The organism is Candidatus Thermoplasmatota archaeon, assembly GCA_034660695.1.
In the GTDB taxonomy this organism is placed as follows: domain Archaea; phylum Thermoplasmatota; class E2; order UBA202; family DSCA01; genus JAYEJS01.
In genome coordinates, this window is the sequence record JAYEJS010000038.1 from 1 (window position 1) to 42,365 (window position 42,365).

32 protein-coding genes and 1 tRNA gene are annotated in these 42,365 nt (G+C 41.1%); 20 read left to right on the forward strand and 13 right to left on the reverse strand.

All coding sequences use genetic code 11. The annotated features are described in order from the left end of the window. Window positions 1-280: 280 nt before the first annotated feature. The 8 genes from U9O96_01935 (at window position 281) to U9O96_01970 (ending at window position 9,678) form a co-directional block, all read left to right on the forward strand. Window positions 281-384 (forward strand) — tRNA-Lys (locus U9O96_01935). Between the two features lie 48 nt (window positions 385-432). Beyond that, window positions 433-699 (forward strand): DNA-directed RNA polymerase subunit H, encoded by a 267-nt coding sequence (locus U9O96_01940; protein ID MEA2053867.1) that lies wholly within the window; start codon window positions 433-435, stop codon window positions 697-699. Between the two features lies 1 nt (window position 700). Then, window positions 701-4,069: a DNA-directed RNA polymerase subunit B gene (locus U9O96_01945; protein ID MEA2053868.1), complete on the forward strand. Its 3,369-nt coding sequence runs from the start codon at window positions 701-703 to the stop codon at window positions 4,067-4,069. A 10-nt stretch (window positions 4,070-4,079) separates the two neighbouring features. Then, complete coding sequence (locus U9O96_01950; GenBank protein MEA2053869.1) at window positions 4,080-6,713, forward strand: DNA-directed RNA polymerase subunit A'; 2,634 nt, start codon at window positions 4,080-4,082, stop codon at window positions 6,711-6,713. 1 nt (window position 6,714) lies between these two features. After that, window positions 6,715-8,517 carry a DNA-directed RNA polymerase subunit A'' gene (gene rpoA2 / locus U9O96_01955; protein ID MEA2053870.1) on the forward strand — a complete coding sequence of 601 codons (1,803 nt, stop codon included), beginning with the start codon at window positions 6,715-6,717 and terminating at the stop codon, window positions 8,515-8,517. A 1-nt stretch (window position 8,518) separates the two neighbouring features. After that, window positions 8,519-8,797, forward strand: a complete 279-nt coding sequence (locus tag U9O96_01960) for a 50S ribosomal protein L30e (protein ID MEA2053871.1) — start codon at window positions 8,519-8,521, stop codon at window positions 8,795-8,797. After that, window positions 8,798-9,220 carry a NusA-like transcription termination signal-binding factor gene (locus U9O96_01965; protein ID MEA2053872.1) on the forward strand — a complete coding sequence of 141 codons (423 nt, stop codon included), beginning with the start codon at window positions 8,798-8,800 and terminating at the stop codon, window positions 9,218-9,220. It abuts the gene before it with no gap. Window positions 9,221-9,222: 2 nt separating this feature from the next. Next, on the forward strand, window positions 9,223-9,678 hold the full coding sequence (locus U9O96_01970) for a Mut7-C RNAse domain-containing protein (GenBank protein ID MEA2053873.1): 456 nt from the start codon (window positions 9,223-9,225) through the stop codon (window positions 9,676-9,678). 26 nt (window positions 9,679-9,704) lie between these two features. Here U9O96_01970 and ileS read toward each other — a convergent pair whose 3' ends face one another. Then, the gene (gene ileS, locus U9O96_01975) at window positions 9,705-12,791 is read right to left on the reverse strand and encodes an isoleucine--tRNA ligase (GenBank protein ID MEA2053874.1); all 3,087 of its coding nucleotides are present in this window, start codon (window positions 12,789-12,791) and stop codon (window positions 9,705-9,707) included. A 143-nt stretch (window positions 12,792-12,934) separates the two neighbouring features. Between ileS and U9O96_01980 the strand changes: the two genes are divergently transcribed. Further along, entirely contained in the window at window positions 12,935-13,558 is a 624-nt protein-coding gene (locus U9O96_01980) for a hypothetical protein (protein MEA2053875.1), read from the forward strand. Here U9O96_01980 and U9O96_01985 read toward each other — a convergent pair. After that, a complete protein-coding gene (locus U9O96_01985; GenBank protein ID MEA2053876.1) occupies window positions 13,551-14,567 on the reverse strand; it encodes an mRNA surveillance protein pelota in 1,017 nt (338 codons plus the stop codon). The genes U9O96_01980 and U9O96_01985 overlap by 8 nt on opposite strands. Then, window positions 14,564-16,456, reverse strand: coding sequence for a ribosome rescue protein RqcH (gene rqcH / locus U9O96_01990; GenBank protein MEA2053877.1), 1,893 nt, complete (start codon window positions 16,454-16,456; stop codon window positions 14,564-14,566). Before rqcH ends, U9O96_01985 begins: the two co-directional genes overlap by 4 nt. A 54-nt stretch (window positions 16,457-16,510) precedes the next feature. On the opposite strand from rqcH, the gene U9O96_01995 reads away from it, so the two are divergent. Then, complete coding sequence (locus tag U9O96_01995) at window positions 16,511-16,849, forward strand: nucleotide pyrophosphohydrolase (protein MEA2053878.1); 339 nt, start codon at window positions 16,511-16,513, stop codon at window positions 16,847-16,849. Between the two features lie 144 nt (window positions 16,850-16,993). Here the strand turns inward: U9O96_01995 and U9O96_02000 are convergent, their stop codons facing one another. From U9O96_02000 to U9O96_02010, 3 genes are all read right to left on the reverse strand, one after another. Beyond that, on the reverse strand, window positions 16,994-19,690 hold the full coding sequence (locus U9O96_02000; GenBank protein ID MEA2053879.1) for a PQQ-binding-like beta-propeller repeat protein: 2,697 nt from the start codon (window positions 19,688-19,690) through the stop codon (window positions 16,994-16,996). 64 nt (window positions 19,691-19,754) lie between these two features. Beyond that, window positions 19,755-21,326: a hypothetical protein gene (locus U9O96_02005; GenBank protein MEA2053880.1), complete on the reverse strand. Its 1,572-nt coding sequence runs from the start codon at window positions 21,324-21,326 to the stop codon at window positions 19,755-19,757. 67 nt (window positions 21,327-21,393) lie between these two features. Then, window positions 21,394-22,161, reverse strand: a complete 768-nt coding sequence (locus U9O96_02010) for a hypothetical protein (GenBank protein ID MEA2053881.1) — start codon at window positions 22,159-22,161, stop codon at window positions 21,394-21,396. Window positions 22,162-22,285: 124 nt separating this feature from the next. Here U9O96_02010 and U9O96_02015 point away from each other — a divergent pair, with 124 nt between their 5' ends. Beyond that, window positions 22,286-22,462, forward strand: a complete 177-nt coding sequence (locus U9O96_02015; protein MEA2053882.1) for a ribbon-helix-helix domain-containing protein — start codon at window positions 22,286-22,288, stop codon at window positions 22,460-22,462. A 57-nt stretch (window positions 22,463-22,519) separates the two neighbouring features. Here the strand turns inward: U9O96_02015 and U9O96_02020 are convergent, their stop codons facing one another. Then, complete coding sequence (locus tag U9O96_02020; protein ID MEA2053883.1) at window positions 22,520-23,476, reverse strand: hypothetical protein; 957 nt, start codon at window positions 23,474-23,476, stop codon at window positions 22,520-22,522. Between the two features lie 30 nt (window positions 23,477-23,506). Between U9O96_02020 and U9O96_02025 the strand changes: the two genes are divergently transcribed. From U9O96_02025 to U9O96_02040, 4 genes are all read left to right on the forward strand, one after another. Then, complete coding sequence (locus tag U9O96_02025; protein ID MEA2053884.1) at window positions 23,507-24,388, forward strand: dihydroorotate dehydrogenase; 882 nt, start codon at window positions 23,507-23,509, stop codon at window positions 24,386-24,388. 299 nt (window positions 24,389-24,687) lie between these two features. Next, on the forward strand, window positions 24,688-24,849 hold the full coding sequence (locus U9O96_02030) for a preprotein translocase subunit Sec61beta (protein ID MEA2053885.1): 162 nt from the start codon (window positions 24,688-24,690) through the stop codon (window positions 24,847-24,849). A gap of 50 nt (window positions 24,850-24,899) precedes the next feature. Beyond that, complete coding sequence (locus tag U9O96_02035; protein ID MEA2053886.1) at window positions 24,900-25,724, forward strand: bifunctional 5,10-methylenetetrahydrofolate dehydrogenase/5,10-methenyltetrahydrofolate cyclohydrolase; 825 nt, start codon at window positions 24,900-24,902, stop codon at window positions 25,722-25,724. A gap of 23 nt (window positions 25,725-25,747) precedes the next feature. After that, window positions 25,748-26,443, forward strand: coding sequence for a hypothetical protein (locus tag U9O96_02040; protein ID MEA2053887.1), 696 nt, complete (start codon window positions 25,748-25,750; stop codon window positions 26,441-26,443). On the opposite strand, the gene U9O96_02045 is transcribed toward U9O96_02040, so the two are convergent. The 5 genes from U9O96_02045 to gpmI all read right to left on the reverse strand — a co-directional run bounded on the left by U9O96_02045 (window position 26,440) and on the right by gpmI (window position 36,759). Continuing rightward, the gene (locus U9O96_02045) at window positions 26,440-28,029 is read right to left on the reverse strand and encodes a ferrous iron transporter B (protein ID MEA2053888.1); all 1,590 of its coding nucleotides are present in this window, start codon (window positions 28,027-28,029) and stop codon (window positions 26,440-26,442) included. The two genes, U9O96_02040 and U9O96_02045, sit on opposite strands and share 4 nt — an antisense overlap. 14 nt (window positions 28,030-28,043) lie before the next feature. Then, on the reverse strand, window positions 28,044-28,151 hold the full coding sequence (locus U9O96_02050; protein MEA2053889.1) for a GTPase: 108 nt from the start codon (window positions 28,149-28,151) through the stop codon (window positions 28,044-28,046). A gap of 95 nt (window positions 28,152-28,246) precedes the next feature. Next, entirely contained in the window at window positions 28,247-35,044 is a 6,798-nt protein-coding gene (locus U9O96_02055) for a carboxypeptidase regulatory-like domain-containing protein (GenBank protein MEA2053890.1), read from the reverse strand. A 39-nt stretch (window positions 35,045-35,083) separates the two neighbouring features. Further along, window positions 35,084-35,242 (reverse strand): hypothetical protein, encoded by a 159-nt coding sequence (locus U9O96_02060; protein MEA2053891.1) that lies wholly within the window; start codon window positions 35,240-35,242, stop codon window positions 35,084-35,086. Between the two features lie 23 nt (window positions 35,243-35,265). Continuing rightward, window positions 35,266-36,759, reverse strand: coding sequence for a 2,3-bisphosphoglycerate-independent phosphoglycerate mutase (gene gpmI / locus U9O96_02065; GenBank protein ID MEA2053892.1), 1,494 nt, complete (start codon window positions 36,757-36,759; stop codon window positions 35,266-35,268). 250 nt (window positions 36,760-37,009) lie between these two features. Here gpmI and U9O96_02070 point away from each other — a divergent pair, with 250 nt between their 5' ends. From U9O96_02070 to U9O96_02080, 3 genes are all read left to right on the forward strand, one after another. Further along, on the forward strand, window positions 37,010-37,234 hold the full coding sequence (locus U9O96_02070; GenBank protein ID MEA2053893.1) for a hypothetical protein: 225 nt from the start codon (window positions 37,010-37,012) through the stop codon (window positions 37,232-37,234). Between the two features lie 125 nt (window positions 37,235-37,359). Then, the gene (locus tag U9O96_02075) at window positions 37,360-37,908 is read left to right on the forward strand and encodes a LemA family protein (GenBank protein ID MEA2053894.1); all 549 of its coding nucleotides are present in this window, start codon (window positions 37,360-37,362) and stop codon (window positions 37,906-37,908) included. A gap of 12 nt (window positions 37,909-37,920) precedes the next feature. After that, a complete protein-coding gene (locus U9O96_02080; GenBank protein ID MEA2053895.1) occupies window positions 37,921-38,805 on the forward strand; it encodes a M48 family metallopeptidase in 885 nt (294 codons plus the stop codon). Window positions 38,806-38,837: 32 nt separating this feature from the next. Here the strand turns inward: U9O96_02080 and ppdK are convergent, their stop codons facing one another. Further along, the gene (gene ppdK, locus U9O96_02085) at window positions 38,838-41,579 is read right to left on the reverse strand and encodes a pyruvate, phosphate dikinase (protein ID MEA2053896.1); all 2,742 of its coding nucleotides are present in this window, start codon (window positions 41,577-41,579) and stop codon (window positions 38,838-38,840) included. 280 nt (window positions 41,580-41,859) lie between these two features. Here ppdK and U9O96_02090 point away from each other — a divergent pair, with 280 nt between their 5' ends. Continuing rightward, window positions 41,860-42,069, forward strand: a complete 210-nt coding sequence (locus U9O96_02090; protein ID MEA2053897.1) for a hypothetical protein — start codon at window positions 41,860-41,862, stop codon at window positions 42,067-42,069. Window positions 42,070-42,123: 54 nt separating this feature from the next. Next, the gene (locus U9O96_02095; protein MEA2053898.1) at window positions 42,124-42,306 is read left to right on the forward strand and encodes a hypothetical protein; all 183 of its coding nucleotides are present in this window, start codon (window positions 42,124-42,126) and stop codon (window positions 42,304-42,306) included. The last annotated feature ends 59 nt before the right edge of the window (window positions 42,307-42,365 follow it).

A 42,365-nucleotide genomic window follows, 5' to 3' on the forward strand; every position in this document is an offset into this window, starting at 1 on the left:
ATGGCTTTGCGAATTTTTTGTCCAAATTCATAAAGTGTCATCTCATCCCACTCCAAGAGATAAGACATTGCTCTTTATAAAAAATGTCGAAATTTTTCAGGAAAAATTCCTATTCGTAGAGACTATTGAATCTACAGACAATGACTTTTATTCTCCGATAGATTAACATTTAACCGTTGAGCACTGCTTTATCTATCCTCTTTGCTTGCCATGCCAGCGTCTTGCAAAAATATATATATAGAACCTTTATTAGGGGTAAAGTCATGGGGGCTAATGATAGGGGCCTGTAGCTCAGCTAGGTAGAGCATCTGGCTTTTAACCAGGTGGCCAGGGGTTCGAAATTTGGCTGGTGAAGGCCACCAATAGGAAATCCCCTCAGGCCCGTATCTACCGAAAAATTAAAATAGCGAAACCCATAATGGAGAGTAAGAAATGAATTTCAATATATTGAAGCACGAGTTGGTTCCATACTATAGTATACTTTCTCGTGACGAAGTGAAGAAACTCCTTAGTGCATACAATATCAGGAAGGGAGATTTGCCCAAAATGTTTGTCACAGACCCCGTGTCAAGAGGAATAGGGGCTCGTGAAGGGGATATAGTGAAAATAATAAGAAAAAGTCTCACGGCAGGGGAAAGCGTGGCTTACCGTCTGGTCGTAGGAACAGAAATAGGAGATTTAACTTCGGAGGATAGATAGGATGAGGGAGGTATTGGATGCCTTTTATAGAGAGCGTACCATCGCAAATCACCATATTGCATCATATAACGATTTTTTGGATCGCCGATTGCAGGAAATAATGGACAGCACGCGTATCGGCGAAGGGGAAAACCTCGAGAGAGGGTATATCCACACAGAGATAGAGGACTACAGGATAAAAGTGGGGAAGATAAGGGTCGGAAGACCGATCGTCAGGGAAGCGACCGGGGACGAGCATCTTTTGATGCCTATGGAAGCACGTTTGAGGGATTTAACATATGAAGCACCTGTTTATGTAGAGTTCATCCCGGAGATAAATGGGATACCCTATGAGTCGAAAGAAGTAAGAATTGGATATTTGCCCATAATGGTGAGATCGAAAAAGTGCAATATATCGCGAGATGCCCTGGAGGAAGATGCCGGAAGAGCCCTATCCGATGAAGAGTACAATAAAAAATTGATAGAACTTCACGAGGATCCTCTAGACCAGGGAGCACATTTTATAAGCAACGGAACAGAAAGAGTTCTGATAACTCTCGAAGACCTTGCCCCAAACAGGGTTTTAATAGAGAAAAACTCCCGATATGGATACGACATAGAGACGGCGAAGGTATTCTCCCAGAAAGAAGGCTATCGGTCAATCATCGTGATGGAAAAGAAAAAAGACGGCATGCTCGTGACAACGTTGCCCACTGTTGCCGGGCAGGTTCCATTGATAATTTTGCTCCGTGCTCTCGGCATGGAATCTCAGGAGATTCTCGACAACATCGTCTCCTATCCAGAAACAGAAGTTTTTGTGCTTGCAAATATAGAAGCGTGCCAGGAGGAATACAACATTACCAATGAAGAAGAAGCCCTGGAGTACTTCGGAAAGAAGGTCGCAGGCGGGCAGGCAAAGGAGTATAGAAGAGAGAGGGCGATGGCACTTATCGATAGAAACCTTCTGCCCCATCTTGGAAATGAACCGAGCGACAGGATAAAAAAGGCAATATTTCTTGCGAGAATGGGACAGGCTGTTCTGGAATTGGCTCTCGGTTACAGGGAAGAAGACGACAAAGATCATTATGCAAACAAACGCCTTAAATTGGCTGGGGACTTAATGGAAGACTTGTTCAGGGTGGCTTTTATAGCGTTATGCAAGGATCTTAAATATCAGCTGGAAAGGCTTCATGCAAGAGGGAAAAAGCTCGAGAATTTGAAAATAAAACCATGTATAAGGACAGATGTTTTTACACAGCGTATTCATCACGCCCTCGCCACAGGTAACTGGGTTGGGGGAAGAACGGGCGTTTCACAATTACTGGACAGAACGTCCAATCTCGCAACCATAAGTCATCTGCGCCGCGTCACATCACCGCTGACGAGGTCACAGCCACACTTCGAGGCAAGAGATCTACATTCTACTCATTGGGGGAGACTCTGTCCCAACGAGACACCTGAAGGGCCGAACTGCGGTCTTGTAAAAAATCTTGCCCTGGCTGTCGAAATATCTGAAGGGTACCCAGAGGAAAAAGTAAAGGAAGAACTTCAGAAAATGGGAATTAAGGGAGTTAAGAAAGAATTTAAGGGTTCAAGAGTGTATCTCAACGGAGAACTGGTGGGCATATACCCAGATGGATCAGAACTTGTAAACAAAATCAGGAAAAAGAGGAGAAAGGGAGAGATTGATATTGAAATAAATGCATGCTATTATGATGATAGTAAAGACGTTTTTGTCAACTGTGATCCTGGAAGAGTGAGAAGACCTCTTTTTGTAGCGAAAAACGGAAAACTCCTGTTTAACAATGAACACAAGAAAAAGCTGGAGGAAGGCGAGCTCTCGTGGCACGATTTAATAAATATGGGACTGGTGGAGTATGTAGATACCGAAGAAGAAGAAAATGCATATATTGCTCTAACACCTGATGAATTAACGGAGAAACATACCCACATGGAGCTGGATCTCCTATGTATTCTCGGAGCGGGCGCATCTCTTGTTCCATACGCAGAGCATAATTCCTCACCCCGTATCACAATGGGCGCAGGCATGGGAAAGCAGTCGCTGGGCTTCGGTACATCCAATTACAGGAAAAGGCCAGATACACGGGGCCATTTAATGCATTACCCCGAAATACCGATGGTCCAGACTCGTTCATCAAAATATATCAATTTTTCAAGAAGGCCCGCTGGCCAGAATTTCATAGTTGCTGTTATCTCTTATAAAGGATATAACATGGAAGATGCCCTTATCATGAACAAGGCATCCATAGAGAGGGGGCTTGCGAGAAGCACATTTTTCAGGACGTATTCTGCCGAAGAGCAAAGATATCCAGGGGGGCAGGAGGACCATTTCGAGATACCCGATCCAGAATGCAGGGGGGTTAGAAGCGAAGATGCTTATGCCAATCTATCCGAAGACGGTATTATATCCCCTGAACGCAATGTCTCCAGTGACGATGTTTTGGTAGGGAAGACATCTCCTCCGAGATTTTTGGAAGAACCCACCGATATACTCATCCCCCAAAAAAGGAGGGAAACGTCTGTGACTGTAAGACACGGTGAATCGGGAATAGTGGATACAGTTGTTCTTTCTGAATCGGTAAATGGTTCACGGTTGGTAAAAATAAAAGTCAGAGATAAGCGTATTCCGGAACTGGGAGATAAATTTGCATCAAAACACGGGCAGAAGGGTGTGCTCGGCCTGATACTGCCGCAGGAGGATATGCCTTTCACTGCCGATGGCATAACGCCAGATCTGATAATAAATCCTCATGCTATCCCGAGCAGGATGACTGTCGGCCATGTTATTGAGATGATAGGCGGTAAGGTCGGGGCTCTTGAGGGGAGAACCGTGGACGGAACTCCCTTTTCGGGTGAGTCAGAGAAAGTTCTGAGAGAGTTGCTGGTCAAAAACGGCTTTAAGCATAATAGCAAAGAAGTGATGTATGACGGCGAGACCGGGAAAATGATAAACGCTGACATTTTTGTGGGTTGCATTTACTATCAGAAGCTGCATCATATGGTTTCGGGAAAAATGCATGCCCGCTCGCGCGGCCCGGTACAGATATTGACGAGACAGCCGACCGAGGGGAGGGCCAGAGACGGCGGATTGAGGTTTGGAGAAATGGAGAGAGACTGCCTTGTGGGACACGGTGCATCCATGACAATAAAGGATCGTTTGCTGGAAGAATCCGACTTAACTGTACAATATGTATGCGAAAATTGTGGGCACATTGCTGTAAAAACCAGAAAGGGTTTTCTGAAATGCCCGGTATGTGGTGATGATGCATCTATTCATCCTGTGGAGATGAGTTATGCATTCAAGTTACTGCTTGAAGAACTCAAATCACTGGTTATGGAACCAAAGTTGAGGCTAGGTGGGCTTGTATGAGGGATGAAAAATGAGGACAAATACGCCAAAAAAGATAAATTCCATTCAATTCGGTTTGCTTTCTCCAGAAAGAATAAGGAAGATGTCGGCTACACGTATAATTACGCCGGATACATATGATGAGGACGGCTTCCCGATAGAAATGGGTCTGATGGATCCCCGCCTGGGGGTAATAGAGCCCGGACTGAGGTGCAAGACATGTGGGCAGCGTGTTGGTAAGGAAGGATGCCCGGGCCATTTCGGTCATATTGAACTTGCAATGCCTGTTATCCATGTAGGATATGTCAAAACAATTTTGGGTATACTCCGTTCCACGTGCAGGGGATGCGGACATCTGCTGGTAGACGAAAAACAAAAAAAGGGGTTAAAAAGAAGGTATAAAACCATCGTGGAAAGCGGGCAATCAACCGGTGCTTTTTCAAAGGAAGTGATCGTACTGGCAAGGAAATCCAACAAATGCCCATACTGCGGAAGGCCCAATCTTAGCGTTGAACTGGACAAACCGACGACCTTCAGGGAAGAAGGGCATAAGATGACTCCCGCCGAAGTAAGGGAATGGCTGGAGAAAGTCAGCGATGCCGAAGAAGAGGACTTATATTTGTTTGGAATAAATCCAAAGGCTGCTCGCCCGGAATGGATGGTTCTTACGGTTCTGCCCGTTCCGCCCGTCGCTACGCGTCCCTCGATCACCCTTCAGACAGGAGAACGGAGCGAGGATGACCTGACCCATAAACTCGTTGATATCATAAGAATTAATCAGCGTTTGCAGGAGAACAGAGATGCAGGAGCACCCCAGCTTATTGTGGAAGACCTGTGGGAATTGATCCAGTATCACATCACCACTTATTTCGATAACCAAACAGCAGGGATTCCGCCGGCACGCCACCGAAGCGGCAGGGCTCTAAAAACGCTTGCTCAACGATTGAAAGGAAAGGAAGGACGCTTCAGGTCAAATTTGTCCGGCAAGAGGGTTAATTTTTCCGCAAGAACGGTGGTTTCCCCAGACCCAAATCTTAGCATAAATGAGGTGGGTGTTCCAATAAAGATGGCAAGAGAACTCACGGTTAAGGTGAGGGTAAATTCGTACAACATTGATGAAGTCAGAGAACTGGTAAAGAGAGGACCGTCTCCAGTTCCTCCAAAGGGCAAGATCTACATGCCGGGAGTAAATTACATAATAAGGCCGGACGGGAGGCGAATAAAAGTTACAGAGGAGAATGCTTCCACTGTCGCCGAAAGGATAGAAATAGGGTCAATTGTGGAAAAGCAGCTGGATGATGGTGATATCGTTCTTTTTAACAGGCAGCCCTCATTACACAGGATGTCAATGATGGCTCACAAGGTCAGAGTTCTTCCATATAAAACTTTCCGTATAAATCTTGCCGTATGCCCGCCGTATAACGCAGATTTTGATGGAGATGAGATGAACCTACACGTTTTACAGTCAGAGGAGGCGAGAGGGGAGGCTGAAGTCCTCATGAAGGTTCAGGAAAATATACTTTCCCCGAGATTTGGAGGGGTTATAATCGGGGCAATACACGACCACATAACTGGCTGTTTTCTCCTGACATACATGGACAGAACATTTAGCAAAGATGAAGCTATCCGCATTCTTTCCGCTGCCGGCTATACCAAAAAGATAAAAAACAAGATGAGCGGGAAGGAGATATTCAGCAAGATATTGCCGGATGAATTAAATCTTGAATATAAGGCTCAAGCGTGTATAAATTGCGGTGAATGTCTGAAGGAAAAATGCCCGTACGACAGTTACGTTGTTATAAAAAATGGTGTCCTAGAGAAAGGCGTGATAGATGAGAAGAGCATAGGGGCATTTAAAGGAGTGATATTGGAACATATAGCACGAGAATATGGTATGGATGCAGTCCGGGAGTTTATAGACAAAGTTACAAAACTGGGTATTGCATCAATAACCACAATAGGCTTTACAACAGGCATAGATGATGAAGATATGCCGGAGGAAGCCAATATGCAAATAGATGAGCAGTTGGCAAAGGCAAGAAATAAAATCGATCAATTGATAAAGGCATACAATAACGGTGAGCTGGAAGAAATTCCTGGAAGGAGTTTGGAAGAAACACTGGAAATGGAGATAATGCGTGTTACGGGCAGGGCAAGAGACCAGATGGGGGAGATCGCAGGTCACCATCTCGGTATGGGGAATTCTGCCGTAATAATGGCAAAATCCGGTGCCAGAGGTTCAATGCTTAATCTTTCACAGATGGCAGGATGTGTTGGACAGCAGGCGGTTAGAGGGGAGAGAATACATCGCGGGTATAAAGAAAGAACACTGCCTCACTTCAAAAGGGGCGATCTGGGGGCCAAAGCAAAAGGTTTCGTATCGAGCAATTACAAAAAAGGTCTTACCCCAACGGAATATTTCTTCCATTCCATGGGCGGAAGAGAAGGGCTTGTTGATACTGCAGTAAGAACGTCACGTTCCGGATATATGCAACGTCGTCTAATAAACGCACTGGAAAATCTTAAATTGGAAAGCGATGGGACTGTAAGAACTACATATGGCGATGTAGTCCAGTTCAGTTATGGCGAGGACGGCGTTGACCCGACCAAAAGCATTCGCGGTGAAGCGGTAGATATTGACCACATCATCAGGGAGGTGCTCTAAAATGGCAAAGAAAGACACAATGATTGCTCTTACCAAGAAGGGTATATCCAAAGAGATTGCAAAAAAGCTGGCACAACATTTTACCATATCCTCATTAAAAAAAGCTGGTTTGGATGATATATGCAAATTGAGATTTAAGAAGAAAGACGCACAGGATATACTTAACAAAGTTGGTATAATGGCAAAGACAGCAAAAGCCAAGAAAGGAAGAAAAGAGGTCATAAACAAGTTTTCGAAGATAAAGGGTATAGGCCCTTCAAAGGCAGAAGCTCTTTATGAGGCCGGTTTTAGAAGCATGCTTGAACTGAAATTGCAGCCTATAGAAACAATAGCAAAAGTAAAGGGTGTGGGCAAAAAATATGCAACTATAATAAAAAATTATTTAACTCCTTCGAGGGAAGAAGCATTAAAAGAATTTTCGAAGATAAAGGGTATAGGCCCTTCAAAGGCAGAAAAATTATTAGATGCCGGATACCGAAGTAAATTAGATATGAAGCTTGCATCAGAAAGAGAATTGAAAAGTATTATAGGAAGTGCCGCCTCAAAAATAAAAAAGGATTTGGGCTCTATCGATGTACGGGGCATATTGGCGAAGGCGGAGAATGTTCCTCCCCCGACAATAGAGGAGCCAGAAAAAAATGAGACATTGAGAAAAGAAATACATACCATATTGGAATCTAGTGGAGAATTTTTGCCCCGTTCTATAACAGATGGGATTATAGAGAAAGTTGTTGACAAAGACCTGCCGAAAAAAAAGTTAGAATATCTGGTGAATAAAGTCGTTGATGATTATACCAGTGTATTGATGGATCCCTTAGAGGCTTGCGGAATAGTGGCCGCTCAATCCATCGGCGAGCCGGGAACTCAGATGACAATGCGTACATTCCACTATGCAGGAGTGGCAGAAATAAACGTTACACTTGGGCTGCCCCGCCTGATAGAAATTGTCGATGCCAGAAAAAAACCCTCGACACCAATGATGACGGTATATCTGGAAGGGGCATGCAAAATTAATCGAGATATGGCCAAGAAAATAGCAAATAAAATAGAAATCACCCGCCTTATCAATGTCGCAGAGGTGAACACAGATCTGGGAAATATGATGATCGTCGTAAAGCCAAATAAAAAAGCCATTGAAAGAAAGAACATAACGATTGATGATATCGAGAAGAGATTGAAGTCTTTACGAAGGACAAAGATAAGACAGACAGGGGATGTGATTGAAGTGGCTCCAACCGGGGAGGAGACGTACCGTGAATTACAGAGAATAAACGAAGAAATCAAAAATATAAAGATAAAGGGAATTGACGGAATAAAAAGGGCCATAATAAGGAAGGAAAAAGGTGAGTATATAATCTATACGGAAGGTAGCAACTTTGAGAAAGTACTGGCTATAGAGGGCGTAGATAAAACCAGAACGACCACGAACGACATCTATGCCATATATACTGTTCTGGGAGTTGAGGCGGCGAGAAATGCGATTATACACGAGGCATATAATACGCTTCAGGAGCAAGGGTTGAACGTTGATATACGCCACATAATGCTTGTTGCGGATACGATGACAGCAGATGGAACAATTCGCTCCATAGGCAGGCAGGGCATCAGCGGAGAAAAAAGTTCGGTCATTGCAAGGGCTGCTTTCGAAATTACGGTAAACCATTTACTGAGGGCTGCAAAGAGGGGAGAAATAGACGAATTGAGAGGAGTGGCGGAGAATATCATAGTTGGCCAGCCAATAAAATTAGGAACGGGTTCAGTTGAACTTTCTGTTGATGTAAGTAAAATGGGTAAAGGTGAGTAATATGGATATTGCAAAAGAGTTGAGTAGGGTTTTATCTACAGGTAAAGTGCGTATGGGCTTTAAGGAAGCAATGAAGACGAATGATGCAAAGATGTTTATAGTTTCAAATGACTGCCCTATGAAAAAGGAGGTTATGGAACTCGCAGGAGATGATACACCAGTGTTTATCTATAATGAGAATAGTACAGAGCTTGGGAGCATATGTAAAAAACCTTTCAGTATCTCCGTTATGACAGTGGTGGATACGGGTACGTCCAACATAATGGAACTAGGGAAATAAATGAAAATAACATTATCAAATGAAGAAATGCGTTATATCGTACTTGCAGAGGATATAACAAGAGCACCTATCATAGACTGTGTGGAAAAGGAAAACAGGGTAACCTTTATAGTTGAAAAAGGAAAACTGGGCAAGGCTATCGGGAAAAATGCCAAGAACATAAAAAATCTTGAAAGTAAGCTTAAGAAAGAAGTGAAATTTGTTGAATACGATACTGATAAAAAAGTATTCATCACAAATTTATTCAAACCGTACAAACTTGATGAGATAGTCGTGATGGAAGGCGAGGACGGTACGATAGTAAATGTTACAATAACCCAGGGAGATAAAGGAAAAGCCATTGGGAAAAATGGGAGGAACATAAACATTCTGAGGGATATAGCAAAACGTCATCACGATATAATCCAATTGAAGATTTTATAACTATGAGATTTCTCTGTGACCAGATGCTTGGCACTCTTGTAAAGTGGTTGCGTATCATGGGGCATGATACGGAATATGCAAGAAATGAAAACGATGATGAGCTTATTAAAAAAGCGTATGCCGAGGAAAGAGTTTTGATAACGCGTGATAAGCAGTTATCTAAAAGATATAAAAATTCAGTATTAATAACGAGTACAGAACTTAAAGACCAGATAAAAAAAGTGATTGAAGCGATGGATATTAGAATAGAAGAAAAAGATATGCTCAGCAGGTGTACTTTATGCAATGTTCCCGTGATAAAAATAAGTAAAGAGGAAGTCGTTAAAAAAGTGCCGCCATATGCCCATAAAACACACGACAATTTCTGGATTTGCCCAAAATGCAATCGCGTCTATTGGCTCGGCACCCACTGGGAGAACATGAAACAATTTATAGAAAAAATAAGGGATCGCGGATAAAGCAGGTGGCGGTCTTCCCGCAGATTTTACAACCTTTTTATTCCAATACTTATCTTCTCCCCGTCAATATTCCACTCCTTGACCATATCGCCTGAAACATTGCCAAATATCAAATTTTGGGAGCGGGTTTCTTTTTTGATATATTCCTTCCAACCCTTAACCCTTCCCTCACTTATTCCTATTACTGAAACTATTCTATCTTCCATATTCATATTCATATCTTTTCTCATCTCCTGTATCCTTCTCACAATTTCTCTAGAAAAACCTTCTGCAATAAGTTCTGGAGTTTGCCTTGTATCCAAGATAACACTGTCTTTATTACTCCCTCCAACTGCGAAACCCTCTTTTTCCTTCTCCTCTAGCAGATAATCTTCCCTGCCCAAGATATATTCTTTTCCGTCCACTTCCACTTTCATATTCTCTATTTTATCTGGTGGAGTTTTCTTAATAATAGATGCAACGTATGATGCTTTATCTTTAAATTCGGGCCCGAGAGAAGAATAATTTGGCCTAACCGCTTTCTCCACAAACGGAGCAATGCTGTCAGAAAATTCCACCTTCTTAACATTTATTTCGTCTCTCAATATATCTGACAGACCGGATATGTCATCACTGGTCACGATAACGGCTCTGGGGAGAGGGTATCTGAGTTTTATTCCTTCTTTTGCCCGTAACGAACGAGCTAATTCCGTTATCTCTCTAACTTTATCCATTTTTCTTTCAAGCTCTTCGTCTATTACTTCCTCATGGCAGACCGGATAATCGCATAAGTGAACGCTTTCTCCTTCGCCGATGCTATGATAAATTTTCTCGGATATGAATGGAACAAAAGGTGCGATAAGTTTTGATAATGTCATAAGTAATTCATATATTGTTGAATAACCTGCAAGTTTATCGACAGTTTCTTCCTCGAGCCAGAACCTCTTTCTGGAATTTCGTATATACCAGTTGCTAACGTCCTTTATAACAAAGTCTTCTATGTCTCTGGCTGCCTTATGCAATTCAAAATTTTCAATTTTTTCAGTCACATCCCTGATTAGATTGTGTAGTCTGGAAAGAATCCATTTGTCCAATAACCCTCTTTTCTCAAATGCCACTTTTTTTGTCTTGTAATCAAAGTTGTCTAGTGATGAATATGTGAAGTAAAATGAATAGATATTCCACACGGTCATCAAAAATTTTCCAAGTGAATCCCTTACAACCTGCTGGTAAAAACGCTTTGGCGACCACGGGGCCGATGCAGATACGAGATACCATCTCATCGCATCTGCGCCTTCCCTGTTAAATATCTCATTTGGTTCGATGTAGTTTCTTGCTTTTTTGGACATTTTCTGTCCTTCCTTGTCCAGTATATGTCCTAAGGAAAGAATTTTTTTGTATGATATATCGTCAAAATTGAGCGTTGAGACGGCAAGCAGTGAGTAGAACCATCCTCTGGTTTGATCTATCGCTTCGCATATGAAATCGGCAGGAAAATTATCCCTGAATTTTTCTTGGTTTTCAAATGGATAATGCCATTGTGCAAAGAACGCAGAGCCGGAATCATACCATGCATCTATGACTCCTTCTTCCCTTTTCATTTTTTCCTCGCATTCCGGACATTTGACTTCCAATTTATCCACAAATGGCCTGTGCAGGTCGTATTCCTCTGGAAAATTTTCTGATAAATTCCTAAGTTCTTCGACGCTTCCGACACAAATTTCATTTCCGCACTTCTTGCATTCCCATATCGGCAATGGTGTTCCCCAATATCTTTCTCTAGAAAGGGACCAATCCCTCACATCTTTAATGAATTCCCCAAACCGCCCATGTTTTAGGTACCCGGGATGCCATGATATTTTTTCATTGTTTTTTACGATTTGCTCCCTCAATTCTGACATTTTTATAAACCATGACTCGATCGCATAGTAAATCAGGGGGGAATCACAACGCCAGCAAAACGGGTACTGGTGCGTATATTTCTGGACCGACATTAAGAGTTCTCTGCTCCTTAAATCTTCTATTATGCTTTCATCTGCATCTTTCACAAACATCCCTGCCCATTTTTCCACTTCTGGCGGAAATGTCCCGTCCTGCCGGACCAGCTGCACAACGGGCAGATCGTATTTCTGCCCCACCTCATAATCTTCCTCGCCGAATGCAGGGGCGATATGGACTATGCCCGTCCCTTCATCCATAGAGACAAAATCCGCACCTATCACACGCCAGCAATCCTTATCAGGGTTTGCATATCTGTAAAGGGGCTCATATTTCATACCGATCAACTCCTCCCCTTTCCACCCGTCCAGAATTTTGTATTCCTCTCCTTTTAGCAAAACTTCTGCCCTCTCCTCTGAAAGGATGAGTTTTTCTCCTTCATATTCAATTTTGATGTACCATTCATCTGGATTTACTGCCAAAGCCACATTTGATATGAGTGTCCATGGCGTGGTTGTCCATACAAGGAAATAGCCATCTTTCCCTTCGACTCTAAATTTTATGAAAATGGATGGGTCAGTGACTTCCCTATATCCCTGTGCCACTTCATGAGATGAAAGTGTTGTACCGCATCTCGGGCAGTATGGAGTGACCCTGTATCCCCTGGATAGTAATCCTTTCTCCCACGCCTTTTTGAGAGACCACCAGACAGACTCGATGTAGTCATTTTTTAGCGTTATGTAAGGATTACCCATATCTATCCAGAAGCCTATGCGCTTTGTCATTTCCTTCCATGCTTCCTCATATCTAAAAACGCTTTTTTTGCATTCATCGTTGAATCTTTTTATACCATATTCCTCTATCTCCTGCTTATTTTTTAATCCAAGAGATTTTTCGACCTCTATTTCAACGGGTAATCCGTGAGTATCCCATCCCGCCTTCCTTTCTATGTAGTAACCGTTCATCGTTTTGTAACGCAATATGACATCCTTCATCGTTCTCGTCAGCACATGCCCGGGGTGGGGAAGCCCATTCGCGGTGGGCGGCCCTTCAAGGAATACAAATTTCTTTCCACCTTTTCTGAGTTCCAATACCTTCTCAAATATATTGTTTTCTTCCCAAAAATTGATTATATCCTGTTCAACTTTCGGGGGATCGTATCTTTCCTCTGTCGAATGTGCTTTGTCGTTACCCATTATGGGGTGATAAGGTGAGGTAAGTTAAAATATTTTTGATGGGAAAAGGCTGGTATAAAAATCAGAATCAACCGTATCTCCCATCGTTTGAGACAAGTTTTATAAATAAAAACTTCTTTCTTTATACTACGCAAGGTGAGCTAATGGATAGAAAGGACAGAATTGTAGTTCTTGTTGGAATAGTCATTCTTATAATCGCCATTATCGGCGTCCTATATCACGAAAAAGAGTATACAGAAGCTGAGCGGACTGTGGAGAAATATGCATACAACGTTGACTGGAACGAAAAAACGGTAGATTTAAGAGAGGAAGGATATGTTGCGAAAGGCAAGACAACAAATTACACATATTCCATAGATCGCAGCGGGCTGACACAAATTGAATTCAAACTGGAATGGAGTGATAATTTGGCCCGCGGGTTTATAATCCCGTGGAACTGGTCTGATACAATGGATATGAGGATTTCTGCACCAAGCAGTTCCATAAAATTCTCGGGACCGAGTTCCGCAAGTGGCTCGAGCAGCCCTCTGGTAGTCAAGGCAGTGATAGGAGATGTACCCCATTCAATGCAAATAGATGCAGCCAATGAAACCGAAGTATACGAAATTCTCAACTCAGAACATATAAGCGAGGAAGGAAAAGGGTCATGGACTGCAGATATAGATATAACCACGAAGCCATTCCTGCTCGACCGGGGGAATGATTTTACACTATGCGTTACTTATACTTACTACGAGCCCGTGATTACCAAGGTTAAAGTTAGCTGATTTTGTACCTCAGGAATGCAGCAATACCCCCCAAGGCGGACAGCTTTTCCCCCCCCTCATGCATATCGCTTATTGTATATACTTTTGCCCCCATATTCTCTGCTATCTCAAGTAAATCTTCCTTGTCCCTCAACATTTTGGTTAAAATAAGAATTTTTTCAGCAGCTCCAGATTTAACTGCCCCCTCAACCTCCTTTTCTCCGTATGTTACAGGCCCGTCTTTCGATATCTCTTCAAGGAGCTTTTCGACAAGCCTCGATTCTTTTGCCAGCGCGGATTCCTCAACAATCCTTTCCACAATCCCCCTGTTTATTGCCTCTTTCACCCCTGTCATTCCTGCATGCCCTGTTCCGTCAACGATACAATTTTCGATTTTTTCTCTTTCCTTGATAAATGAAACAAAATTTTCTTTGGCAAAGCCAGGACCAACTATCACAATCGGAAGATCAAATTCTTTAATTTTTGATAGAATCTCCCCATAATATTCTTTCCTGTTGTCCTTGCTTTCATAAAATTTTCCCGTACGCCCCGAATATATGTCGGCTATTTTTTCCATGCCGTACTGGTGTATTACCGCTATGGTGGCTGTTTCATCGTCCATTGAAAGAACAACAATAGATGGCTGCCTGCTTGCTTTGACGGCCTCGTCCAATCTTTTCAGATGATACCCCTTCCAGTCTTTTTTTATTTTTATTTCGCTTCCAGGTTTTAGATTCAGCGTATGATGCTTTCCTATGTCCTGGATTCCTCCTTCAATAATTCCCTGCACCCTGAGACGGTCGGAAAACTTCTGGAAAGACACTCCTTTAACTCTTATGGTAAGATACATCCCTTCTTTTTCTCCCTTTCCCTCTCTTTTTTTATCGTCAGATTGTTTTTTTGTCCTGTACGTAAATGCAGATGCCAGATCACCTTCCTCAATCAGGTTGTAGAGATGCCAGCAATCATCCGTATTCTGTACGAGCACTTTTATTTCCCCGTCCTTGAGGTTTTTGTATATTATCTTCATAACCTTTCCTCTTTTATTCTTATGCTTCCGGGCGGCAAAACCCGCTGCACTTCCTCTATATCAGCACCAAATTTTTTTGCAAGGTATCGTGCAATCTTGTTCTTATCCTCTTCGCCATGCCCGATGATTACCCATCTGTCGGCCCATTTTTTGACAGCTGAAGGCACCCCTCCCATAATTTTTTCATATCCCATTATGCTTACCTCCCCAACGGCAATTTCAACAGGACATTTAACGTAATTTCTTTTACCCCTTATAACGAATGCTCCCTTCGGAAGATGTTCCCCAGACTCGGGGGTCTTTGACACCTGCTCGGGGTTCACCCAATATGCACTACCGCTTGCAAACTGATTCCACGCCTTTGAATACGAAAGGGCAAACTGACAGGCTTCATTGAGCGTGCGTTCCGATATTGGGAGGGAATTTTCCTCCACATCTCTGGCCTTAACTATACAGGACGGAGCTCCGTGAACGGTTGCATGAACATACCTATCGCCGCTTTCCAGATATTTTTTCACAATTTTTTCATTTGAAGAGGCATCCCTGCCGCACAAAATCAGATTGCCGTCGGACGAGATAAACCACCTGTAGTTTTCAAACCAGAACTTTTTTGTGGCTTTCTTTTCTTTGCTCGTGCGTATATCACTTTTAATTTTAAGTTTCTCTAATTTCTGGACTGTTTTATCCATGGCTTTTTTTGCACCATTTATTTTCTCTCTCACTTTTTTGTCGATTTTATATTTTTCATTTGCATTCTGGGCAACATTTTTTCTCATATTCATAGTTACCTCAACTTTTTTATTATTGTATATAAGCTCTAGAACCACGTTCGGATAGGAATAACTTTTTACAAATTTTCCTCTATTTTCTTCATCAACTCCTTTTTCCATTCTTTCAAGTATTTCTTTGCACAGGTTGTAATTTGCATATATGGCATCCCCCTCTTCTTTCTTTTTTTCGGCCTCCAATGCAAACTTTTTTATCGCCTCCTTTTGCTGTTCTATCTGTCTTAGCAGCCTATTTTGCTCTTCTTTTAATGCATACTCTTTTTTATCGGAAAAATTTTTAAAAAAGAATTCGTCGAGGGCGCTGCTAAAATTATCAATTTTTTTTGTGTCATAATTACTGTATTCCTTAATCAGAAATGGGAGAACATCCAAATCTATTTCTTTAACCGCATCCTTAACTATAACCGGCTCAAATCTTTTTTCTCTGAAACGGCTCAGAACCGCCTCCATGGCGTCATATAACCTTCTAACTTTCCCTTCCTCCATCCCATCTGATGGTATATTTTTATTTATGCATGCCATGTCGCATATTTCCTCACCCCATTTCCCCGGGATATTTATACCCGTTACCAATGTTCTTATAACGTCCTTATCACTTTTTTTCAATGCATCAAAAAAATCCGCAAATTTCATGTCAAAAGGATTGTTCCTTTTAGGAGGAAACAAATATTTCTTTCCTGGCCTTATCTCCCGGTGAGACCAGGACTGGAATTTCATCGGCAGCACTATGCAGCCGTTACTATCAACCAGAATAATGTTGCCATATGAAAATAATTCAATCACGAGGCTGTAGGAATTGCTGAAAGTTATTACAACAATTCTATCGAAATCGTTCTGATTTATTGAGGTTATTTTTTTATTATTGAGATATTTTCGCAATGTCATGGCAAAGGTCGGAGGATGTCCTTTCCTCCCTTCCCTGTGCTGTGTTATAAACATCCATTTTCCATTTTTTATGAATAAGTCTACGTTTCCTTCCTTTCGTATCCTGATGATGATTTTATCGTCTTCCCGATATATTTTACCTATCCACCCACCTATCAATTCCTGCATTTCCGAAACAATTGCAAATATATCGAAACTATCCATCCGTTCTTTCACACAGACAAATATGGTTATCCCTTAAATTTTTTTACTAAAAATTCATACATTATCATGGATAGAATTCTTGAATTAAAAAACAGGGTGTCAACTTTTGTTAATGAGAGGGAATGGAAAAAATTTCACAACCCAAAAGATATAGCCATATCCATTTCAATTGAATCCGCAGAACTCCTGGAAAATTTTCAGTGGAGAAACAATGAAGAAGTCGATGCCATGCTCAAAAACGCGGAATATTTCAACAATATAAAGGAAGAAATGGCCGATGTGCTGATTTATCTTATAATATTATCAAACAAACTTGAAATTGATTTGATAGAGATCGCATTCAAAAAACTAAGGAAAAATGAGAAGAAATATCCGGCTGATAAGTTCAAGGGAAAAGCCCATTAGAACCCCTTTCTTCAAAAGAAAGGTGTTTCATCCCCAAAGAACTTTTTTCTGCCAGCGATTTTCCAAGAGCCCTTTTTCTTCAAAAGAAAGGTGTTTCATCCCCAAAGAACTTTTTTCTGCCAGCGATTTCTTAAAGGGCTGTTTTCATTTTTTTTCATGGTTTTTTATGTAGTAAATGTAAATTATTACGAAAAGAATTATAATAATGCCAATAGGTATCGCTATGAATGCGGATGTAGGGCTTTTGCTATCATGTCTCCCGGATAAAAACACTTCTTCTGTTTGGCTATCAAGTGCGTATATATGACCTCCCGCTCCCACGAATACGTTTCCACTGTTTATGCATGGATTCGACAGCATCGGCGTGGCGATGTAATTGTAGACATTTCTTTCCATAGAATACAATGGGGAGAAAGACCACGCAATTCCTCCGTTTGTTCTGTTAATGGCGTATAAACTCCCATCATCAGCCCCGAAGAAGACATGCTCTCCATAAATTTTTGGAGATGAATGAATGGCCGCCTTGCACGTAAAAACCCAGTCTAGTTTTCCATTTTTTGCATCCAAAGCGTAAAAGTTATTGTCCATGGAGCCGAAGAATATATGGTTACCATCTGCAGCAGGAGTTGTGTCGATTCCCCAGCCAGCTGTGTATTTCCATTTTAAGTCCCCATTACCTGCATCAAGTGCATATAAATTGCAATCCCAGCTCCCGAAGTATACCGTTTTGTCCTCAACATTTGGCCGCGACGTAATAACACCACCTGATTCAAATGTCCAGAGTGTTTTCCCATTTTTGGCATTGATACAGCAGCATTTCTTTCCAGACGCTACATAAACTTTTCCATCTACAACGTCTGAAGGATATGATGTGCCATTCAATTTTACGGACCAAATCTTTTTTCCGTTATCTGATGAAAGGCAGTACACATTTCCGTCTTCGCATCCTGCTATTACCGAATCACCATAAATGACAGGTTGGGATGAAATATCTGCCTCATAACTCCATTCCACATCGCCGTGCGTATTCAGGGCATATAGCCCCCTATCCGTTCCAACAAAAACTTTTCCTTTGCAATATGACGGGGTGGATACTTTTTCCCCCATAACCCTATTCCACAAAAGATTGCCGCTTTTGCTGTCAAATGCATATAATTTTCCGCTGCTTGCTGCCATGTAAACTGCATCTTCATTTCCAGTGCCAGATGCAACCTCAAAATTGGTTCCCTCCATATTGTATTCCCACAGCACTTCTGCTTTTTCTCCTTTCGAAAGCGATGGCTGGTATATAAATTCAGGGGATGTAGAGGGAATTCCGTAAAGGCATACCCACCCGGCAGGCGGGACATCGGCAACACCCCTCAGATTTGATTTTAAGGAAGATGTGTTCCATAACTCTCCATGAGGATTCCCCCAGAACGCCCACATCGCATTTTGTGAAAGAAGATAGCTGTCAGTGAGTTTGCAGTCGGTGGAAAATTCGGATATCGGTGGATTGGACATGAGATTTTTTACTGCGTCTACATCAATTTTCCCATAATTTTCATTCCCGAATTTCTCAAATTTGATATCCCTATCTGAGGGATAATATCTCAGCGTATAATATTCATAGCCAGAAGTATTGAAAAGCATACTGATGACCCTGAACATCGCACCTTTTATACTTCCAAATCTCAACTGCTCTCTTCTCACCGACGGATCCATCGGATTGTTTGCAGACCAGTAAAAACCATTTTTTGTTCGCCACACGGCACTTTCGTAAAGCCCAAGTTCTAAACGGGCAATCTCACCGTTTTTTGTATCTCCGATAAGCCATACAGCATTCATAACGCCGTTGTTATCCGTCCTCATGTATTTGATAACATTATCTATACTTTCCCCATACTGAAGGGCGCTTCTGGCTCTTACTGCCAAAGGCAAACCTTTCTTCCATAACCCCTGGGGGCATGTCGTCTCAATAAAAATGATGCCTTTGTCATTTTGATAGTAGTCCTCATCACTCCATATGTAGCCCGGGGATGTACCCATTATGATCCGGTTGCCCTGCGACGGGACAATATCCAGTATGACATTCCACCTCTGGGCTATATAGTAAGTATACCACCACCCTCCGCACCATACAGAATCAGTGGCCACGACCTGCCCGTTAGTTGTGGCATCTCCCGTGGCAATAAATCCATTGCAGTGGTGTACTGGAGGCGAGCTGATAATTGAGAAAATGAACTCGTTTTCTTTATTTTCCAGTTCTGGAGCGACCCCGAGCAGGTCATAAAACAGGGTACGGAGTGGATGAATATTCTTATGCGGGTTTACAAGAATGGACATCAGTTCATACATTTCGTTAAGTGTGAGGACGTCCTCATATGAAACTGCTTCCCCAAACATCTTGCCGCCTCTACTTGAAACAGCGTCTGCTATACCTTTTATCTCCGCCTTATATTCGGGAGGGTAATAATCCCAGAAAATATTCATTGCTTTGTTCCTGCAATAATTCCACCAGATGCTGGAGATTTTCTCATATCGGGGAGATGTCTGGTTTATCGGAATATATTTTATAACAATCGGGCAGTTGTGGATTATATTGCTCCATCTGTACATCATGTCCATAATTTCTGGATAAAGGATGTAACCGTGCTGATAACCCCGCTCGTAAGCATCCCCTTCTATGTGTACATAAATCAGCCCCTGCACATTATACCTGTACCCCTTTCCGTAAGAGGCGGCATTCTCAGAAACGGTGGGAATATAATCACTCGAAAAATTAGGCGGATCATTTGGCAGGGCATATGCAAATGTCGGCATCAAAATGACGGCAATGATGAGGAGAGTTATCCATTTCATTAATACTGCATCGGAAAGCAATAAAAATATTCTTCGATTTGAAATATTGGCTTTTTATGAATGCTTAATTTCCAGCATCAGTAGGGGCAGAAGACGCAGGTGTCAAATTTACAATGTACACTTCTACCTTATTATCTGCAATAACGCCTCCCGCATTTCCATAATACGCCCCTGCTGTGATTGTATATGGTGTTCTTAATCCTACAGAAAATGAATTCCATTTCCATTCGTAAGGAGGATTATACAATACCGCTCTCGCTTCATAATCGTACATTTTTTCACTTGCCAAATAGAAATCTACCCTGTTCACGTCCTCCATGGAGTCATTAACTTCTGCAATTACAGTTATGCTTCCTAAAATTAATGTTTTTCCTGTCGGCATTATTTCTCTATCAAAGAGGTAAAGATAATTACTGGGTCTTATTATCTTTATTCTTTCTGGAGGAGGATAATCTGCACATTTTATAAGCCATATCCGTTCATCTACCTCTGCTGTTCCGTTTTCTAAGAACACATCATAAGAACCACCTGCCAAGATATAAGTTCCGTTATCATATATGCAACCATGAATAAAGTCCCCGAATCTTCTTCCAAAGCTTTTATTCCATATTTCATTACCTTGCTTGTCTATTTTCAGAAGCCAGCCATCGGTAAAGCCGACATCGTAGGTGCCTGTACAACCTGCAAGTACATATCCATCTTCTATTTCAGTTATATCCGAAAATCTTTCCACATCCCCTCCTCCATAAGTTTTATTCCATACTTCATTTCCCTGATTGTCCACTTTAATCAACCATCCAGAAGGTATCGCTCCGACTGTATTCCCACAAACTATATACCCATTACCAACTTTGATGATTCTTGTAGCCCATTCCATGTCTCCATAGTCATATGTTTTATTCCATACTTCATTTCCATTTTCATCTATTTTAATAAGCCATGCATCCCAACTCTTTTCCTTTCCATATGAAGCGGTTACTCCACATATAAGGTATCCATCTTCTGTTTTTAATATATCCTCTCCTCCATCATAGTCTTCTCCTCCATAAGTCTTATTCCATATTATATTTCCATCTTCATCTATTCTGATGACCCAGATATCACCGTCTCTATTTCCAGAAGAACCAACAATAGCGTATCCATCATTCGTTTTGATTATATGTTTTCCAAAATCATCTCCTTCTCTCCCATATGTTTTATTCCATAACTCATTCCCTTGCTCATCTGTTTTTACAATCCAAACATCAACTCCTCCGTTTCCATATGACATAGTATAGCCGCATATTGCATATCCATTCTCCGTTTTTACAAGAGACAAACCAACATCTTCTCCATTTCCTCCATAAGTCTTATTCCATATTATATTTCCATTTTCGTCAATTTTTAGAAGAAAAACATCTGATTCGCTCCAGCTTGTATTTTGTGCCATACATCCTCCCATAATGGCATAGCCTCCATTCACTTTTATGATGCCAAATGCTTCTCCAGCAAAATTTTCATATATTTTGTTCCACTCACCGTTGCTGGGCATTTCAATATTATCAGATGATTCATTTATATCTAGGCTTTTAACATTTAAAAAAAGGATAATGACGGCCAACACAGTTATTACGGGAAATATCGACACTATCTTCATTTTTATCATTTTTTATCCCCTTTCTTTATAAAAAGTTTATCAAAAGAAAGAAGAGAGAAAGAAGAAATTAGGAAAATACACCTTCGTCATACCAGACATCAACATAGCTGCTATGGTATACGTCCTTCGGGTATACTCTATGATCTGTAGAAGTATCATGGCTATCTAAGTTTATTGTATTCCCCGAGGCATACATATACCCTGCCCACACCAGTTCTGCACAGTAATACCAACCAGATCGACTATTTGACGAACCATCAACTTGCTTATCTTTATACTCCCAGTAAGAAACAATATCAAAGTGTCTACCCAGTCTATTTTCCGCAAATCCAACTGCATCATTCTTTTCGTAATAGGGTCGGTCAACATAACCATATGCTACCTTAGCATATGTATCTTGTATTTCAGAAAGTGTGCTACGTTCCGCACCTCCTATCCCTCTGTCATTTAAAGATTCTTGGAGTTTTTCGTATTGACCCGTAGCATACCACCATTTCTCACCTAAATTCCAGTTCTCATAATGTGGATCAGATTGAACTATATTATACGGATAGAGTGACCTGTAAAAACAGGCATGATGCCATTCTGGTATTTGAGGTATAGGGTACCACATTTTACCAAAAACAACATCGCCGTTATTAAGGGAATATGCTTTCGCTGTTGGCATCATTGCTACTGGTATTATCAACACCCCTAAAATTGCTAGCACACCCAATATCTTCCATTTCTCTTTCATTTCATCCTCCATTTTTGACCCTCTCCGGTAGGGTTCCTTTATCATTCTGCCGGAGCCATCATATAATGAATGCAAAAGCGATATAAATAAATTACGCATAGTTGTTTATAGTTTTTTTTTGAATTTTTAATTACAAGTGACAATATACTCAAGCTGGATTAGAAAGACAATATTGTTCTCTGAGAACAATTTATATACCACTTTTGGCATAGCTATAATTATTATGACAAAACATACTTCAGTATCATTACCAAAGGGGATGCATGATGCAATAAAAAGAATAATTGGAGAAAATCCTGAGATGGGATATACAAGTGTGGCTGAATTTTGCAAGGATATACTTAGGGATAAAATAGCGGAAATGACGAACAGCAAAAGGATGTTTGGACGAGAGGTATAGTTCTTGTGAATCTTATTTTCATGGTTCCAATAGGAAACATTTCTGTTCCAGTTATGACTATCCCCTTATCTCCTTGATTCTTTTCTCCAAATCCTCTTTTAATTCATCAGATATATCCCTCTTTGTGAATATATCCGCCCTAGATGCAATCGCTATTTTTGATGCCATGACGCGGGCTATCTTTCCCCTATACTTTTTTGGCGCCTTATTTATGAATTCGTGCTGGAATATGATCCCATGCTTGGGAGGGGCGGTTCCTTCCTTAATATGTCTGAATAATGCCTTTTCTGCTCCCAACACCTGAATTGTTCCCGATGGCATTGCAGCCAGACGGTCAAGCCCCCCGGCAGATGCAATCAACCGGGCAGCTATTGCCTCTCCTACCAACCTGCTTAAATTCGGCGCTATATGCTTTATAACATTTTTTACGTATTGTTCGGTTGTGGCATTTGCCTCATGGATTTTAACAATTACCTCCGCCATCTTTTTAAGCGATTCCTCTTCCTCCCTGTCGAGATCATCGCCCTCCATTTTCCATTCGTTAATGATAACGTCTGCCAGATTTTTTCTGTCTATGTCCCCTTCAGAGAAGTATCCATACCATTCGCACAACCTTTCATTAAGTATGTTGCTGGTTTTCAAGAAATCGTCAATTGAATATATCGCCTGGGAAATTCTTCTCTCTCTTTTGCTCTGATCCGTCTTCATCTCGTGCCTTGCGAGCAGGATAGAGGCTTCCTTGAGCAACTTTTTGTCATAGCCATACGCTTCACATTCCAAGTTTATTCTGGGGACCTCCTTGCAAAGAGTGTAAATTTTTCCCAGCCTTTTTTCTTCGATAAGAGGATTATTTTCTTCAAATGATTTTTCTTCGTCCAGAATTTCTCCCTTCCTTACTGACGACAATCGTTTTGCAATCTCCTCCGCATTCTTTGGAAACAATTTTTTGTCCAATATCCCTTTTTCATCGAGAAGGAAAACACCAAACCATTCTGTTTTCAAATATTTTGCCATTATTTTAAATACAGAACCGCATTTAAAATTATGTGCCTTGAAACATCCGTGGGGCAATTAAAAATGAAAAATCCATTGATGCTCGCCTCTGGCATACTTGATATGACCAAGGAAAGCATGGAAAAATTCAGAGATGCCGGTGCTGTAGTAACAAAATCCGTCGGCATGCACGAAAGGGAGGGATACAAAAATCCTTCAGTAGTCGAGATAGAGTACGGCCTGCTGAACGCCATGGGACTTCCTAACCCTGGCATAGAATGCTACCTGAACGAAATCGACGACATAAGAATGGACAACATCATTGGCAGCATCTTCGGAAAAGATGAAAACGAATTTTCAACGGTGGCGAAAAAAATGGAGGGAAAAGTAAAGGCCATAGAGATGAACATGAGCTGTCCGCACGCCGGGAGTTACGGGACAGATTTTCCAATGGACTTGATAAGCGGGGCTGTCGAGGCAGTCAAAAAAAGCGTGACCGTCCCCGTATTCGTAAAACTTGGCACAGAAAATATCATCGAGAGGGCGGAGGAGGCGGCAAAAGGCGGGGCGGATGCAATCGTTGCTATAAATACCGTAAAGGCTATGGCGATTGATGTGGAGACCGCTATGCCGATACTGGCAAACAAAGTGGGGGGCTATTCCGGTCCGGCAATAAAACCCGTAGGAGTTAGATGCGTGTACGAGCTGGCAACCAAAATTAACATTCCTATCGTGGGCGTTGGAGGTATAATTACAGGCAGGGATGTCCTTGAATATATGATGGCAGGCGCTTCAGCTGTCCAAATAGGGAGTGGGATATACTATCAAGGAGAAAAAATTTTTGGAGAAATACGCAGCGAGCTGAAAGAATGGCTAAAGCTTCACGGGTACAGCAGGATAAAAGATATCGTTGGCATTGCGATAGGAAAATAATTAGTCAAAAATGCATATTTATCGATGCCAAATGCAGGGTTCACATCCAGTTTTCCCATTAAGTTTATATGCCGCAGACTTATGTATTATATTGATTAGCACCATACTTCCAATTCACCAAAACAGTTTGGGGGAACAGAGGTAGGCGTATTAGAATAGCTCTCTACCCCGCCTCGGTTTCCCCTTCCATGTACATCCAATGTATTTTTTGTGCTTATACTTAAAACCTTCGAAAAATTTTGAGATTGCTTGGTCGGCCAAATAAAAACATATAAATATGGCTATGATATTTTGTATATATGGCAAAAAAGAAGGACACCGGTTTTCAGTCCGCTGCCGGTTTGATACGATACTTTGAAGAAGAGAAGACGGGTGTGAAAATAGACCCGAGATGGGTAATAGTTATGAGTGTGGCAACTGCGGTTGTAGTCACTGTCCTTCGCATATTTTATCCTTCCTGAGTTACAAGCAAATATACAAAACTATTTTTATTCTGTTATATTTTCGTTTCATGCATATTGTAGACGGCAGAAAAATTGCACGGGAAATAGAGCAAGAGATAAGAGAAAGCATTGAAACAGGCAAGCCCTTTGTTGCCACGATTCTTGTTGAAGGAAGCAAAGAATCTGAATTGTATGCAAAACTTAAAGAGAAGGCATGCAAAAGAGTAGGCTTTAACTCAAAAACATTGAGATTTTCTCGGAATGCCTGTAAAGAAGAAATAATCGATGCTGTAAAGAGATTGAATGAGGACGAAGGCATACATGGGATTATGATTCAGATGCCCCTCCCGGGAATCGAGCATAATGAAGTGGTGAAAGTAATTGACCCAAAAAAAGATGTTGAAGGTGTTCACCCTTACAACATGGGAATGACGCTGTTGAATAAAGAATTTCTTGTTCCATGCACTCCTCGTGCCGTTTTAAAAATTCTGGAGCATGAAAACGTGGATGTCAAGAGTAAGGATGTTGTCATCATCAACCACAGCAATATCGTTGGAAAACCCCTTGCCGCCATGATGCTGAACAGGAATGCCACCGTTTCTGTCTGTCATGTTTATACAAAAAACTTCAAGGAATATACGGGCAGAGCCGACATTGTCGTTACAGGTGCCGGGGTGAAGGGACTTATAACTGGAGAGCATGTGAGAGATGGAAGCATTGTTATAGATGTGGGGATTGTGAAGGAAGGGGGAAAGGTATACGGCGATGTTGATCTAGATTCTGTAAAAGAAAAGGCAGAAATAATAACGCCCGTGCCAGGCGGCGTTGGCCCTGTGACAATTGCCTGTATGCTGGAGAATGTGGTTAAAACTTATTGCAATAGAAAAAGTTGATAAATAAATGGGGGTTATAGAGCATGGACGGGAGAAAAGTGTACTATTCATTTCATGAGATGCCCATGGGCTACAGGGACAATTATGGAGGGGACTATGTCACGAACGCAGGGCGGCCTGGCATAAAATTCAGCAGGATAGAGGCAACCCATATGCTTATTGCGATGGCAACCCTCACCCTCGCCTTCTCATTTGCTTTCGTTCCGCATCCCCCTCTGGCGCATTTGACTTCTGCAATCAAAAATATACCGTTCTCCTTTCTCGCCATAACCACGGCATTTTTTTGTCATGAGACAGCCCACAAATACATGGGACAGAAATACGGCTACTGGTCGGAATTCAGGATGTTCCCGCAGGGCCTTTTATTTGCTTTGTTTTTGGCCGTGACGGTGGGAATTGTTTTTGCAGCCCCAGGGGCGGTTCAGATATGGGGCTCGCCGAATAGAGAAGAAAGCGGAAAAATATCCGCTGCGGGCCCTTTAACAAATATTTTGCTTTCCATATTATTTATACTGGTAGGGCTTTCTTCTGGAGGGGCTGTGGCATACATTGCCTTATTTGTGGCATACATAAATGCGTTTCTTGCGTTCTTCAATCTACTTCCTTTTGGGCCCATGGACGGACTGAAAGTGTTCAGATGGAAAAAAGAGGTATGGGGCATGCTTATCATAATCAGCATCGCCCTTTTCGTTATGTTGCTACGAATGTTTAATGTCTAAATGCCCAGCAATATGAGCCTCATAGCCCCGCCAACAGTTAATGCCATTATTACCATTATTGACATGGACTTTATCAGGTCCTTGATGTCGAGTTCTTTAAGCATTACAGCAAAAGTGGCAACGCATGGGAAGTAAACAGCAAGAATCGTCGAGGCTATTACCAGCTGCATGGTCTTCATCCCGAGAGGGAGAAGCATGCCCACCGTCAAATCCTTTCTCAAAAATCCTATTAAAAGAGCAGTGGTTGATTCTCTCGGCAACCCCAGCCATCCTTCAGTAACTGGTAAAAATATGCCGCCAAGCCACTGGAGAAAATGAATTGCATAAAGAATATTTACTACCAGCACGCCAAAGAAAAGCCATGGGATTGCATCATGTAAAAACCATCTTACACGCATCCAGGTTTTCTTCGCTACTGCCCTTGCACTCGGTCTTCTGTAAGGAGGTATTTCGAGAAATATCTCAGGGCTTTCTCCCCTCACAAATTTATTGAGTATGAGCCCGGCACCGATAAAAATTGTGAAAAGAGTGGCAAATACGATAGGAATGTATTTCGTTCCGTATGGACCGAGTATTCCAAATATCATCGCCGTCTGTGCCATGCACGGGACAGATATCGCCAGCAGCGTAGTAGAGATGAAACGCTGTTTGCAGGTTTCTAAAGTTCTTGCAGACAATGCACCTGGGACATTGCATCCCAGTCCAAGAAATACGGGGATGGTACCGTGCCCATGCATCCCCAGCTTATGGAATATGTTATCGACAAGCGTTGCCAGCCTCGGAAGATAACCGGAGTCTTCAAATACGGACAATGCAAGGTAAAAAGATACTATATAAGGAAGGACGGCGCCGAAAGGCACGTACAGCCCTGTCGTAAGTATTCCCATTGATTGCAGGTAGTCTATTTTCCCATCGATAAGAGTACCTATAAGTATGTCGTGGATAATGCCCTTGCCAAGCATGTTGCCTATATCAGCAACTATGGGATAATACACATTAAATAAAGGATCGAATACATACGTTATCAAATTTTCTCCGATGAATCTTACCAATATAAAAGAGAGGGCTATTATGGTAATTGCAATGGGTATGCCCGTAGCAGGCTTTATGGTCATATCAGACAATCTTTCCTTAAATGTGTGGTGGCGATGTTCTATTACTTCCGTCTCTTTAACTATTTTTCCGATTTTTATCCACCTTTCTTCCTCATTCAACGGAGATATTCGTGTTACTTTTGCCTCTTTTATTTTCGATACAAGTTCTTTTATTCCTTCGCCGGTGAGAGCAACAGTAGGCACAACCGTTGTACCCAATATTTCCTCAAGTTTTTTTATATCAATTTTTATTCCCAGACGTTTTGTTTCATCCCATAAATTAAGAGCAACAATGAAAGGCTTACCTTTTTCCAGCAATTCCAATGTCAGATATAAGTTTCTTTCAAGGTTTGTTGAGTCCACAACATTGATAACTATGTCTGCATCTTCGAGTAAATTTACCGTAACTTCTTCTGCTTTATTTGAGGGCTGGAGGGAATAGGTTCCGGGTGCATCCATTATTTTTACCGACTGGCCTTCCAACCTCATCATGCCTTCATAAAAATCTACGGTAGTGCCGGGATAGTTAGATGCAATAACATTTGCCCCGTAAGACGGGAGAATACAACGCTTTTGCCTACATTGGGATTTCCTATAAGGACAATTTTTTTCATCTGTCACCTACAAATTTAGGGATGCCTAAAAATATATTTAAACTTTAGGGAATCTCTCAACTTTCTGGCTGCAAGTGGAAACAGTTGTTATTTCCCTATTCTTTTTGCCTTCTCATCACAAAATATATCAGTATCAACAGTACGATGACAAGAATGACGATCACCAGAACGTAAATCCATGTATTGTTCGCCTTCCCTTCTTCCTCATTTCTAACCTTAACCGTTATAGAAGTCACAGAGGAGTATTCTGTTCCATCAAATGCCCTTGCCTGTATAACATAATCTCCGTTTGTAACGTTTGTCGTATCCCATGTATAATTCCATGTCGTTTCTCCGTTAACAATAGTCCAGTTTTCATCGCCAATTTTTATCTCCACCTGAATTTCATCTCCATCTTCATCGCTTGCTGTTCCGTGAATAGTAAATATTTTCTTCACTTCTGTTCCACCTAATGGAAAGATTATATTTACCGTTGGCTTGTGATTGTTGAAAACTTTTACGGTTATCGATGCAATGCTTGAATAAAGCTCACCATCGTAAGCCCTTGCATAAATTGTATGATTTTTATTAGCAACACCAGTAGTATCCCATAAATAGCTCCATGATGTCGTTCCTGTAGTGGTTATCCAATTCCCATCATCAATTTTTATTTCCACTTTTTCAACATTATTGTCATCGCTTGCCGTTCCCTGAATGCTCACTGTTCCAGAAACGGTTGCATTATCGGAAGGAGATGTTATTGTAACTATTGGCTTTTGATTTGGTAGAATACTTGCAACAAAATGAGTAGTTACGCTTTTATCGCCATCCATTGTGATTTGGACGGTTGGATTTGTTCCACTTGCATTTCCAGACCAATGATTAAATTCATAGCCTGCATTGGCAGTAGCCGTTGCAGTAACTACCGTGCCAGCATCATATGTTCCACCAGGTGGATTTAATGTTATAGTGCCACTTCCAGATGGATCAACAGATGTTGTGAGGGTATATTGTGGAACAAATATCGAAAATGTTTTTGTAGACGATGTATTTGCATTTCCACTTGTATCATTTGCCCAAATGAAGTATTCATAATTGCCTTGCAAGGAGTAGCTTTCATTGTGGTAGTATGCATCTATTCCTGTAACCTTTATCATTGAAAAATTGTGATAACTTGCATCGGGATAAGTAATATTTACAAAAACAGATGAAGCTTCATTATTATCCATCACATCACATGATATATTTACATAGCCACCCGCTTCTTGACTAGATGGATTTGCAGTAACATTACTTATTTCTGGTTTGATATTGTCAGCACCTATGGTTATGTTGGTTAGATGCCATGCATTTGCCCATGCATATCCAGCATATTGCTTTCCACCCACTACAATATCGGTGCTATTCACCCCAGTATCATTGTACAATTCCCATTCCTTGCTCGTTTCGTTGTAGAAGTATATGCCAATAATCTGCTTTTCCATTATTCCTGACTTATCTAAATCCTCTTGAGTGTAATATATTTTTACGAACAATGGCCATTGCACAGCACTTTTGTTTTCAATATCGATATTAATATATTTACCTGTCGCTCCTGTTGGTTCTGGAACTTCTGGATGCGGATTAGATGGATATCTTCCAATAACGATGCTTGTATTAGCGGTTATACTAATGTTGACTAATGTATCCGCCGCATCCGTTGCATCAACAATATTTTCCCCACTTTGCAAAGATTGTGTAAGAACCTTGATGATCGTCATCTTTATCCATTCCCAAGTTATGTTATCATTTGGATTCGGATCTCCGCCTGGTAAAATGGTAACGTTTGTAACGCCTGTGATAGTCACATTCGTTGCATTATATGAAATCATTCCGTATCCGTTTGGGAAATTAATGTGTATTATAGCATATTCTTCATAATCCTCGTAAGTTACGTTCACCTTAACGATGTGATATGGAGCAGCGGGAATGGTTTCATTTGAAGTGTAATTTCCAGTAGCGAGCATCGTTATCAACTTCGTTTGGTTCCACCATCCAGTGAAGTTCTCAAATTCCATGGTGCTATTTTCGAGGTCATAATAAATATCATCTACGAGGAAATTTTCTTTCGTATCATTTTCGAACATTTCCTCATCTTGCTCTTCTTCCATCATTTCCGAAAAGTCTATAAAATCTCCGAGTTCGCTTTCATTGAGGAAATAATCTCCATTACCAATCACGCAATCAATAACTAATCGTAAAAATTTACTTTGGTTTATGCCTTGCATCATCATCTTCATTGAAAGGTTTACATGATTCCAGTCTGGAAGATTAATAAATGCCTCTGGAGTAGGTGGTGAAGGAGCTAGTTGAAGTGTTTTAGAAATATTTATAGATTGGTTTTGGGGGATATCTGTTTCAAATAGTATTGGCTCATATTCACCACCCCCTCTCATGATATCTCCTATATGTGCAATGAATATATAATGCCCTCCATGAAGCGAGATATTGTAGTAACCATTCTCATCAGTAGTTGCTATGTTATCTTCCCCAAAGAGCCAAGAGCTATAGGCATTGTAGAGTATTATGTTTATACCTTCAACAGGTTTTCCCGTGTTATTCGTTATGTATCCATACACCCATGAGTTTTCGAGGTAGAGTGTAATATTGTTCCACACTGTCTCATTTTCACCTATAACTACTCTTGTCATATTGCTATCGTATCCATCCAGCCCTGTAACAACCAAAAATCTTCCAGCATAGGCATTAATTTCATAATATCCGTCAACTCCTACACCAGTACCATTCATGTAAAGTGAAATTATATCAAAGACTCCAACAAAAGATGGTTGGAGAGGATTTCCATTTTCATCTTTAATGTACCCTTTAATTGTTGAATTCTCTGGTGGTTTTGGTTCAAGGGTTATATTGTACCACACTGTTACATTTTTCCCTACATCGATTTCGCTATGGTAATCCAAATACCCCTCTTTGCTTGCACCGATGTAGAAATGACCAGCAAATGTATTCATCCTGTAATAACCGCTTTCATTTGTAAATGTGGAGTTACCCCAACCATAGGTCTCATTATGGATTCTAATAAGTGCTCCCTCAATCATACTGCCGTTGACAAATCCGCAAATTGTGGAACTCTCTGGTGGCATTTTCTCAAGAGTTACATTGTACCACATAGTCTCGTTCTCAGGAACATTAATTTCATCATGGAATTCAGAATATCCATTTTTTCCGGCACTAAGAACAAACCATCCAGCATATATGTTCATTTCATAATAGCCAGTAGAGTTGGTTTCTGTACCATTGACTCCCTTGTCTCTATCTATATCATCTAACCAGACCTTAGCTCCTCCAATTGAATGCCCTTCACTATCATTTACGTATCCGCAAATAGTTGAGTTTTCTGGTGGTTTTCGTTCCAGGGTAATATTGATCCATTGAGTTTCATTGTCCCCAATCTCAATTTCATCATGATAATTGAAGTATCCACCTTTATCTGCATCGATATAGAAATGCCCTGAATATATGCCTATCTCATAATAACCACTCAAATTGGTATCTGTGCCGTTGGCAAAACGATCTCGATCTATGTCATGGAGACCAATCCCTGCTCCTTCGATCGGATTTCCATCTGTGTCATTTGCATATCCACAAATTGTGGAACTCTCTGGTGGCATTTTCTCAAGAGTTACATTGTACCACATAGTCTCGTTTTCCCCTATATTTATTTCATCGTGATGAGAGAAGTAGCCTGTTTTATCTGCGTTGAAGTGAAAGCTTCCAGCACATGTATTAATCTTGTAGTAACCAGTTTCATTTGTTTCAGTGTGATTATCCCATTCATAATCATGACTCCAAATATTTACTTCTGCTTCTTGAATCGGATCGCTTGTTTCATTCCAAATATATCCACAAACTGCAGAGGTTTCTGGTGGTATTATCGTTAGAACTAATGGCAGCCAATCCCCGCCATTTTGAATATTACAACTACAATTGTAAGGAAGATCGGTATCTCCTATGCCATCTGCAGTAGTATCCTTGCCAGCATAATCGCTCCAGTAGTTACCACCTAAATAAGGTCCGCCAATGATATTTGTTCCTTCTGTTTTGTTGATGTTCCAAATGTTATTTCCGTCGTCCCAAGCGTTGTTCGCGTTCTTGAAATAGTTGTTGTAGATGGTGTTGTTACTCGAAGATTCTAAGCAGATACCGCCTCCATTGTTCCCTTTTGCGGTGTTATTTATAACGGTATTGTTATACGATCCCTGAGGCTGCCCTCCTGGGAGTAATTGAATACCAGAATGATTGTTCTCATTTGCTGTGTTGTTTTCAATGAGATTATAGTTTGAGTAATCTAAGCAAATACCACCTTCATTATTGGAGTTTGCAGTGTTATTTATAACTGTATTATTATGGGACCCTGCCAACCAAATGCCATGGTTTTGTGTGTTTGAATTGGCGGTATTGTTAGCGACTGTGTTGTTATTCGAAGACTCCAAACGGATACCATCACTGTTTTCGTTGGCAATGTTGTTTGTTATATCGTTGCCATTGGATTGATATATGAATATACCGCTGCCGTCATTTAGTCCAACCTCGTTTTCCTCTATCATAGTATAAGACGCGTTGTGAAGCATTATACCAACATATTTGTTAGCACTGACATTGTTGCCAATTACTTTATTATCGTTGCTGTAACCTAGGAAAATGCCTATGTCATTTAGATTTACAGCGTTATTGTTTAGCGTATTGTTGTCTGCATACCCGATATAGATTCCAATCCCAACCACATTTTCTCCAGATGCTGTTGTGTTGTATATTTCATTGTTCGTTATTGTGTTATTGTCTGCAGGTCCATAATAAGACATTACACAGATGCCTGCAGGAAATGCATTTTCTCCAGATGCTGTTGTATTAAAAACATAATTATTGTCTATTAAGTTATTGCTGGAACCCATTATTTCGATAGCCCAACTGTAGTTGCCAGAAGGACTGGGAACGTTAGTTGTGTTAAATATAGTATTATCTATAACTCTATTGAGATTGCTTAATCGCCATAATGCGATGCCATACGTTGTGTTGTCAACTTTGCTGTTCGTAACATTGTTATGAGTAGAATTCTCTAAACCTATTCCTGCTCCACTATCTAAAACTGTGTTGTTATTTATCGTGCTGTTGTGCGTCGAGTTTAGATAAATATCCAAATTATTGCTTGATACAATGTTGTTTGAGATATTGCAATGCTCTATATCATAAAGATAAATTCCGGCGGCATAATCTCCAGTTGCATCTTTAACTGTGAATCCGCTAATATTTACCCAATCTGCAGTTACGTTGAATACGTGATCGCTTGGGCTTGCGGCTTGAACAATCGTATCATCTGGATTTCCAGAAGTTGATATAATCGTTAAAGATTTGTTCACTTTCACGTTTTCGTTGTACGTTCCAGGATCGACCGTAATTATGTGTCCATCTAAAGTTTCAGGATCATCTATTGCTTCTTGAATCGTCGAGAAATTCTCGCCTGTGTTGAGGTTGTAGACGGGTAACACTGCTTCTATTATTGTGAAATTATACGTGGTAGAAATATTTTCATTTCCGTTCGTATCATTTGCCCAGATAAAGTAATTGTATATTCCAAGCTGCATATACGTCCGGTTGAAATAATAGCTGCCTCCACTCATAGAGAAATTGTGATAGCTATTATCTGGATACGTGATATTAACCCAGACTTCATTAACAGCCACATTGTCAATTACATCGCAAGTGATATTCACGTATCCACCTACATATTGAGGATCAGGATTGGCATCAACATTCGATATTTCTGGAGGAATCGTATCTGATGGTACGCCACCCATATAAACATATCCTTTCACCACGCAATTTTCCTCTGGCATGGAATCAAGGTTTATATTTTGCTGCATGACGTCGCCTGGCTCAATGATACCGTCGTAGCTTGTATTATCAAAATATCCATCTGCAGATGCTTCTATTGAATCTATTTCAGAATAATTTGTATAATATCCTGGATATTCTGGAAATATTTCTTCTGCAACAATTGCTGGAACAGAAACATTGTAGTGACCAGAAGCATCTGTTGTAGCGTTTCTTGTGAAGGTTCCTGTCATAAATATGTTTATTGTTATGCTTCCATATACATCTACATATGCATTTGGAATAGGTAAATCAGCCTCATTATCATACACATAGCCATCAACCCACGCATTATCTGCTGGAAATGGAACCAATGAGACATTCACCCATTTTGTCTCATTCTCATTCACCTGAAAAGGGGTGCCATACATTGTGAAGTAATTTTCCGCATAAACAGATAAAGAGAAATTTCCTTCTGGAACATTAAATTCATAATAGCCAGAAGAATTTGTAAAAGTGGAATTCCAATAACTTATATTAATGCCATAAATATCCACGCTTGCATTTTCTATTGCCTTATCTGTTTTGGTATCTGTAATGTGTCCCTTTACTACCGACGTTTCCTGTGGTTCCGGATTAAGATAAAAATCCATGGTGAGCGTTTCTTCCCATATTGCAGTGCTGTTAAAGGAAGAATAATATCCTTCTGCTGAAACAAATATTGTCACGCTCGAAGGAGGCAAATGAATTTCATAATATCCATATGAATCGGAAGTCGTTGAATTCCATCCACCAAAATAATTTCCCGAAAAATATAGGCTTATACTTGCTTGAATAGGTTCTTTGCTTTCATTATTATAAACATGCCCTTTTATTGTTGCTGTATCGTTCGGAAAATTTTGTAGAGTTATGTTTTTCCAAAATATGCATGGCGTACCAGAAACATTGAAAATTCCAGTGTAATTCCCGACCCACATCATTTCACTTCCTTTTGTTTGCATCGTTCCAGCTGTAACATTTATCTCTCCTTCTGCAACGTTCATTTCATAATAGCCAAAAGAATTTGTTATAGTTCCGTTAGATTAGCTATGAATGCCATCGCTCCAATCTAAGGAGACGTATGCATTTTCAACAGGATTCTTTGTTTCATCACCAGCAGCAAAAGACTGCCAGATCAAAAATGAAAGAATCGCTATGGTTATCACTATGCCTATTCCTTTACTAACTCCTCTTTCACTCATGAACGGTATATATTCAAAATAAATTAAAACCTTTCCCCAATCAAACTCTTTCCGGTCATTTCTTTTGGCTTTTTTATGCCGAGCAATTCGAGCATTGTCGGTGTTATATCCCCCAGATTCCCCTTCCTCAATCTAACATTTCCAGCCCCTATCAAAATGAAGGAAACAGGATTTGTCGTATGAGCTGTTTTCAGTTTGCCATTCTCAATCATTTCCTCAGCATTTCCGTGATCGGCGGTTATAATCGCCATTCCTTTTTCTTTCCTTATCTCGTCTATTACCATGCCAATGCATTCATCCACGGTTTCTACTGCTTTTACTGTTGCCTCCCACATACCGGTATGCCCGACCATGTCGGGGTTTGCATAGTTTACGATGATAACGTCATATTTTTCTGAGTGAATCCTTTTTATTAGTTCATCGGTCAATTCATATGCACTCATCTCCGGTTTCATATCATACGTCGCCACCTTGGGCGAAGGGATCAAACATCTGTCTTCTTTTTTAAAAGGTTTTTCTTGTCCCCCATTAAAGAAAAAAGTAACGTGGGCATATTTCTCCGTTTCTGCAATGCGAAGTTGTCTGAGTCCATGCCTGGAAATGACTTCCCCGAAAGTATTTTCCAAAGGTATTTTATCGAAAGATGCTTCTGCATCCAGCCCGTCCATGTATTTTGTGAGCGTAACAAAATGAACATTCAATTTTTTTCTCGGAAAGCCATTAAAACCGTCTTTAACGAAAGCTGTCGTAAGCTGTCTTGCTCTATCGGGGCGGAAGTTAAAGAAGATAACGACATCTCCATCCATTATTTTTTTATCTTTTATCACCATCGGCTTGATGAATTCGTCGCTTTCCCCATTTTCATATGCTTTTTTAACTGCATCTTCTGCATTTTTTGCTTCTCTCCCTTTTCCTTCAGTCAGCATCTCGTAGGCTTTTTTTGTCCTGTCCCATCTTTTATCTCTGTCCATCGCATAGTATCTTCCAACGATGCTCACTATATCTCCGATTCCTATATCTCCAATTTTTTTCTCGAGTTCAATAATATGCTTGGCAGCAATTTTTGGCGGTGTATCCCTTCCGTCAGTAAAACAGTGGATATAAACATTTTTTACTCCTTCATTTTTCGCCATCTCGAGCAGTGCATATAGGTGCTGGGGAACTGCATGAACTCCTCCCGGCCCGATCAAGCCCATTAAATGTAACGCTTTGTCTCTTGCCTTTCGCATCGCCTTTTTCAGCACAATATTTTCAAAGAAACTCTTATCTTCTATAGCTTTTGATATCCTCATTGAGTCCTGATACACTATCCTTCCAGCTCCGATGTTGATATGTCCTACTTCGGAGTTTCCTATCTGACCGGATGGCAGCCCCACATCAGCTCCTCCTGCTTTGAGAAATGTGAACGGATAGTTATCCATAAAAAAATCCATATTCGGCGTGCAGGCATATGCTATTGCATTTCCATCTTTTTCCTTTCTATAACCCCAGCCGTCGAGAATGGCAAGCAAAAGCATGAAAGGTAATTGAAAAGAGGTATGTAATATTGTTGATTCATTCGATAACTGTACCATATCCTTCGATATTTGTCGGATATCCTTTATAAGTAATAGCGGGTATATTTTTACAGGAAAAAACGGAAGAAATGTATTTTGCCTCCACAATTTCTTCCCCTTATTTTTTCCTTATTTCACTATTGAATTTATTACAAACAACTTATTTTTATAGTTTTTTGAGGTATTTGCTTGGACGGGAAAAGTCCAGCGAATGACCAAGAAGAGTGCTGTTATTTACAGTTTATCAGGAGAAATGATAAAAATGAATATAAAGGGAATACTGAATGTTGTATCTGAAAAGTACCAGGGCTACTTAAAGAGCTCAGTGCCGTGCTGTATGGCCCAGATGGGTGCTAAAAGAGTTGTATCGAGTATTGAAACCAAATGGAATCCTCTCCTTCAGCGACCACCACATGCTCCTCAATCAAGGGCTTGACGCAATAACTGCTGCAAACTCACCGAGATATATTTGGAATCGAGCACTCTTAGGTATGTCAGATATTGTAAGATATATCCGTATCTTTTATAAACCCTTAGGGAATATAATCCCGTGGGAAAATGATGGGAACTGTTATACTAATAATAATTCTGCTGCTTATTGTTGCAGTGGTGGTATATTATTACAACAAAATAATCCGTCTGGAGAACCGCATTGACAATGCATGGGCACAGATCGATGTACAGTTAAAAAGAAGGGCAGACCTTATCCCAAATATAGTGGAAACGGTGAAAGGATATGTAAAACATGAAAAGAACGTGCTTGAAAATGTAACGAAGGCGAGGTCGGCTCTCATAAATGCAAAGACACCACAGGAAAATATCGATGCTAATAACCAGCTTACAGGAGCTCTCAAAACGCTCTTCGCCGTTGCGGAAAATTACCCGACGCTGAAAGCAAATGAAAACTTTTTGCAGTTGCAGGACGAACTGACACATACCGAAGATAAAATTTCCTATGCACGCCAGCACTACAATGACAACATCCTTGTTTTCAACAATGCCATTGAAACATTTCCCGGAAGGACATTTGCACATTTCATGGGGAAAAAGGAGCATGCAATGCTTGAAATACTAGATGAGGCAAGAGAGATTCCAAAAGTTTCATTCTAAAATCAAAGCATTATGACAGTAGAAGACCGTATCAGAAAAAATAAACGAGACACCCTGCTGGTCTGCATTTTTATGCTTATCCTTCTTTTTAGCGTTATCTTCATCTTCGGATTTGCGCTCGGCTTTCCCCCCGTGATATCGATGGGCATCGGGCTGCCCATTGCTGTTTTATATGTCCTAACTTCGTATTCCTTTTCCGTTCAAAGCGTTCTCAGCGCTGCAAAGGCACGGTCGGCAAACCCACGAAAAAGGGAAGAAAAGTTGTTTATGTACAAAGTGGAAGAGATGGCAATTGCCGCCGGATTGCCAGTGCCAAAAGCATATGTGCAGGATTCGAGCGATATCAATGCGTTTGCAACAGGAAAAAAGCCGGAGAATGCCATTATCTGCGTCACTACCGGTACACTTCAAAAATTGAATAAGGAAGAACTGGAAGGTGTGATGGGGCACGAAATGAGCCACATTTTGAACAGGGACATCCTCATTGCTACCGTTACTGTTGGCGTTGTCGGGGCAATAGCCCTTATTTCAGAAATCCTTCTACGTTCGTTTTTGTGGGGCGGCGGGAGACAGAGAGGAAAGAATGGGGGACTGCTCATCATCATTGCCATCATATTTGCCATATTCGCGCCCATTTTTTCCAGGCTGGCATATCTCTTTATTTCCCGACGGAGAGAATATCTGGCCGATGCAAACGGTGCATATCTCACCCGAAATCCAGAGGGACTGGCAAGAGCACTGGAAAAAATAAAGGCCGATTTGCCAGATGATCCCAAAGGCTCTCGAACCGTGGCCCCCCTCTACATTGCAAATCCATTTAAACGTTCATTAAGAAATTCGATATGGTCGACCCATCCGCCAATCGACGAGCGAATCAGAAGACTCAGGGAGATATAAGGGTAAAATTTGTTATGACCGTAATCTAAAATCTAAAAGCCCTGCCTTTCATTGATCGCTGCCTGCGCCGCTGCGAGGCATGCCACAGGCACCCTGAACGGGGAACAACTGACATAGTCCACGCCTATCTTATGGAATATATGGATGGAATAGGGATCACCGCCATGTTCGCCGCACACCCCTATTTTCAAGTCAGGCCTGGTTTTCTTGCCCCATTCCATTGCAATCTGCATTAATCTTACAACGCCTTTCCGGTCTATGGTAGAGAAAGGATTGTCCTGGAGAATTTTTCTTTTGGTATAGAGGGGTAAAAATTTCTTTTCTGCATCCTCCCTGCTGAAACTGAACGTAGCCTGTGAGAGGTCATTTGTCCCGAAACTGAAAAATTCGGCAATTTCCGAAAATTTTCCCGCCCTCATGCAGGCCCTCACCACTTCTATCATTGTTCCGAATTTCAGAGGGACTTTTACGTTACACTCCTTTTTCCCCTCCCGTGCAATTTTTTTCACCCTTTTAAAAACCCATTTTAGTTCCTGTGCCGTGCAGACCTGTGGCACCATCAATTCGGGATGAACATCTACGCCTTCTTTGATAAGCTCTGCCGATGCCTCGTACAGAGCCCGAATTTGCATGTCATATATCTCCGGGTATGTGATACCGAGCCTTACCCCCCTGTGACCGAGCATCGGGTTCACTTCCTCTAAAGAACGGACTTTTTTGAGCAGGTCGGTTTTTTCCTGTATCAATTTTTTGCTGAGTATATGGTATTTCTCCTTTGTCAGTTCTTCAATAAATTTTTCGGTCAGCGGCAAGTGGAGTTTCGGATCAAGCAATTTCGATATGTCCGGAATGTCCTGCAATGAATTTACGGCAGCATCAAAATTTTTCAGGTATGACAGTTCACGTGAAATCTCTTCTGTTGACGGAAGAAATTCGTGAAGGGGAATGTCAAGAAGACGTATGGTGACCGGAAGCGATTGCATGGCGCGGAGTATATCCTTAAAATCATTTTTCTGCATGGGAAGCAATTTATTCAGGGCTTTCATCCTCTCTTCCCTATTTTCTGCCAGAATCATATTCCTTACAATTGGAAGGCGGTCCGGTGCATTGAACATTCTCTCAGTCCTGCACAACCCGATTCCCTTTGCTCCCTGCTTTCTTGCCAGTTCCGCCCCATCCACCGTATCCGTATTTGCCCTCACATCTACCTTTTTTACCCCGTCAGCCCATGAAAGTAGTGCGTCTGTTTCCGCCGTGAATTTTGGGGGTACAAGCGAGACAGAACCTTTGATAACTGCCCCTGCCGATCCGTCTATGGTAAGGATGTCACCCTCTTTCAGTGTTACGTTTCCTATCCTGCACCGATTTTTTTTCTCGTCAATTACAAGGGCTTTACATCCGCTCACGCACGGTTTTCCCAGTCCGCGGGCGACGACTGCCGCATGACTTGTTATCCCCCCACGGGCAGTCAATACTCCCTGGGCTGCGGTGATGCCATGAATGTCATCAGGTGTTGTTTCCTCCCTTACAAGCAATACCTTCTTTCCCTTTTTACCCAGTAAAGATGCTTTTTCCGGGTCAAATACGATTTCGCCAGAGGCTGCCCCGGGCGACGCATCCAGTCCCTTTGCAATTATTTCATATTTCTCCTTGGGGCCTACTACAGGATGGAGAATTTTTTCAATGTCATCAGTACTGACTCTCATCAACGCTTCTTCCTTTGTTATCAGTTTTTCCTTTACCATATCCACGGCTATTTTTATGGCTGCCATGGCCGTTCTTTTTCCTGTCCTAGTTTGTAAAAGGTACAGTTTTCCTTGCTGTATGGTGAATTCCATATCCTGTATATCCTTGTAATGCCTTTCGAGCTTATCTGAAATTTTTAACAGCTCGTCATATAATTTTGGAAAAACATTTTTGAGCATTTTTACTGGCTGTGGCGTTCTTTTTCCGGAAACGATATCCTCTCCCTGGGCATTCATCAAAAATTCACCGTATAGTTCTTTTTCTCCGGTTGCCGGATTTCTTGTAAATGCAACTCCCGTACCCGATTTGTCGTCTAAATTTCCAAAAACCATTGTCTGCACAACAACCGCCGTACCCACATCATCGGGCAGGCCCTTATATTTTCTGTAGTTTCTTGCTCTTTTGTTATTCCACGAGTTGAAGACTGCCTCGATCGCCATAAAGAGCTGTTTTTTCGGGTCATCAGGAATTGACGCAATTTTTTTGTATTCGGTAACGACCTTTTTTAACCCTTCTGTAGAAATATCCTGGTCCGTTTTTGCCCTTTCACGCTCTTTCTCTTTTTTTAGAACATCGTCAAATTTTTTTTCTTCTATGCCCAGAACGACGTTTCCAAACATCTGGATGAAGCGGCGGTAGGTGTCATATGCAAACCATTCGTTATTGCTTTGTTTTGAAAGCCCTTCAACACTTTTGCCATTTAACCCTAAATTGAGAATCGTGTCCATCATGCCCGGCATTGAGATGGGCGCTCCAGAACGAATGGAAACGAGAAGGGGATTTGCAGCACTGCCAAACTTCCTTTCGGTTTTTCTTTCCAGTGCCTTCAAAGCCGATAAAATTTCTTTTTGCAACGAATCGGGAATCTTCCTTTTTTTAAGGTAATCAGTACAAGCCTTTGTTGTAATAATGAAGCCAGGCGGAACGGAAATGCCGATACTGCTCATCTCTCCGAGCTGTGCCCCTTTATTGCCAACAATGCTTTTCATTTCCTTTTTTGCTTCTTCAAATGCATATACCTGTTTCATTTTGTGCCACTTTCCGAGAATCAAGCAACTATATAAAATGATTTATATGTTTTTCGGTCGTGTCACAGATTTTGCAAGCCATCCCATGACGGTGCTGTTGCTCTCCTGGATTTGCGCCTGCATTGAAAGGAAAATACGCTCGTGAATAAAGATTTTTTGTTAGACAAAAGGACGGCTTATCTGCAAATGTAATTGTGTATGTAGTTGGATATGCAGAGATATACGTACCTATGAATGGAGTTTTATCAACAAAGTAAAGATTTATTTTTGGTGAAAAAAAATGGAAAGAATAAAAACAAAAATTTTGGTTATGTTGTGTATAGCCCTATTTCTACCAATAGCAATCCCACCAGCAAAAGCTGCTTCACCCGTTTATTTGGCTGTAGCTGTATACAACGTGAGCGATGACGAGGGCGATTATTGGCCGGAGAGTGTTACATACAATCTCGCCAAAGCGATAGAACAAACCCCCATGTTTACAGTTAATTAGTCTCTACGAATAGGAATTTTTCCTGAAAAATTTCGACATTTTTTATAAAGAGCAATGTCTTATCTCTTGGAGTGGGATGAGATGACACTTTATGAATTTGGACAAAAAATTCGCAAAGCCATAAAGGGAAATTACTGCAACCTTATTGAAAAGTTCGTTACCTTTGATCTTCCAGACGATCCAAAATATTCCGAGAAAGAGACCATTCACCTGTTCTCGACTACAGGAGTGAAATAGGGGGGTGTTGTGAGGGTTCTGGAAATGAAAAAAAGCCCCTAAAAGTAAAAAAATGCCCG

Bases quoted from the DNA above. Each gene is read 5' to 3' on its own strand.
- U9O96_01940 (MEA2053867.1), top strand. From the start codon at position 433: ATGAATTTCAATATATTGAAGCACGAGTTGGTTCCATACTATAGTATA.
- U9O96_01945 (MEA2053868.1), top strand. From the start codon at position 701: ATGAGGGAGGTATTGGATGCCTTTTATAGAGAGCGTACCATCGCAAAT.
- U9O96_01950 (MEA2053869.1), top strand. From the start codon at position 4,080: ATGAGGACAAATACGCCAAAAAAGATAAATTCCATTCAATTCGGTTTG.
- rpoA2 (MEA2053870.1), top strand. From the start codon at position 6,715: ATGGCAAAGAAAGACACAATGATTGCTCTTACCAAGAAGGGTATATCC.
- U9O96_01960 (MEA2053871.1), top strand. From the start codon at position 8,519: ATGGATATTGCAAAAGAGTTGAGTAGGGTTTTATCTACAGGTAAAGTG.
- U9O96_01965 (MEA2053872.1), top strand. From the start codon at position 8,798: ATGAAAATAACATTATCAAATGAAGAAATGCGTTATATCGTACTTGCA.
- U9O96_01970 (MEA2053873.1), top strand. From the start codon at position 9,223: ATGAGATTTCTCTGTGACCAGATGCTTGGCACTCTTGTAAAGTGGTTG.
- ileS (MEA2053874.1), bottom strand. From the start codon at position 12,791: ATGGGTAACGACAAAGCACATTCGACAGAGGAAAGATACGATCCCCCG.
- U9O96_01980 (MEA2053875.1), top strand. From the start codon at position 12,935: ATGGATAGAAAGGACAGAATTGTAGTTCTTGTTGGAATAGTCATTCTT.
- U9O96_01985 (MEA2053876.1), bottom strand. From the start codon at position 14,567: ATGAAGATAATATACAAAAACCTCAAGGACGGGGAAATAAAAGTGCTC.
- U9O96_01995 (MEA2053878.1), top strand. From the start codon at position 16,511: ATGGATAGAATTCTTGAATTAAAAAACAGGGTGTCAACTTTTGTTAAT.
- U9O96_02000 (MEA2053879.1), bottom strand. From the start codon at position 19,690: ATGAAATGGATAACTCTCCTCATCATTGCCGTCATTTTGATGCCGACA.
- U9O96_02005 (MEA2053880.1), bottom strand. From the start codon at position 21,326: ATGAAGATAGTGTCGATATTTCCCGTAATAACTGTGTTGGCCGTCATT.
- U9O96_02010 (MEA2053881.1), bottom strand. From the start codon at position 22,161: ATGCGTAATTTATTTATATCGCTTTTGCATTCATTATATGATGGCTCC.
- U9O96_02015 (MEA2053882.1), top strand. From the start codon at position 22,286: ATGACAAAACATACTTCAGTATCATTACCAAAGGGGATGCATGATGCA.
- U9O96_02020 (MEA2053883.1), bottom strand. From the start codon at position 23,476: ATGGCAAAATATTTGAAAACAGAATGGTTTGGTGTTTTCCTTCTCGAT.
- U9O96_02025 (MEA2053884.1), top strand. From the start codon at position 23,507: ATGTGCCTTGAAACATCCGTGGGGCAATTAAAAATGAAAAATCCATTG.
- U9O96_02030 (MEA2053885.1), top strand. From the start codon at position 24,688: ATGGCAAAAAAGAAGGACACCGGTTTTCAGTCCGCTGCCGGTTTGATA.
- U9O96_02035 (MEA2053886.1), top strand. From the start codon at position 24,900: ATGCATATTGTAGACGGCAGAAAAATTGCACGGGAAATAGAGCAAGAG.
- U9O96_02040 (MEA2053887.1), top strand. From the start codon at position 25,748: ATGGACGGGAGAAAAGTGTACTATTCATTTCATGAGATGCCCATGGGC.
- U9O96_02045 (MEA2053888.1), bottom strand. From the start codon at position 28,029: ATGATGAGGTTGGAAGGCCAGTCGGTAAAAATAATGGATGCACCCGGA.
- U9O96_02050 (MEA2053889.1), bottom strand. From the start codon at position 28,151: ATGAAAAAAATTGTCCTTATAGGAAATCCCAATGTAGGCAAAAGCGTT.
- U9O96_02055 (MEA2053890.1), bottom strand. From the start codon at position 35,044: ATGAACGTTGCAGAAGGAGAGATAAATGTTACAGCTGGAACGATGCAA.
- U9O96_02060 (MEA2053891.1), bottom strand. From the start codon at position 35,242: ATGAGTGAAAGAGGAGTTAGTAAAGGAATAGGCATAGTGATAACCATA.
- gpmI (MEA2053892.1), bottom strand. From the start codon at position 36,759: ATGCTTTTGCTTGCCATTCTCGACGGCTGGGGTTATAGAAAGGAAAAA.
- U9O96_02070 (MEA2053893.1), top strand. From the start codon at position 37,010: ATGACCAAGAAGAGTGCTGTTATTTACAGTTTATCAGGAGAAATGATA.
- U9O96_02075 (MEA2053894.1), top strand. From the start codon at position 37,360: ATGGGAACTGTTATACTAATAATAATTCTGCTGCTTATTGTTGCAGTG.
- U9O96_02080 (MEA2053895.1), top strand. From the start codon at position 37,921: ATGACAGTAGAAGACCGTATCAGAAAAAATAAACGAGACACCCTGCTG.
- ppdK (MEA2053896.1), bottom strand. From the start codon at position 41,579: ATGAAACAGGTATATGCATTTGAAGAAGCAAAAAAGGAAATGAAAAGC.
- U9O96_02090 (MEA2053897.1), top strand. From the start codon at position 41,860: ATGGAAAGAATAAAAACAAAAATTTTGGTTATGTTGTGTATAGCCCTA.
- U9O96_02095 (MEA2053898.1), top strand. From the start codon at position 42,124: ATGTCTTATCTCTTGGAGTGGGATGAGATGACACTTTATGAATTTGGA.